The following is a 56,799-nucleotide window of genomic DNA, read 5'->3' on the forward strand; positions in this document are numbered from 1 at the left end:
CCATCGATACGGTGCTGCCGACAGCCACCATCGTGGTGGCCGACAATTCGCTGAAAATCGGTGAAACGTCGCTGGTGACCATTACCTTCAGCGAAGCGGTCAGCGGTTTCAGCAACGCCGACCTGACCATCGCCAACGGCACGCTGAGCGCCGTCAGCAGCAGCGACGGCGGCATCACCTGGACCGCCACCTTCACGCCGACCGTCAGCATTACCGACGCGACCAACCTGATCACCCTGGATAACAGCGGTGTGCAAAATGCTTCGGGCAATGCCGGTAGCGGCACCACCGATTCCAACAACTACGCGATCGACACCGTGCGGCCTACGGCAACCATCGTGGTCGCGGATGCGGCGCTGGGGGTAGGGCAAACATCGGTGGTGACCATCACGTTCTCCGAGGCGGTGACCGGTTTTACCACGGCCGACCTGACGGTGAGCAACGGTACCCTGAGCAGTCTGAGCACCAGCGATAACATCACCTGGACCGCCACCTTGACGCCGACGGCGAGCATCACCGATTCGACCAACCTGATCACCCTCGACAACACCGGGGTCCTGGATGGGGCCGGAAACGCGGGTGCCGGCACCACGGATTCGAATAATTACGCAATCGACAGCCAACGGCCGACCGCCACTATCGTGTTGAGCGACACGACCCTGAAACCGGGGGAGACGGCGCTGGTGACCATCACCTTCAGTGAAGCGGTGACAGGTTTTGACAACAGTGATTTGAGCGTCGCCAACGGCACCTTGAGCGCGGTCAGCAGCAGCGACGGTGGCATCACCTGGACCGCGACCTTCACCCCGACTATCGGGATTACCGACGCCAGCAACATCATCACGCTGAACAACAGCGGCGTCTCGGACCTGGCCGGCAATACCGGGGCAGGCACCACCAACTCGGCCAATTATGTGGTGGAAACCGAGGTGCCGACCGCCACCATCGTAGTTGCCGACAATGCCCTCAAGGCCGGTGAAACCTCGCTGGTCACTATCACCTTCAGCGAAGCAGTCAGCGGTTTCAGCAACGCCGACCTGACCGTTGCCAACGGCACCCTCAGTAACGTTTCGTCCAGCGATGGCGGCGTGACCTGGACCGCGACCTTCACGCCTACGGTCAGTGTGACAGACACCACCAACCTGATCAGCCTGGACAACAGTGGAGTAACCAACGCTTCGGGCAACAGTGGCGTCGGCGTGACCAATTCCAACAACTACGCGATCGACACCGCTCGCCCGACCGCGACCATTGTGGTCGCGGACAATAAACTGGGCATCGGCGAGACCACCACGGTGACCATTACCTTCAGCGAAGCGGTGTCCGGTTTCGACCTGTCGGACCTCAGCGTGGCCAATGGCGTGCTGTCCAACCTTGCCAGCAGCAACGGCGGTGTGACCTGGACTGCCACGCTCACGCCGACCGCGAGCCTTAATGATGCGACCAACCTGATCATACTCGACACCGGCAATGTGCTCGACGCCGCGGGCAATGCCGGCGCCAGCATCGCCATCTCCAACAACTACGCGCTGGATGCGACCCGCCCGACCGTCACCATTGTGGTTGCCAACCCGAACCTGAGCATTGGCCAGACGACACTGGTGACTTTCACCTTCAGCGAGGCGGTCAGCGACTTCGATTTGTCGGACTTGAGCGTTACCAATGGCGAGCTGACCAACCTGGCCAGCAGCGACGGCGGCAAGACCTGGACCGGGACCTTCACACCCACCGCGAACATCACCGATCCGAGTAACTTCATTGCGCTGGACACCAGCAATGTGACGGACCTGGCGGGCAACGTGGGCGCCAGCGTCGCTGTATCCAATAACTACGCGATTGATACCGCTCCGGCGCCGCCCCTGGTTTTGACACCGGTGGTCGTAGTCGATCAACCGAACGTGCCATTGCAACCGATCATCTTCACCCCACCCACTGGCGATCTTGGCTCGCCGCTGACGTTTGCCCCGCTGTTTGAACAACGGGTGATAGGCAATGGCATTCGGCCTCTGGGCGACATTTTCATGAACCACGGGGCGCTGGCGCCAAGTTTTATCGCGCAGGTATTCAGCAGCAGTGAGAGCGGTGGCGATGGCTCAGGCCAAGGCTTCCTGGGTTTTGGCGGGGGCGATGGCGGGGTCTTCGGCAGCAGCACTCTGTCGAGTCTGTTCAATCAGGACACCAGTAGCGAGGGGGATTCGCTGAACACCTTCGGTAATCAGTCAATCAGGGCGGGGGATGTTTCCCAAGGGCTGCGTGGCGTGTTTGGCGCACCGACTCTTGGCCAACAATTGCAACAACTCAAAGACACCGAGCAACGGCAGGTCGAAAGCCTGGCCGCAGCTTTGCAACAGGTCGGCATCAGCGAAATGCAGGCCTGAAAAAAACATTAAAGCAGTGAGGCACCGGGGGCTCCAAGGATGAAGAGAAGTCAGAAGTTGTTCGGCGCCAGCCTGCTGGCGCTGGCGATCAGCGGATGTGCAGTCACCAGTGAACCGATCGAACGCAGCGTCAGCCAACAGCGCGCCAAAAGCGATCTGCAAAAGATGTACACGGGTCAGGAGCCCCTCAGCGGCCCACTGACCCTGCACCAGGCCATGGCCCGCGCGGTGAAGTACAACCTCGAAGGCCGGCTCAAGATCATGGAAGAGGCCTTGGCCAAGCGCCAACTCGACCTCGCCAGTTTCGACATGTTGCCGCGTATGGCGCTGGATGCCGGTTACGTGGGGCGTAACAACGTCAACGCATCCAGCAGTCAGAGCGTGCTCACCGGCACCCAGTCCCTGGAACCGTCGACCTCCCAGGACCGCGACCGTGAAGTGGCGGACCTGACCATGGTCTGGAACGTGCTCGACTTCGGTGTCAGTTACATCAGCGCCAAACAGCAGGGCGACCAGCGGCTGATCGTGCAGGAGCGCCGGCGCAAGGTGATCAATACCATCGTCCAGGACGTACGCTCGGCCTATTGGCGAGCCATGGCCGCCGAACGTTTGCTCAAGCAAATCGACAGCCTGATGGCCCGGGTCGAAACCGCCCGCAACAATAGCCAGAGCATGAGCGAGCAGCGTATCGGCGATCCGATTCAGGCGTTGGGTTATCAGCGCTCGCTGATCGAAGCCACTCGGCAACTGGAAGAGCAACGCCGCGCGCTGTCGCTGGCGAAAACCGAACTGGCGACCCTGATCAACCTGCCTCCGAGCACCGAGCTGACGCTGGCGACCCAGGACGACTACGTCATTCCGGAACTCAAAGTCGACCTCGCCAGCCTGGAACAGGAAGCCCTGACCAGTCGGCCAGAGTTGCGTGAGCAGGATTACCAGACCCGCATCAGCGCCGCCGAAACCCGCAAAGCCATGCTGCGCCTGCTGCCGGGGCTGGAGTTTTCCGCCGGTGGGCATTACGACAGCAACTCGTTTCTGGTGGAGCAGGGCTGGGCGGATTACGGGGTGAAAGTCACCTGGAACCTGTTCAATGTGATTTCCGCACCCGCCGCGATCGACGTTGCCAAGGCTGGTGAAGAAGTCGCCACGGCGCGCCGGCAGGCGATGTCGATTGCCGTACTGGCGCAGCTTTACGTGGCCAACGCCAACTATCGCGAGGCGATGCGGCAGTTCAAGACCAATCAGCAACTGTCAGACATCGATGGGCAAATCGTCGGCCAACTGCGCAATCGCTATCAGGCGGCCGGGCTGGGCGAACTGGATCTGATCCAGGGCGAGCTGAACACGTTGCAGGCCGATCTGCGTCGCGACCTGTCTTACGCTGACTTGCGCAACGCTTATGGGCAAATCTTCGCCAGCGCCGGTCTCGATCCGCTGCCGGACGAGGTGCAATCGACGCAAGTCCAGTCCATCGCCACCGCCCTGGCCAATCGCGAAGAGGCGTGGGCGGCGGGAAACATCTCAGTGCCGGTGGCCCATGCTCCGGTCCAGTAACCTGCTGGCGCCGACGGCGAGCATCAGCCGTGTCCAACGGGAGACCCGCAACGGCCATCGTGGCGCGGCGATTCTGCTGACCGGTTTACCGGCCGCGGGCAAGTCGACATTGGCCCAGGCACTGCACGTCGAGTTGTTCGAACACGGCGTGCAAAGTGTGGTGCTTGATGGCGACGGATTGCGGGTGGGGCTCAATCGCGACCTGGGGTTCAGCGACAGCGATCGCCTGGAAAACATCCGCCGCGCCAGCGAACTCGCGGCGCTGTTGGTGGACAACGGGCAGATCGTGATCCTCGCGATGATCGCGCCCTTGGTGGAGTTGCGTGAATTGTTCGTCCAACGGTTGGGCGAGGACTACCGCGAAGTCTGGTGCAGCGCCTCGTTGGCGGTGTGTGAGCAGCGTGATCCCAAAGGTCATTACGCCCGTGCTCGACGGGGTGAGTTGGCGGGGTTTACCGGTATTTCGGCGCCGTATGAACCACCGCCGTGCGCGTCGCTGGTGCTCGACACGGGCGCGCAGTCGGTCGAGGCCTGTCTCGACCGTTTGCTGACCTGGCTCGGCGAGTGCGCGGTGCTGCCGAAACGATGAGTCGGCCGGCCTTCTCCCGCTTGCCGGTAACGGTGGATTTGCCGTTGCTGTTGCAGGCGCTGGGGGCGATTGGCGAGGACGACTGGCACAGCCACTTCAATAGCGATTATTACGCGGGCGACTGGAGTGGCGTGGCGCTGATTTCCGCCGCCGATGCCTTGACTGAGCTATCGCCCGGTCGCGGCGAAACTCTTTTGCGTGAGCCCTGGCGGCGGGACGTTCGATGGCAGCAAGGGCTGCGGGATCTGCCGCTGCAGATCGTTTGCGCGCGCCTGTTGCGGCTCGGCCCGGGCGGGCGCATTCACGAGCATCGCGACTATGACCTGGGCGAGCCGGACGCTGATTTGCGTCTGCACATTCCGCTGCTCAGCCCACCCCAAGTGGACTTCCTGCTGGATGGCCAACGCATGCCGATGACCGCTGGCGAATGCTGGTATCTCGATTTGTCGCGGCCGCATCGCGTGGACAATCACGATACCCAGGCACGGGTTCATCTGGTACTCGATTGCCGGCCCGGTGCCTGGCTGGAGCAGGCGATTATCGACGGTGTATCGACCACGCCGCCGCCCGGTGTCGCTGATGGGGCTTTGCTCCAGTTTCAGCGTTTAGTGGCCAGTGATTCGCAGCTTTCGAAGACGTTGCAGGGCTTGCCGGACACCGAAGCTTTTATCACCCGCACTCTGGAACTGGCGGCTGGGCGAGGCTTGCTGTTCACCCGTGAAGAACTGCGCGCAGCGATGCGCGACGGTCGCCGCCAATGGAATGAACAATGGAGCGCCTGAACCTCGAAGGCTGGTTGCCGATTCGTGTCTGGCAAGAGGCCGGGCAATGGCAAGTCGACTGGTGCTGGTTCGGTGACACGCGGCTGCATCAACCGTTTTTTCGTGACGCCGTAGAGGATGCGCTGCGGCTGCCGTTCAATCAGGCGTTTCGCCGCACAACTGGATTGTTGACCCTCGCGGACTGGCAGGTTTGCAGCCCTGGTCTGACGCCGAGTGCGTTTATCTTTCACGCCTCGCGCTGCGGCTCGACGCTGATCAGCCAGATGCTCGCCCGCCTCGATAACCACATTGTCATCAGCGAACCGCCGCCGCTGGATGCGCTGCTGCGCAGTGATTTACCCGCCGTCGAGCGCCGTGCCGCCATCAAAGGGTTGTTGTCTGCCTATGGCCAGCGTCGGCTCGGTTCGGAGCAACGACTGGTCATTAAGCTCGATGCCTGGAACATCACTGAATTGCCTGTGTTGCACGAGTGTTTTCCCGAAACGCCTTGGTTGTTTGTGTACCGCGATCCGCTGGAAATCGCCGTTTCGCATCTGCGTCGTCCGGGCATGCACATGGTGCCGGGGATGATCGGGGCGAGCGGGCTGGACGACGAATTGCCGTTCGATAGCCGTGAGGATTACATCGCCCGGCGGGTGGGACGGTTGCTGGCGTCGGGGTTGGCGCAATGCCGGGCGTTTGGCGGCCAGGCGGTGAACTACAGCGAACTGCCACAGGCCATGGCGGGGCGATTGGCTGAGTTTTTCGGGTTGGATGAATTGCAGCGTGAGCAAGTGTTCGCGGCAGTGGGGCAGCATGCCAAACAGCCGTCGGACGTGTTTGTTGGTGACAGCGATGACAAGCGTCGCGAGGCCACGGCCCTGTTGCTCGAGCGGGTAGAGCGTTGGGCGCGAGCGCCGTATGAGGCGCTAGTTGCCAAGTCATGTATCGACGGCCCTGACGCCATCGCGAGCAAGCCCGCTCCCACAGTAGTCCTGGGGTGCACACAGCATTTGTGAACGCCCAAGATCAAATGTGGGAGCGGGCTTGCTCGCGAAAGCGATCTTCAATTCACCACAAATCTACCGAGCTAAACCTTGGCCCGAGCCTGCATCTGTGACTTCTCCCAATGATCCAGCGAGTAGGAAGGCTGCGATCTGTTCAAGGCTTGGACGACAAATCCGCCATCCCCTTGAGCAATTCGATCGGCAGCGGAAAGACGATGGTCGAACTCTTGTCCCCGGCGATCGAACTCAGCGTCTGCATGTAACGCAGTTGCATGGCCCCCGGCTGGCGGCCGAGCATTTCGGCGGCCTGCATGAGTTTTTCCGAGGCCTGCAATTCACCTTCGGCGTGGATCACCTTGGCCCGACGTTCCCGTTCGGCTTCGGCCTGTTTGGCGATGGCGCGAATCATCGATTCGTTGAGGTCCACGTGCTTGATCTCGACGTTGGCCACCTTGATGCCCCAGGCATCGGTCTGCGCATCGAGTACTTGCTGGATATCGACGTTCAGCCGTTCCCGTTCGGCCAGCAGTTCATCGAGTTCATGTTTACCGAGCACCGCTCGCAACGTGGTCTGGGCCAGTTGGCTGGTGGCCATGAGAAAGTCTTCGACCTGAATGATCGCCCTTTGCGGATCGAGCACGCGGAAATACAACACTGCATTGACCTTGACCGAAACGTTGTCCCGGGTGATCACGTCTTGCGGCGGTACGTCGAGCACCACGGTACGCAGGTCGACGCGAACCATTTGCTGGACCACCGGAATCAGCAGGATCAGGCCAGGGCCCTTGACCTGCCAGAAGCGCCCGAGTTGGAACACCACGCCGCGTTCGTACTCGCGCAGGATGCGGAAGGTCGACCCCGCCAGTGCAATCAGCAATAACAGGAGCGCGGCAAAACCCAGTTGCAGACCCATGACTATTCTCCGCCATCATTGTTCATGCGGGCGCCGCGTCAGCCGCGACCACTTCCAGCAGTAAACCCTTGCGTGCCACCACCCGGACCTGCTGGCCCGGTTGCAGCGGTGTTTCGCTCATTACTTGCCATTGCTCGCCTTGCAGGTGCACCCAGCCGATAAAGGCATTACCAGCCTGCAACGACGTTATCGGCGTCACGCTGCCCAGTAATTCGTCGTCGCCGCTGACGTTGCGGCGCGGTCGGGTTTTCAAGGCGCGGATCAGCAGGAACGTCAGCAGCAGTGCGCTAATCAGCCCCAAGCCGATCATCAAGGGAACGGGGACTTCGGCATTGGTCAGAATCACCGCGCCAATCACAAACATTACAAGACCGCCCAGACCGACCACGCCGTAATTGGGCAAGGCCGCCTCGGCGATCAGAAACGCAATGCCGAACGTGATCAGCCAGAGCCCGATGGGATCGGGAACCAGCACCACGAGAGTATCCGCCGCGAAAACCGATCCGCTCAAGGCCAGCAGCAGCGCAATTGCCCAGCAACGAGTGTTCACTTGACCCTCCGGGAGAGTCATCCGTCCGCGAGCCGTTTGTGGCTCTGGGTACAAGTCTAGTTGAGCCTGTAGTTGTATGAATTTTGACCAGTGTCGACAGCGTCCGACGGGCGGATTTCCCGCCGGATCCCACCAGCGGGCCTAGACTTTTAAGGGAGACAAAAGTTAACCATCGTCCGCGATTCGTTGCTGCGGACACCGAGGTGCATCATGCGTATGGCAAAAACCGTGCAGAACAGCCTGGACAAGGCCCACTGCGAATATGACATCGTTTCCCACCCGCACTCGGCCAGCAGCCTTGAAACGGCTCGGCTCGCGGGCATCCCTGCCGAACGGGTCGCCAAATCGGTGATCCTCGACGACCGCCACGGGCATTACTTGATGGCCGTGCTGCCCGCCAGCCGTCACCTGGACCTGAGCAAAGTCCGTGGCAGCAGCGAATGGCAAGTCACCCGTGAAAGCAACCTGCCGCACCTGTTCGACGATTGCGAACGCGGCGCCGTGCCTGCATTGGGCGAATCCTACGGGATGGACATGGTCATCGACCCACAGCTGACCCGGCAGAAAGACATCTACCTGGAAGCCGGCAACCACAACAACCTGGTACACATGAGCGTGCCGGAATTCTTGAAAATGGTGCCGCATGCCGAAGTGTGCGAGTTGAGTCTTTCGGCATAACAGTCGCCCCGACTGACGTAATCGCGGGCAACCCTCGTCTCTACATCCCTGTAGGAGCGAGGCTTGCCCGCGAATAGCCGCACCGCGGTTACCCATCCAATACGCGATCACGAAGGAACCAGACATGGAATCCCCCACCCACAGCCTCCCGTCCCTGTTCAAACAACTCGGCCTGCCGGACGACGCCGAAAGCATCGATAAATTCATCGCCACCCATTCACCGCTCAAACCCGAACTGCACCTTGCCGACGCGTTCTTCTGGAGCGAGAGCCAGGCAGAACTGCTGCGTCAGGAGATTCTGGATGATGCTGATTGGGCTGAGGTGGTGGATCAGCTGGATGTAATGCTGAGAAAGGGGCGGGGGGTGTAAAAAACGACACGAAAAACCTCGTCACAGGTTTCTTCTGGGCCTCAAAAACCTGGTTGAAGTAGCTTCCATGGCTACAAATCCGGAGATGAGACTGACTTATGCAATGTGTTTTGGCCGAAAGGATCATCAGCATCTCCGAGCTTGCAAAAAACGTGGGTGCTGCCATGCGGGATACACAAGCTGGACCTATCGCGGTACTGGATAACGATCGAATCACGGCGTATCTGGTTTCGGCAGATCTCTATGAAGCAATGCTGGAGCGCCTGGATGATTTCGACCTTGCGATTCTCATACGCGCTCGCAGTCAGGAAATTGCCGAACCAATCAGTCTTGATGATCTGTGAAAAATCATCTGCCAGCATGAGAATTGTTTCAAAACTTGACCAACTTTCCCCTCGAATGCCATATTGATAGTTAGCAAACTAACAGTGTGTGTATTCCCTCGTGCCGAACCTCGCCGCTCTCCAGATGAACATCAGCAGCTCCATGGTGGTGGCCGCCCGGCATTGGCGGAAGATCTGTCAGACCACGCTGGTCAACTATGGAATCTCCGAAGCCTGCGCCGTGCCGTTGTTGATGATCGGGCGTTTGGGCGAGGGTGTGCGGCAGGTGACGGTCGCGCAGGCGGCGGGGATGGAGAGTCCGTCACTGGTGCGGCTGCTGGATCAGTTGTGCCATGCCGGTTACGTTTGCCGGACCGAAGACGTCCATGACCGACGCGCCAAGTGCCTGAGCCTGACCGAGACCGGTCGCGAGTTGGTGCAAGCGGTCGAAATCGAGTTGGTGCGCTTGCGCCATGAAGTGCTCGAAGGGATCGACCAGGGTGATCTGGAAGCGGCGCTGCGGGTATTGCGAGCCTTCGAAGCGGCCAACCATCCAGCGGTGGCTCAGCCTTGAGCGGATTTTTCACCGGCGTACCCCCGGCGCGGGACTGGTTCTACGGTGTGCGCACGTTCGCGGCATCGATGATCGCGCTGTACATCGCCATGCTCATGCAAATGCCCCGTCCGTATTGGGCGATGGCCACGGTGTATATCGTTTCCAGTCCTTTCGTCGGCCCTACCAGCTCCAAGGCGTTGTACCGCGCCGTTGGCACTTTGCTCGGTGCGGCGGCGGCGGTTTTTTTTGTGCCGATGTTCGTGCAGAGCCCTTATGTGCTGGTGGTGGTCATCGCGCTGTGGACCGGGATTTTGCTGTTCCTGTCCTTGCACCTGCGCACCGCCAACAGCTACGCCTTGATGCTCGCCGGTTACACCTTGCCGCTGATCGCATTGCCGGTGGTGGATAACCCGCTGGCGGTGTGGGACGTGGCCGAGGCGCGCACTGAAGAGATCTTCCTCGGCATCGCCTGCGCGGCGGTGGTCGGCGCCATGTTCTGGCCACGGCGGCTGGCGCCGGTGTTCAACGATTCGGTGAGTAAATGGTTCGCCGATGCCTCGACCTACAGCCTGCGCTTCCTCAGTCGCAACGTGCAGCCGGACGAAGTCAGCGCCTTGCGTTCATCGATGGTGGCGAACTTCAACAGCCTGGAATTGATGATCGGTCAATTGCCCCACGAGGGCGCGCGACCGCAAACGGTGCGTAATACCAAGGAACTGCGCGGGCGAATGATTCATTTGCTGCCGGTGATCGACGACCTCGACGATGCGCTTTACGCCCTCGAGCGGCGCACGCCGGAGCTTGTGGATAAGTTCGCGCCGCTGCTGGCCGCGACCACCGAATGGCTCGATCACAAAGACGCTGACCTCGAACGCTGGCAGGCCCTGAAAAACCGGCTCGAAGCGCTGCAACCGAGTGCCGAGGCGCTGGACGACCGCAAGCAGTTGTTGTTCTCCAACGCCCTGTATCGCCTCGGCGAATGGATCGATGTGTGGCAAGACTGCCGCAGCCTGCAATACGCCATCCAGTGCGATAGCCAGGACAGTTGGCGCGCGGTGTATCGGCACTGGCGCCTCGGTCGGCTGTCGCCGTTTCTCGACCGTGGGTTGATGCTCTATTCGGCGGCGTCCACGGTCACCGCCATTATCGTTGCCTCGGTGCTGTGGATTCTGCTCGGTTGGACTGACGGCGGCAGCGCGGTGATCCTGGCGGCGGTGGCGTGCAGTTTCTTCGCGTCGATGGACGACCCGGCGCCGCAGATCTACCGGTTCTTTTTCTGGACCGCGATGTCGGTGCTGTTCGCCAGCCTTTATCTGTTTCTGATCCTGCCGAACCTGCATGACTTCCCGATGCTGGTGCTGGCGTTCGCCATCCCGTTCATCTGCGTCGGCACCCTGACGGTGCAGCCGCGTTTTTATCTGGGCATGCTGCTGACCATCGTCAACACCTCGTCTTTCATCAGCATTCAAGGTGCCTACGACGCGGATTTTCTCAGCTTCGCCAACTCCAACCTGGCCGGGCCCATGGGTTTACTGTTCGCTTTCATCTGGACCCTGATCGCCCGGCCATTCGGTGCGGAACTGGCGGCCAAACGCCTGACCCGTTTCAGCTGGCGCGACATCGTCAGCCTGACCGCGCCGGCTTCATTGGCCGAACACCGGCAATTGGGCGTGCAGATCCTCGATCGCCTGATGCAGCACTTGCCGCGGCTGGCCATGACCGGCCAGGACACCGGGATCGCCCTGCGGGAAGTGCGCGTGGCGTTGAATCTTCTCGACCTGCTGGCTTATACGCCGCGTGTGGTTGGCGTGCCGCAGGTGCTGTTGCAGCAAGTGGTGGCCGAAGTCGGCGAGTACTTCAAGGCCTGTCTCAAGGCGGGCGAACGTCTGCCGGCGCCCGGCCCGTTGCTGATGACCCTCGATCGCACCCGTCGCGCCCTCGGCGGCCAACGTGATGACCAAACCCGTCTGCACCTGCTGCATGCCTTGAGCGGCCTGCGTCTGGCGCTGTTGCCGGGGGTCGAATTTGTCGGCACGGGCGAACGTGAAGAACCGCTTCCCCATGGCATCGATGGAGCGCCTTTATGATCGGTGATCTGGATATCAGCGGGGTGTTCCTGCCCACGTTGCTGGTGCTGATGGGCATTACTTACGTGTTGTACCTGTTGGTGCACGGGTTGCTGACGCGCCTGCACTTTTACCGTCTGGTCTGGCACCGGGCATTGTTCAACGTGGCTCTCTACGCCGTGCTGCTCGGCGCCGTGGACTCACTCAGTCGATACCTGATGACATGAAAAAACCTTTTTTGACCCTCGGCCGCGTGGTCCTGACGCTGTTGATCGTGACCTTCGCCGTTGTCGTGGTCTGGCGCATGGTCATGTATTACATGTTCGCGCCCTGGACCCGAGACGGGCACATCCGCGCCGACATCGTGCAGATCGCCCCGGACGTCTCCGGGCTGATCCAGCAAGTGGAGGTGCGCGATAACCAGTGGGTGAAACGCGGCCAGGTGCTGTTCAGCATTGATCAGGACCGTTTCAAACTGGCGCTGCGCCAGGCGAAAGCAGCGGTGGCCGACCGCCAGGAAACCCTGGCCCAGGCCCAGCGCGAGGCCAAGCGTAACCGTGGCCTCGGCAATCTGGTCCCGGCTGAACAACTGGAAGAAAGCCAGTCCCGTGTCGCCCGCGCCGAAGTTGCATTAATGGAGGCGCAGGTGACGGTGGACAGCGCTCAGCTCAACCTCGACCGTTCAGTGATTCGCAGCCCGGTGGATGGCTACGTCAACGACCGTGCGCCGCGTTCCCAGGAGTTCGTCACCGCCGGGCGGCCGGTGTTGTCGGTGGTGGACAGCAATTCCTTCCACATCGACGGCTATTTCGAAGAAACCAAACTGGACGGCATTCATGTCGGCCAAGGCGTCGACATTAGGGTGGTCGGCGACCGTGCCCGCCTGCGCGGGCACGTGGAAAGCATCGTCGCCGGCATCGAAGACCGCGACCGCAGCAGTGGCAGCAATCTGTTGCCCAACGTCAATCCGGCGTTCAGCTGGGTGCGGCTGGCGCAGCGAATTCCGGTGCGAATCGCCTTCGACGAGGTGCCGGCGGATTTCCGCATGATTGCCGGCCGTACGGCCACGGTGTCGATCATTGGCGAGCAAACCCGGGAGCCGGCGAAATGAGCAGGGCGTCGGGTTTGGCGGTTGCCGGATTAGGCTTGCTGCTGTCGGCCTGTCAGGTGGTCGGGCCGGATTATCATTTGCCGGACGAGGCTGCCGTGCACCGTGAAGATTTTCAGGGCGATCTGGCGGTGAACGGTAAAAATGTCATCTCGGCACCGGTGCCCAGTGATTGGTGGCGGCTGTATCAGGATCCGCGTCTGGACCAATTGGTGCAGCAGGCCATGGCCTCCAACACCGATTTGCGGGTGGCGGCGGCGAATCTTTCGCGGGCTCGCGCCCAGGTCGACGAAGCGCAGGCAGCGGGCGGTTGGAGCGGTGGCGTGAAGGTCGGCGCCCAGCGTTTGCAGGAATCCGGCGAGGCGTTCTTGCTACCGGAGAAAGTGCCGGTGGCCAACGTTGGTGACATCGGCATCACCACCTCGTATCAGTTCGACCTGTTCGGCACCTTGCAGCGCGGTATTGAAGCGGCCAAAGCCAATGCCGATGCGACCCAGGCGGCAGCGGATACCGCGCGGATCACACTGGTGGCCGATGTGGTGCGGGCTTACACCCAGGTTTGTGCGGCCAATGAAGAACGGGAAATCGCCCAGCATTCCCTCGATCTGCAAGCCCAGAGCACCACGCTGACCCAGCGCTTGCGCGATGCCGGGCGCGGCGATGAAACCCAGGTCACCCGTTCGCAAACCCAATTCAAATCCTTGCGCGCCGATATGCCGCGTTATGAAGCGGCGCGTCAGGCCGGGTTGTTCCGTTTGTCGATGCTGCTGGCCAAACCGGTCGAGCAATTGCCGTCGGGCACCAGCGACTGCGCCGAGTTGCCAAAAATTACGCAATTGTTGCCGGTGGGTGACGGCGCCACGCTGCTCAAGCGTCGACCCGACGTGCGGCAGGCCGAGCGCAGATTGGCGGCCGCGACCGCCGGCATCGGCATTGCAACCGGCGAGTTGTACCCGGACATCAGCATCGGCGCGAGCATTGGCACGGTCGGCATTCTGGAAAACCTCGGCAAACCATCGACCAATCGCTGGGGCTTCGGCCCGTTGCTGAGCTGGACCGTGCCATCCAACGGCTCCCGCGCGCGGATCCGTGAGGCCGAAGCCGCGACCCAAGGCGCGCTGGCGCATTTCGATGGCGTGGTACTCAACGCCATTCGTGAGACTCAGACCGGGCTGGCGCAATATGCAGCGCAACTTCAACGCCGCGATGCGTTGGCTGACGCCGAGCAATCGGCGCAACTGGCGGCAGACCAGACCCACCGCTTCTTCCAGGCCGGTCGCGCGTCGTTTTTGGCGGACCTGCAAGCCACCCGCACCTACACCGATGTACGGGCGCAACTGGCCTCGGCCAACACCCAAGTCGCCATGAGCCAGATCGATTTGTTCCTCGCTTTGGGTGGCGGCTGGGAAAGCGGACGAACGCAAGGCTCACAACCCGGCAAACCCTGAGGCCGTTGCTATGCTTTGATTTGATGGGGGCGCGCGGCGAACCCGTCGATCAAGGCTTGCGTTGGTCATGGGGATCTAATAATGAAAAACCCTTACGCTCCCGGCTTCTGGTGCGCCATTGCGGCATTGGTTTTGCTGTCGGCCACCTATTTCTACGGCGTCATGCTGGCCCACCAGCTCGACACGGCGCTGATATTCCTCGACAGCGCGGCGGCGTTGATCGCCGTGATGGCTATCGTGGTGGTCGCCTGGGCTTCACTCCAGGGCCAGCGCATCAAGAAACGACAACTCGAACAAGGCAAGACCCTGGTGCTGATCTGGGACACCAAGGTGGCTTTGCGTCGCGTCGAAACGGTGTTCGACCGGTATTTCTGGGGCAGTTACTGGCAACCGGGGCGCACCTTCCAGGAAGTCATGGGCGAACTCACCGGCACGCCGCTGGAAAAAAGCCTCGAAACCTTGAAAAAGCAATGCCTGGCGCTGGACAAGCAAGTGGCCGACGAGGGGTGGCACTGGCTGAACAATGCGCTAGAGCTGTCGGATGTCGCCAACGCCATGGCCCGCGAGCGCTATCAACTGGACTTCTGTGACCCGCGCGCGGAAGTGACTGGCGGGGCGGTGATCAATCGGGATTTTGAAGTGCTGGTGTATACGTGGACTGCGCGGCTCAAGAGCTTTGATCATCAATTGGATGAGATTGAGGTTCAGTATTCCTGAAATGATGTTGGCTGGACTGATGCCTTCGCGGGCAAGCCTCGCTCCTACAGGATTTGTGTCATTTGCGAAATTTGCACACGACACAAATCCTGTAGGAGCGAGGCTTGCCCGCGAAGGCGATCTCATGACCACTGAAACTCTCGACCCCATGCGCGAGCCATAGACACTCTTTCACCTTTAATCATTGGGCCGCTTTGCGGCGCAAATGCTAATCTCCATCCCACTTTCAGCGCAGTCGTGACCGCAACCCGTCATGGGTTCAGGGAAGACGACCATACTTTCAACAACGGACATTGAACGGGTACTTCATGAATAAATCAGCAGGCGTGCTTCTAGGAATTGTCGTGGCCATCGGTGCAATCAGCGCCGGCGGTGCGTGGTACACCGGCAGCAAGCTCGACGGGGTGCTGAACACCTCGATCGCCGACGCCAACAAAGAGCTGCAAGCCGCGCTGGCAGGTTCCAATGGTACGGCGTCGCTGGAGCTGGTGTCGCTGGACCGCCATGTGTTCAGCAGTACCGCGCACTATCGCCTCAAGGGCGAAGGCGAGATGTTTGGTGAAGCGCCGGTCGAGTTGCTGTTCGCCGACCGCATCGAACACGGCCCGCTGCCGTTCTCGCGCCTGGTATCGCTGAAGTGGCTGCCGGTCCTGGCCACCAGTCACTACGAGCTGGAAAAGACCCCGCTGACCGAAAAGTGGTTCGCCGCCGCCAAGGACAAATCCCCGGTCAAAGGCGTGGTCAACATCGGCTACGACAACTCCACCAAGGGCACCCTCGAGTTTCTGCCGCTGGAAACAGCGCTGGATGACAAGTCCAACCTGACATTCTCCGGGTTGAAACTCGACGTGGCCGCCAGCGCCCAGGCGCAAAAGGTCAAGGCCGACGGTTACATGGACAGCCTGAAACTGACCACCGTGGCTGAAGATCAGACCCCGGTGCAAGTCGAGCTCAATGGCTTGACCGTGGCCAGTAACCTGAACAAAAGCACCTACGGCTATTACACCGGCGAAAACACCGTCGTGCTGACCAGCAGCAAAACCACCTTCGGCGCCAAGCAATCGGTACTCGGCGTCAAGAACTTTGAAATGAAGAACCAGACCGAGGAAACGGGTACCAACGCTTCGGGGCGTGCCGATTACAAAGTCGGTGAAGTGTCCTTGAACGGCAAGGTTATCGGTTCTGCGCAGATGGCCATGAGCCTGAAAAACCTCGACATCCCGTCAACGATGTCGCTGATGCAGATCTACCAGACCAAACTGCAACCCTACGAAAGGGCCGCCGCTGAAGCCGCTGCCGCCGGTGAACCGGCGCCGCAGCTGAACCTGACCCCGGCCGAAGAGGCGCAGGTCAAGACCGGTCTGGAGAAACTGCTGGCCGCCGGCCCGCATGTGGCCCTGGAAAACCTGTCGTTCAACACCAGCAACGGCGAAAGCCGCGCCAACCTGGTGCTGGACCTGACCAAACCGCAATCCATGGACCTGCCGCCAGACCAGTTGGTCAAGCAGTTGATCGCATTGCTGGAGTTCAACGTACTGGTGTCCAAGCCAATGCTGGTTGACGTGCTCACCCTGCAGTCGCAAATCGACGGCCAGACCGACGCCAAGCTCATTGCCGATCAGGCCAGCGCAACCGCCGACATGTTCAGCAGCATGGCGGTCGGCACACAATTGGCGAAACTGGACGGTAACAATGTCGTCACCAAACTGCACTACGCCAACAATCAGGTGGACTTCAACGGCCAGAAAATGACCCTCGAAGAATTTGTCGGCTTCGTGATGAGCAAACTCGGTGGCACTGGCAACGTCACCCTCCAGTAAAACCGCAGGCTTCAACGCAACGCCCGGCCTCTGCAACACGCAGACGCCGGGCGTTTTGCTGTCTGGTGTCAGCCAAGCACTCCCCTGTGGGAGCGAGCCTGCTCGCGATAGCGGCGGTACATTCAAAATCAATGTCGGCTGACCCATCGCTATCGCGAGCAGGCTCGCTCCCACATGGGTTTGCACCTGGCTGAATGGCATTGAGAGAAGGCCCTAGCGTCACGAATCTGAATAATTATTGTGCGCTGAATAGTCGACTACGCTTGCATGCAAGACTGTTTCGATAAAGCTTGGCTGGGTCTTTCGATCCGGCTTTCCGCTACGAATGGGCAAGGGACATTGTGACCCGGCTGGCCATGTAAGGATGCTGACGAATGCCGTGTATTGCTGGTCCCTTTATTCATCGTGGGTTGCGCCCCTTGTTTCGCGTTGCGCTGTGCGGCCAGTTGTTGTGGCCGATGCAGGCGTTCGCCGACACCCCCTACGACCAAATGGTTCGCGATGCACGGGCCGGCAACTACACGCCTGCGCTGACGGTATTGCGCCAGGTGCCAGTCAACCAGGCCAGCACCGGCCAGATCAGCGATCACTTGCAGATCGCCAGCTGGGCCGGTCTGGACGCCGAAGTGGTCCAGGTCTATGAAACCCAGGGGCACAATCGGGCGTTGCCGGTTCAGGCCCTGACCGCCACCGCGCGTGCCTATCGCAACCTCAAGCGTTGGGACTCGGCGACCCAGGTGTACAACAAGGCTTTGGCCCTTGAACCGCAAAATCCCGACCTGCAGCTGGGGTTGGCGATGACCCAGGCCGACGCCGGTAAGCCTGACGAGGCGGTTGCCCGCGCCAGGGCGCTGGTGGCGGCGAAACCGGATGATCCTTCCCGCCGCTTGGCCCTGGCCTACGCCTTGACCCGCGCCGGTGCCACCTACGACGCATTGTTTGAATACGACCAGGCTTTCATCCGCGCCGGCAGCAAGCCCGACGTCGCTCGGGAATACGTGATTGCCCTGCAACGCGCCCGTCTGCCAGAACCGGCCTTGCGCCTGGCCCGTCAGCGGCCGGGGCTGCTGGATCCGGTTACGCTGCGACGCCTCGAAGGTGACCTGGCCGCGGAACGCGTGCGCCTGGCCGAGCTGGCCACGCGCAGCGAAAAAGAACGTTATGTGATCGCTGATCGGGCTCTGGCCGATTACGACCAGTTGTTGACGACCTGGACGCCGGATCCTCAGGCCCACGATGACGTCATTCGCTGGCGAATCGATCGCATGGGCGCCCTTAAGGCCCGTGCACGCACCGCCGATGTGATCGCCGAATACCAGAAGCTGCTCGCCGAAGGTGTGAAGATTCCGACCTACGCCCTGCGTTGGGTGGCGTCGTCCTATCTGGACCAGCGTCAGCCAGAAATCGCCACCGATTTGTATCGTCAGGTGCTGGTGGCACCGGATGCCGATGTCGGCGACCGCCTGGAAGACAGCACCGCGCTCTATTACGCCTTGCTCGAAAGCGATAAGGCCGATGAAGCGCGCCAGGTCGCCGAGGACCAGGCCAAGTCTCAGAAACCGCGTATCGAGCTCAAGGGTTTGCCGGTGGGCAATCCCAACGATGAATGGATGGACGCGCAGCAACTCGCCGCCCAGGCCGGCACCTACGGCGCTGATCTGCCGTCGGGTGAGCAGCGTTTGCAGACGCTGGTGGATCAGGCCCCGGGCAACCTCGGCCTGCGTCTGGCCCAAGCCGATCTGTACCTGGCCCGGGACTGGCCACGGCGTGCCGAAAATCAGCTCAAGGAAACCGAGAGCATGGCGCCACGGGACATCGGCCTGGAAGTTGCGCAAGGCCACACCGCCATGGATCTGCAGGAATGGCGGCAGATGGATGCGCTGACCGACGATGTGGTCGCGCGTTTTCCGGACAACCGTCAGGTCCAGCGTTTGCAGCGTCAGCGTGCAGTCCACGACATGGCCGAGCTGCGGGTGGAGGCCTACGGCGGCAAGAGTTATGGCGGTGGCGACGGCGATGTCGGGGCGGTTAACGGCAGTCGCGATTTTGGCATCGAAACCACGCTGTACAGCCCGCCCATCGATGAAGACTGGCGCGTATTCGCCGGTGCCGGTTACGCCACCGGCGACTTCCAGGAAGGCACCGGCCACCATCGTTTTCAGCGCGTCGGGCTAGAGCGCCGGACCCGCGACATGACCCTGGAGGCGGAAGTCTCCAACCATTCCTACGGCTTCGGTAACAAACAGGGCGCGCGCCTGGCGATTGCCCGAGACATCGACGATCACTGGCAGTACGGCGGCAGCCTCGAATACCTGTCGGCGCAAACGCCGTTGCGGGCCTTGAACAGCGACATCACCGCCAACGGCGGCAGCGGTTTCATCCGTTGGCGCGCCAATGAGAGCCGTGAGTGGAGACTGGCGGTCAGCCCCTCGCACTTCAGTGACGGCAACAACCGTGTCGAAGCCTTGCTCACCGGTCGCGAGGGTGTTTACCGCGCGCCGGGGTTGCAGGTCGACCTTGGCCTTGAGGTCGGCACCAGCCATAACTCCAAGTCCGATGACGTGCCGTACTTCAACCCCAAATCCGACTTCAGCGTGCTGCCGACGGTGAACGTCAACCACGTGCTCTATCACCGCTACGAAACTTCCTGGAGCCAGCAGTTCCAGGCCGGTGCGGGCACCTATAGCCAGCGCGATCACGGGACCGGCGGCGTCGGCCTGCTGGGTTACGGCCAGCGCTACAGCTGGAACGACGTATTCGAGGTGGGCGGCCTGCTGAGCGTGATCAACCGGCCTTATGACGGCGACCGCGAAACCGATCTGCGCCTGCTCGTCGACCTCACTTACCGCTTCTAGAAGAGTTTGAAGATGCCTTTTATTTCGCGTTTCATCCTTCTGCTGGGAGCGCTGTTGATCAGCGCCTGCGCCCAGCAAGCCCCGGCCTTCGCACCGCCGTCCGAACGCCCGGTGTCGGCCAATGAAAAGCCGTGGCCAAAAAACCACGTGCTCGGGATCGCTTACCACGATGTCGAAGACCGTGACCCCGATCAGGCGGTAGTGGCCGTGCGCACCGAGCGTCTGCTCGAGCAACTGGCGTGGCTGCGGGAGAACAACTACAAGCCGGTCACCATCGACCAGATCATGGCCGCTCGCAACGGTGGCCCCGAGCTACCGCCACGGGCGATCGTGCTGAGTTTCGACGACGGTTATTCGAGCTTCTACACCCGTGTGTTGCCAGTACTGCGCGCCTATAACTGGCATGCCTTGCTGGCGCCGGTCGGGGTGTGGATCGATACGCCGCTGAATCAGCCGGTGGATTTCGCCGGTACACCGCGCAAGCGTTCGGACTTCCTGACCTGGGAGCAGATCCGCGAGATTTCCCGATCCGGCCTGGTGGAAATCGCTGCCCACACCGATGCCAGTCACAAAGGCGTGTTGGCCAACCCGCAAGGCAACCTGCAACCGGCGGCCGCAACCCGGCGCTATGACGCCGCTACCGGTCGCTATGAAACCGAAGCCCAATTCCAGGCCCGGATGCGCGCCGACGTGGCGGCCATCTCGGAGAAGATCCGCAAGGTCACCGGTTACAAACCGCGTGTCTGGGTCTGGCCGTACGGCGCGGCGGACGGCACCTCGCTGCAAGTGATCAACGAACAGGGTTATCAGATGGCCCTGACTCTGGAAGACGGCCTTGATGCCCTCGACAACCTGATGAGCAGCCCGCGCTTTTTGGTGGCCTCGGACCCGGATGGCGAACACTTCGCCAACAGCATCGTCTCGGTGCAGACCGAATCGCCGATGCGCGTGGTGCATGTGGACCTGGACAACGTCTACGATCCGGACCCGGCCCAACAGGAAATCAACCTCGGCAAACTGATCCAGCGCATGGCCGACATGGGCGCCAATACGGTGTTCCTGCAAGCCTTCGCCGACCCTGCGGGCGATGGCCTGGTGCACTCGCTGTACTTTCCTAACCGGCACCTGCCGATGCGCGCCGATATCTTCGACCGCGTAGCCTGGCAGTTGCGCACTCGGGCTCAGGTCAAAGTCTATGCCTGGATGCCGGTGCTGAGTTTTGCCCTGGATTCGAAGCTGCCACGAGTCACTCGCTGGGACCCGAAAACCGCTACCACCTCGATCGATCCGGACCAGTACAAGCGCTTGTCGCCATTCGATCCGAACGTACGGCGCATCATCGGTGAAATCTACGAAGACATAGCGCGCCTGACCTCGGTCGACGGCATCCTCTATCACGATGACGCGGTGCTGTCGGACTTCGAAGACGCCGGCCCTGAAGCCCTGAAGGTTTATGCCGCCAACGGTCTGCCCGGTTCGATTGCCAGCCTGCGTGCGGATCCGGCCACCCTGCAACGCTGGACGCGATTCAAGAGCCGCTACCTGATCGATTTCACTCACGAACTGACCGCCAAGGTCCGCGCCATTCGCGGTCCGCAAGTGCAGACAGCGCGCAATATTTTCGCCGAGCCAATGCTCAACCCCGAGAGCGAAGCCTGGTTCGCGCAGAACCTCGATGACTTCCTGGGCGCCTACGACTGGACGGCGCCGATGGCCATGCCACTCATGGAAAAACAGAGCCGCAAACAATCCGGCCCCTGGCTCGAAACGCTGGTGGCAACGGTGAAATCGCGCCCCGGCGCACTCGACCGCACGGTGTTCGAATTGCAGGCCCGTGACTGGACGAAAAACGCCGACGCCGACATCGACGGCGAACAGTTGGCTGACTGGATGGGCCGTCTCAAGCGTCAGGGCGCCACCAGTTTTGGCTACTACCCGGACAACTTCCTCGAGAACCAGCCGGACTTGAAAACCGTGCGGCCCGCGCTCTCCAACAAGTGGAATCCATAACATGCTGGACAGACTTTTAGCCCTGCTGGTTCTGGCGATCGTCCTTGGGGTTCCCCTCGGGCTGATCTTTCTGCTCACCGGGCAGTTCCTGATGGACTTCGTGTTCTTCTATCCACTGTTCATGTCGGGACTGTGGATTGCCGGCGGCCTGTATTTCTGGTTGCACTGGGAGCGGCACTGGCCGTGGCAGGACGACACTTTGCCGCCACCGCTGGCTGGCGAACCGCTGATCTCGATCCTCATCCCTTGCTACAACGAAGGCGACAACGCGGCCGATACCATCCATGCGGCGCTGGCCCAGCATTACCCGAACATCGAAGTGATCGCGATCAACGACGGCTCCAAGGACAACACCGCCGCGGTGCTCGATACACTGGCGGCGCAGGATCCGCGTCTGCGGGTGCTGCACCTGGCGGAGAACCAGGGCAAGGCCGTGGCCCTGCGCATGGGCGCTATTGCGGCGCGCAGCGAGTATCTGGTGTGCATCGACGGCGATGCGCTGCTGGCGCCGAACACCGCGGCGTATCTGGTTGCGCCGATGCTCGACAATGCGCGACTGGGCGCCGTGACCGGCAACCCGCGAATCCGCACCCGTTCGACCTTGATCGGACGCGTGCAGGTCGGCGAGTTCTCGTCGATCATCGGCCTGATCAAGCGCACCCAACGGGTGTTCGGGCGGATCTTTACCGTCTCCGGGGTGATCGTCGCCTTCCGTCGCACGGCCCTGAACCGGGTCGGCTACTGGAGCCCGGACATGATCACCGAAGACATCGACATCAGCTGGAAGCTGCAACTGGATCACTGGAGCATTTTCTACGAGCCCCGGGCGTTGTGCTGGATTCTGATGCCGGAAACCCTCGGTGGCCTGTGGAAGCAGCGTCTGCGCTGGGCCCAGGGTGGCGCCGAGGTGCTGTTCAAGAACATCCGTGGCATCTGGCAATACCGCCATCGTTACCTCTGGCCGCTGCTGTTCGAATATTGCCTGTCCACTGGTTGGGCCTTCACGTTCCTGCTGTCGGTGATTTTCTGGGGCGTCGGCAAATTCGTTGAAATGCCGGCAGCCATTGCCGTCGATCACCTGATGCCTCCGGCCTTTACCGGGCTGCTGTTGGCAGTGGTCTGCCTGGTGCAATTCGCGGTCAGCATCCTGATCGACCGCCGTTATGAGAAGGGCCTCGGCAAGACCATGTTCTGGGTGGTCTGGTATCCGCTGGTGTTCTGGTTCATCAGCTTGCTCACCACCTTGGTCAGCTTCCCCAAAGTGCTGTTCGGCCAACATCAGAAGCGCGCGCGCTGGGTCAGTCCGGACCGGGGCATCAAACCGCTGAATGATGATGAAGAGGAGGTCATCAAATGAAAATCATCAGAACCCGGCAGCGGCCCTTTCTGGTCGTGATCGATGTTTTTCTCACCGTGCTCGCCTGGGTCGGTCTGCTGTATTTACTGGCGCGGGGGGTGTGGCCGTTGTTCGATACCCATGACGGCCCGCGCATCGATGCGTCATTTTTCGACGCCCTCGGCACGCTGCAGATTTACCTGTGGGTGGCGTTGTTGAACGCGGTGATCCTGATCTCGTGGGCGCGTTATCAACAGCGCAAAAGCAAGAGCTTCGCCCAGCGCCGTTTGCCGGCGCCGGTGGTGGATGATCAGGGGCTCAGCAAAAGCTTCAAGCTGAGCGGCGACCGGCTGGCGAAACTGCGCACGCCGGGCTCGATGACCATTCATAACGATCAGGATGGCGATGTCAGCCATGTCGTTACGCACTTCTTCCCGGTCGACCCGGCTGACCTGCCGCCGCCCTTGGCGCCGCTGGAGCATCCGCTGGTGATCCGCCTGTCAGCCGAAGATGACGACAATCGCGAGCCAATGAGCCACGTCTAGATCGCATTCCCCGTGGCGAGGGGGCTTGCCTCCGTTTGAGTGCGTAGCACTCACAAGATCGTTGGTAAATTAGAGATTTTGCGTCTGCTGCGCAGACGAACGGGGGCAAGCCCCCTCGCCACAGATTTGCGCCTTGCCCCAGAGGTTGACGTGATTGGCGGGAAAACAGCCGTCAACTCATGTCCCGAACCAAGCGCCACGCCTCATCCACCGACAACGGCTGTTTCATCCGTTCAGCGAGCATCGCCATCGCCCGCTCTTCATCGCAGGCCACGGCCGCCGCCACCACGCCGTTCTTGCCGAACAGGCCAATAAACGGTGGATGGTCAGGATCACCCTTGAACTCAACCTCGTCCCAAGCCTGGGCGTGACCGAGGTAGTCGTAGTTTTTGCCGAAGTGCCAGGTCCAGAAATACGGCACGTCGAGGTAGCGTTCGTCGCCGTCGAGCATATTCGCCGCCGCAATCCGCGCCTGTTGCTGAGCCAGGCGCCAATGCTCGATCCGTTGGGGCTGGCCGTTGAGCGGGAAGGTCGCAATGTCGCCGACGGCCCAGAGCCCGTCGGTTATGCGCATCCCGCCGTCGACCTTCAACGACAGGTCCTTTTCTTTGGGCAAATCGGCAAACGGGGTTGTTGCCGGGGTGACGCCGATGCCGACCAGCACCAGATCCGCCGGCAAGCGCTGACCATTGTCCAGCAGCACTGCTTCGACTTTGCCTGCGCCTTCGATCCGGGCCGCTTCGCCATCGGTATGAAACACCACGCCGTTGGCCTCGTGCAGGGCACGAATCGCTTTGCCGACGGCATCGCCGAAGTGCGCCTCGAACGGGATGGCATGGCGGGCCAGGACGGTGACATCCAGGCCGTACTGACGCAGGGATGAAGCGGATTCCAGAGCAATGAAACTGTCGCCAACGATCACTGCCCGCTGACCGGGTTTTGCGCTCGTCAGAATCTGCTGCGCCTGGGCCTTCGAGCGCAGCACGAATACCTGCGGCAGGTCGGCGCCAGGCAGCGACAGGGTTTTGGGGATGCCGCCGGTGGCAATCACGGCGGCGTCATAGTTCAACGATTGACCATCGGCCAGGCGCAGAGTCCGATTCGCTGCATCCAGGCCCATCACATCACTGTTTATCCGTTCAATGCGCTGTTCTTGATAAAAATTTTCATCGCGCAGAGGTGGCACTTCGTCCGGCGGCATCTCGCCTGCAATCACGAATTTGCTCAACACCGTACGGTCGTAGCCGGCCTCGGGCTCACGGTCGATCAGCAATACCCGGCCGCCGAAGCCTTTCTCCCGTAGCGCTGCGGCACAAGCCGTACCGGCGGCACCGGCGCCGATGATGACAAAAGTCCGCTTATCATCAGCCGGCGGTGTGCTGGCGGTGGGCATCGGCTGGTCGTCGACCCAGACCTCATCGTCGCGGATTTCCAGCGGGTAGCGTCGCAGGCTGTCCAGGGACGGCGGCTCGCACAACGCACCGTCTTCGAGCCGGTAAGCCGCCTTGTGCCATGGGCAGATCAGCCGTCCCTCACACAGCGCACCTTTGGCCAGCGGTGCCCCGGCGTGGGGACATTTTCCTTGATAGGCGCGCAATTGATCGCCGACCCGCAGCAAGACGATTTTTGTCTTGTCGATCCGGACTTCAAGGCCACGGTCTTGGGGCACATCGGCGAAACGGGCGACGCGGTGCAGTGCCATGATCGCTCTCCAGGCAGGTGTTTCACTTAGGAGTTTGGCGCTTATTCCCAGGTTCAGCCAATTCTGCTGCCACCGCACGAACGGTCCGGCTATAGTTTGCGAGCCGACGACGGCCCCACCCGCACAAGGTGCTCCGGTATGACCCGATTGACCTCTTTGAACCCTTGGCTGGCGGCCGTTGCAGTCGCCCTTTGCGTGCAGTTTCCGGCGCAGGCCCAGGAGCGTTTCACCCTCAGCATTCCCGGTGTTTCGGACAATCGCCTGTTCACGGTGGCCGAGGCCAGCGATGCCAGCGGTTGCGGCGGCAAGAACCTGTCCCCGGCCCTGAGCTGGAACGCCGGCCCACCAGGCACTCTCAGCTACGCCATCGTCATGCACGACCCGGACGGCCAGAAAGGCCTGGGCGTCGATCACTGGATTCGTTACGGCATCAAGGCCACGACGCGCCAGATCCCGGCCGGCGTTGGCACCAAATCCACCCTCGAAGGCGTGGGCGGCACCAATATCAAAGGCACCACCACCTACATTGGTCCTTGCCCGCCCGTCGGCGACAGCTCCCATCACTACATCATCCAGCTCTACGCCCTGGACCTGGCGCCAGAAGCCTTGCCCGCCGGCCTGACCCGCGCGCAGCTGATGGAACAGATCAAAGGCCATGTGCTGAAAAACAGCAGCGTGGTGCGGCGTTATCATCGCTGAAGATTTTTCACTTCGGCTTAACCCGAACTGATCGGGCTGTCCGTCTCAGAGGATGAATGAGTCAATTTCCTCCTGAGGTCAGCCCCCATGTCCCTCCCTCTGCATTTCCTCCGCCCGGCCGCCCAGGGTTTCGCCGCCGGGTTGTTGTTGGCCGTTGCCGGTTGCGGCGCGTCATCCACGCCAGATTCTGAGACGGACAGCCCGGCAGTGGTTGCGCCTCCGGCTCAAAGTGAATCGAAAACTGAAGCGTTGGTGCATCGCGAAGCAGTCATGGCGGACACCTCGATGGCCAAGCACAACGCGCGACCGGCACCGTCGGTCGCTTTCGCGCCCATGCCGGCCGGCGAGGCTTATCCACAGGGCTATCGGGATGAGCAGCGGGAGCAATATCAGGCGCTGGCCGATAACCCGATCCACAGCGTGGCCGAAGCACCGGTCTCGACCTTCAGTGCCGATGTTGATACTGGCGCTTACGCCAACGTCCGCCGCTTGCTCAATCAGGGGCGTTTGCCTCCCGAAGGGGCGGTGCGCCTGGAAGAAATGGTCAATTACTTCCCCTACGACTACGCCTTGCCCACCGATGGCTCGCCGTTCGGCGTGACCACCGAGCTGGCGCCGTCACCCTGGAACCCGCATACCCGCTTGCTGCGTATCGGCATCAAGGCATCCGATCGCGCGGTAGCGGAACTGGCCCCGGCAAACCTGGTGTTTCTGGTGGACGTGTCCGGTTCCATGGACCGTCGCGAAGGCTTGCCCATGGTCAAAAGCACCCTGAAATTGCTGGTCGATCAACTGCGCGAGCAGGACCGGGTTTCGCTGGTGGTGTATGCCGGAGAATCTCGCGTGGTGCTGGAGCCGACTTCCGGACGGGAAAAAGCGAAAATTCGTACCGCCATCGATCAATTGACTGCGGGCGGCTCGACCGCCGGCGCGTCGGGTATCGAACTGGCTTATCAAATGGCCCAACAGGCGTTTATCCCCAAAGGCATCAACCGCATCCTGCTGGCCACCGACGGTGACTTCAACGTCGGCATCAGCGACTTCGACAGCCTCAAACAAATGGCTGTGGATAAACGCAAGACTGGCGTGTCCCTGACCACCCTGGGTTTTGGTGTGGATAACTACAATGAACACCTGATGGAACAACTGGCCGACGCGGGTGACGGCAACTACGCCTACATCGACAACCTGCGCGAGGCGCGCAAAGTGCTGGTGGATCAGCTCGGTTCGACTTTGGCGGTGGTGGCGAAAAACGTGAAGCTGCAAGTGGAGTTCAACCCGGCGCAGGTCAGCGAGTATCGGCTGTTGGGTTATGAGAATCGCGCCTTGAAGCGTGAGGATTTCAGCAACGACAAAGTCGACGCCGGAGAAATCGGCGCAGGGCATACGGTGACCGCGTTGTATGAAATTGTCCCCAAGGGCGAGAAGGGCTGGCTGGAACCGCTGCGCTATGGCAATGCTGCGGCCGATGTTTCCGCAAACACCGGGGAAATGGCGATGTTGCGAGTGCGTTATCAGTTGCCGGAAGGTGGGAATAGTCGCTTGATCGAGCGGCCAATCCTGAGGGGTGAGGCCAGAAAACTGTCGGCAGCCAGTGATGATCTGAGATTCGCCGCTGCCGTCGCCGCATTTTCCCAGCAACTCAAGGACGGGCGTTATACCGGTGAGTTCAGCCTGAAGGACACCGAAGCCCTGGCCCGTTGCGCACGAGGCGATGATCAATTCGGCCTGCGCGGTGAATTCGTGCAATTGGTGGAGTTGGCGCAGAGCCTGCGAACCCCGACGGCCTCGAATCAACAGCCCAATGACAACCGGATAGAGTGAAAGAGGCCAGCACTGACATGTCCGATTCTGAAATCAGCTCAGCCGCCGGCAGCGACGAATCGCTGCTGGCGCGTTATCGTTCGGGCGACGGGCCGGCGTTCGAAGTTTTGTACGCCCGCCATCGCCAGGGCCTTTATCGATTCCTCCTCGGCCTCAGCGGCAAGCCCGAACTGGCCGAAGAGGTGTATCAGGAAACCTGGCTGAGCCTGATCCGCAGCACCAGTCAGCCACAAGGTCGGGCGAACTTTCGTACCTGGCTCTACCAGATTGCCCGCAACCGACTGATCGATCACTGGCGCAAACACGGAATCCACAACCCGTTGCACGACAGCTATGACGAGCAAACCCATGCACTGATCGATGACGCGGCCGACCCCGAACAACTGCTAAGCCTGAGCCGCGACGGTCAACGCCTCGAAACCGCCCTGCAAACCTTGCCCGCCGACCAGCGCGAAGTGTTCCTGCTGCGCGCCCACGGCGACCTCGACCTGCCGCAGATCGCCACCCTTACCGAAACACCGCTGGAAACCGTTAAAAGCCGCTTGCGCTACGCCCAGCAAAAACTGCGTCGGCTGCTGGCCGAGGAGGTACTGACATGACTGACGCCCGACAAACACCGCCATCGCCCGACGATGAAGTGCTCAAGCATTTTCGCGATCACAGCAGCGGTGAACCACCGGCGCATCTCGACGCCTTCATCCTCGCAACGGCCCATCGCGAAGCTCCCGCGCCGAAGCCGAACCTGTGGCAGCGCTGGCTCCGCGCCTGTCAGCAACCCCGTTGGCAAGTGGCATTCGCCAGCCTCGTTGGCGTGGCCCTGATGCTGGCGCTGGTACAGCGCACGCCGGAGCAACTGCCGAGTTATGACTTCGCCCCTGCGCCCAAAACGTCCGCACCGCTCTCCAAGCAGGAAGCGGCTGAAGTGGATGAACCCGTTGCTCGCCCCCAGCCTGCACCGGCCGGAGCAATGTCCGCGCCCGCTGCGCCAATGGCGGAGTTTTCTGCACCGATGCAGCGTGAGTCGATCAATAGTGAAATGGCTGACGAAGCAAAACTCAGCAAACGCGCCGCCGCGCCGACCAAGTCATTGGATGATCAATTACGTGAAGTGATACGCCTGCAAGACGCCGGTCAGACCCAAGCCGCCGAGGCGCTGATGACGACACTGCACAAGCGCTTTCCCAAGGAAAACCTTGCGGCCCGACTCAAGGATTTGCAGAAGAAATGAAGTGAACAGCGGTCGGCAAATTTGGCATCGACACCCGAAAGCGCGCACTATCGACCCATAGCCGATGCGTTGGAGGATGCCGTGGCACAAAAAATCGACCGCATCGCCCAAATGCTCAACTGCCCGGTGAAGGGTGAGGAATTACGGCGAGCAGTGACTGAGAGTCGTAAGGAGTTTCTTCTGGCGAAGCAGGCAGAAGAAGCGCTTGAGGAAGACGTTCTTGATGATGAGTTGATCGAGGACGAAGAAGACGATGATGACTACGACGAGTTTGACTGGACGACAGAATGAAAAAACCGCTTTGGCGGTTTTTTTATTAGCACTAGCCGTATTTCTGATTGCGATGGCTTCCGACCACGTTGCTTATGTTTACATGAAGAGCGGCGCATTCGATGACGCAGTCAACGCCTATTTTCATACGCAGGTAGCAACCACTTTTTAGAGTAGTTGTGACGCTCTAGCGAAAAACAATCTCAAGCCGAGCCAAGTTCCAATGCATAGTTTTTTTCAACCCGGGGAAAGAGCGGCACGGTCAACAGTGCACAAAAGGCAGCGGCCAGCCACACCACGCCCCAGGAGAAATGAGTCATGAGGGCGGACGCCGCGATAGGAGTCGCGAACAGCACGACAAAGACGCAGGTGTTGCCCATGGCCAAGGCCGTGCCCGCCCGACTGGCCCCTGCCAGTGTGGCAAGTTCTGTGTAGGCAACGCCGTGCCAGGCGGACACGCTGATCCCGGCGATGATCATCACACCAATGATCAGGGCGCTCGCCAGCGGGGTTTCGCTCATGCCGTAGAAGCTGGCTGCCGAAACCGTACCACCCAGCACCAGAAAGGTCAGAGCACTCAACCAGGCACAGGTTTTAAGGTAACTGCGACGATTTTTGTTTTTATCGGTCCAGCGTCCGCTCCAGATTCTGCTGACGATCGCACCAATTTGTATGACGGCCAACGTAGCGGAGATCAGCGTGATATTGATGTTGCCAAAGTCATGAAAAAATACGGCTGCATAAGTGAGAATGGCGAATTGCGGTGCGCAGAGCAGGCCAATGGCCAAAACGATTCGCCAGACTCTCGAGTCCTTCAACGGGCTGGTGCTTGCCTCCTGGCTTTGTTTTTTCGCTGCATTGCCGGAGAAATCGGGCTCATACAACCAGAACCACGCAAACAGGCCTGCGACGAGACAGAACAGGGCTGAGGCAGTGAAGACTTCAACAAATCCGTACGTGTGAGCGAGATAGGGCAGCACCACCGCGCCCAAGGCATACCCCCCCGGCACAGCCGTTTGCCGAATGCTCATGGCCAAGCCTCGCTCACCCTCTTTGAACCAGGCCATGATGGCTCGACCACTGGCGCCGTTGACGCTGCTTCCGAGCAAGCCCACCACGAACAGGCCTATCGCCAGCAACATCGCCGTGGGTGCAGACAAGGCAAGCATCGCCAGTATCAGCAAGGCGATCCCGGAAGTGAGAAGCCCCGTCAGCAACACAGGACGATCCCCCCAGCGATCAGTCAGTAGCCCCCATGGGATCTCGCTGACGGCGATGCCCAGACCTAGAACCCCCAAAACAAGTCCCAATTGGGTGTTATCAAGTTGGTACGTCGCTCTCATATAGACCGCTGTCGCGGGTAGTCCCCCCACTACACTGGAAAAGCTTGCATTGGCCGCAACGCCGACGCCAAGCACTTTCCAGCGGTGACCGTTATCTACAGGCATAAGAATCCCACCAGTTCAATAGTTGTGGGTCGAAAGATTCTCATGAGAGTATCGTTTCGAATATCAAATAATTTTGCGTGTTCGTCCCGAAAAACAGGATTGTCATGAGACCAATAAACTTCGACTTAGATGTCATGCGCAGTTTCGTCACCGGGGTCGAACTGGGCAGCTTTGCCAAGGCGGCACAAAAGCTCGCTCGTTCAACATCAGCCATCAGCGCCCAATTGAAGAAACTGGAAGCCCAGGCGGGATCGCCTTTGTTTAAGAAGGCAGGTCGCAGGCTGGCTCTGACGGACACCGGCGAGGTGCTGCTCAATTACTCCCGACGGCTTTTAAGCCTCAACGATGAGACGATCACGGCCGTTTCCGAGCTCAAGCTAAAGGGATGGGTACGTCTCGGGCTTCAAGAGGACCTGAGCAGCTTCTTGCCAACTGTGCTCGGCCGGTTCGCCAGGGCTCATCCCGATGTTCGAGTTGAAGCCCGGATTGCACGCAATGCGGATCTGCTGAGCCGGATCGAAAATGGCTCGCTTGACCTCGCGGTAGTGTGGGGAGATGTAAATAGAGCCGGGTATCAGGAACGGGTGGCGGAGCTGCCCATGCAATGGATCGGTTCTTCTCACCAATACCTTGACTGGCGCATCGAATCAGGAACCCCGCTGCCCATCATCGCGTTCGACGCGCCCTGTCCGTTTCATTCGATGGCCACCGAAGCGCTGACCCGCGAAGGGATTCCTTGGTTACTTTCGTTCACCAGCTCCAGTCTCAATGGTTTGTCTGCAGCGACCGAGGCTGGCTTGGGTTACACGATCAGAACGGCCCTGGGTTTGCAGCCTGGCACCGAGCTATTGATTGCCGGCGAGCGGGGGTTACCGCCATTACCCTCTATCGCACTGACGTTGCACAGGCGAGAGGCTAATCCGGATCCACTGACTGAGCGATTGTCGAGTATTGTCATACAAGCAATTCGAGGTGAAATTTTTTACTGAGTGACAGTTCGAATAGAAGGCTTTGCCAAGTAAGGTCTTCTTTGATTTTTGCCGGATTCAGGACGCAAAAAAGCCCCAGACCTTAAGATCTGAGGCTTTTTCATTTCTGCGTATGGTGCACCAGGCGGGATTCGAACCCACGACCCCTGCCTTCGGAGGGCAGTACTCTATCCAGCTGAGCTACTGGTGCAATGCGGGCGCCATGATACTCATATGCACTGCGGGCGTCCATGCTGCTGAATCGTCTGCCTTTTTCAAAAGCGTAACCTGCGTTTGCTACGCTGATCCGAAAAAATAGGCAAATGCGGCGTTTTCGTTCTTTTTTTCGAACAGCCTATTGTCCTTTACCCCCTTTGATCCTAGGATTCGTTTGAGATTTCAAACGCTCTTGTCTGGGTGCTGAACCGCACGAGTTCGATTTGTGCGCTATTTATGTGCTTCAGCCCGGTGAATGATTTCCCTGACGGCAGCCTATAAGGCGCCTTTCTACAATCATAATTCGCTCCGCGTTTGCCGCGGTGCTGTTAAGGAAAGCCGACATGCAGCTTAAAGACACCCAGTTGTTCCGCCAGCAAGCCTTTATCGATGGCGCTTGGGTCGATGCGGACAACGGTCAGACGATCAAGGTCAATAACCCGGCAACGGGCGAAATTCTGGGCACTGTGCCGAAAATGGGCGCTGCCGAAACCCGCCGTGCGATCGAAGCCGCTGATAAAGCGCTGCCGGCCTGGCGTGGCCTGACCGCCAAGGAGCGCGCGAACAAGCTGCGTCGCTGGTTCGAGCTGATCATCGAGAACCAGGACGACCTGGCTCGCCTGATGACTCTGGAGCAGGGCAAGCCATTGGCTGAAGCCAAGGGCGAGATCGTTTACGCCGCTTCCTTTATCGAGTGGTTCGCTGAAGAAGCCAAGCGTGTCTACGGTGACGTGATTCCGGGCCACCAGCCAGACAAGCGCCTGATCGTGATCAAGCAGCCGATCGGTGTGACCGCTGCGATTACTCCGTGGAACTTCCCGGCCGCGATGATCACCCGTAAAGCCGGCCCGGCCCTGGCCGCCGGTTGCACCATGGTGCTCAAGCCGGCTTCGCAAACGCCTTTCTCGGCATTCGCGCTGGCTGAACTGGCCCAGCGTGCCGGTATTCCGAACGGCGTGTTCAGTGTGGTGACCGGTAGCGCTGGCGATATCGGCAGCGAGCTGACCGGCAATCCGATCGTGCGCAAACTGTCCTTCACCGGCTCGACCGAAATCGGTCGTCAGTTGATGACCGAGTGCGCCAAGGACATCAAGAAAGTTTCGCTGGAACTGGGCGGCAACGCTCCGTTCATCGTGTTCGACGACGCGGACCTGGATAAGGCCGTCGAAGGCGCGATCATTTCCAAGTACCGCAACAATGGCCAGACCTGCGTCTGCGCCAACCGTCTGTACATTCAGGATTCGGTCTACGACGCGTTCGCCGAAAAACTGAAAGTGGCCGTGGCCAAGCTCAAGATCGGTAACGGTCTGGAAGAAGGCACCACCACTGGTCCGCTGATCGACGAAAAAGCCGTGGCCAAGGTGCAAGAGCACATTGCTGACGCCGTGAGCAAAGGCGCGACCGTACTGTCCGGTGGCAAGAGCATGCAAGGCAACTTCTTCGAGCCGACCATCCTGACCAACGTGCCGAACAACGCTGCCGTGGCCAAGGAAGAAACCTTCGGTCCATTGGCGCCACTGTTCCGCTTCAAAGATGAAGCCGACGTGATCGCGATGTCTAACGACACCGAGTTCGGTCTGGCCTCGTACTTCTATGCTCGCGACCTGGGTCGTGTGTTCCGTGTGGCTGAAGCCCTGGAATACGGCATGGTCGGCGTCAACACCGGGTTGATCTCCAACGAAGTCGCGCCGTTCGGCGGCATCAAGGCGTCGGGCCTGGGCCGTGAAGGCTCCAAGTACGGCATCGAAGATTACCTGGAAATCAAATACCTCTGCCTGGGCATCTAAGGCAAGGCATTGCTTCAAGCGCAAAGGGCACGAGAGCGCTGTCCCTTTGCGCGCTTCAAACGGAATTTTCTCTGTGGCCGGGAAAGCTGTGGCAGTCGATCATCGCATGCTGCCGTAGTTGCCTCCCCGCCGCATTTTCCTTGAACCACGCCGCCCGATGAGCGGTGACTGAGGACACTATGAGCAAGACTAACGCATCCCTGATGAAACGCCGCGAAGCCGCTGTACCGCGCGGTGTTGGCCAGATTCACCCGATCTTCGCCGAGTCCGCGAAGAACGCCACCGTGACCGACGTTGAAGGTCGCGAGTTCATCGACTTCGCCGGCGGTATCGCCGTGCTGAACACCGGTCACGTGCACCCGAAAATCATCGCCGCCGTGACCGAACAGCTGAACAAGCTGACCCACACCTGCTTCCAGGTACTGGCCTACGAGCCGTATGTGGAAGTGTGCGAAAAAATCAACGCCAAGGTGCCGGGTGATTTCGCCAAGAAAACCCTGCTGGTGACCACCGGCTCCGAAGCTGTGGAAAACTCCATCAAGATCGCCCGTGCCGCCACTGGCCGTGCCGGCGTGATCGCGTTCACCGGCGCTTACCACGGTCGCACCATGATGACCCTGGGCCTGACCGGTAAAGTCGTGCCTTACTCGGCCGGCATGGGCCTGATGCCAGGCGGCATCTTCCGCGCGCTGTACCCGAACGAACTGCACGGTGTGAGCATCGACGATTCGATCGCCAGCATCGAGCGCATCTTCAAGAACGACGCAGAGCCGCGTGACATCGCTGCCATCATCATCGAGCCGGTTCAGGGCGAAGGTGGTTTCTACGTCGCGCCTAAAGAGTTCATGAAGCGTCTGCGCGCTTTGTGCGACCAGCACGGCATTCTGTTGATCGCTGACGAAGTACAGACTGGCGCTGGCCGTACCGGCACTTTCTTCGCCATGGAACAGATGGGCGTTGCTGCCGACCTGACCACCTTCGCCAAATCCATCGCTGGCGGTTTCCCGCTGGCCGGTGTGTGCGGCAAGGCCGAATACATGGACGCCATCGCTCCAGGCGGCCTGGGCGGCACTTACGCCGGTAGCCCGATCGCTTGCGCCGCGGCCCTGGCCGTGATGGAAGTGTTCGAAGAAGAGCACCTGCTGGATCGCTGCAAAGCGGTCGGCGAGCGTCTGGTGACTGGCCTGAAAGCCATCCAGGCCAAGTACCCGGTCATCGGCGAAGTGCGTGCCCTGGGCGCGATGATCGCGGTCGAGCTGTTCGTCGACGGCGACAGCCACAAGCCGAACGCTGCTGCTGTGGCATCGGTTGTGGCCAAGGCGCGCGACAAGGGCCTGATCCTGCTGTCGTGCGGCACCTACGGCAACGTTCTGCGCGTACTGGTACCGCTGACCTCGCCGGACGAGCAACTGGACAAAGGCTTGGCGATCATCGAAGAGTGCTTCTCTGAGCTGTGATCCGAGTGCTCTGATTCATTTGTGATCTGATCGACAAAAAACCCGCTTCGGCGGGTTTTTTGATGCCGCTTGAAACACATCAGGGGCAATTGAGCTGTATCGAATAGCCATCATTGACTAAGGTGCAAGCATTGCCGTTGGAGTGTGCGATGACTGCTGTGGTGTTACCCGCTGTACCGCGTGTGCTGATTGCCGAGGCCGACCCTTGGTCCCGCGATCTGCTCAAGCAGGTGTTGTTGAATGTGCGCTGCGACGCGCGGCTGGACTTGTGTGCCGATGGCCAGGAGACACTGCACCTGTTGGCGGAAAATCCTTACGATCTGGTGATCGTTGACTGGGAGTTGCCTGGCGTCGATGGCCTGAACGTCTTGCGCAGTGTCCGTCAGCGCAAACGTAATCCGCCGCAGCCCTTCATTCTGATGAGCAGCCGCAACGACAGCACCAGCGTGCATGAAGTCTTGCCCCTGGCGCCCACGGCGTACCTGACCAAACCCTTGAACATGGAAAGCCTGACCCAGCGCCTGCAGGATTTGTTGCTGAACGCCGGCGAAGAGGTGTCCTGTGAGGCGCCGTCATTGGCGCCGGGCATGACCTTGTCGGTGTACCTGGAGCGGCGGCGCGAGCTGGCGGACGGTGCGCCGTTGATGACTGACGTGCAGGTGGCGATCAAGCGTAGCCTCAATCCTGATGGCCTTGATCTGACACGGCTGGAAGACGAGATTCGCACCGATCCGCAAATCACCGCTGTCTTGATCGCCGCCGCCAACAGCGCGGCCCAGCACCATGGCACCGCCGTGCAAACCCTGTCTCAGGCGCTGCATCGCTTGGGCACCGGGCAAAGCATGAACCTGATTCTGGGCCTCGCCCTCAAGCGCAGTGCCCGGCTCAGCGATCCGCAGCTGGCGGACTATGCCGAGCGTTATTGGGAGTTGTCGCTGCACACCGCCGAATACGCGCGGACGCTGGCGCGCTTGCTGGATCTGGATCAGGAGCGCTGTTATTGCGCGGGCATGCTGCATCGCCTCGGCGATCTGGCCTTGCTGCGCTGTTTGCAGGAGTGGAAGCAGGCCGGCGGTGAGCTGGATGAATGGGAGGAAGTCGGCGATGCCCTGGCCGAATTCGGCGCGGCCTATGGTTCGGCGCTACGGACCCGCTGGCGTCTGCCTCTGGAACTACGAGAGCTGATTGCGGCGGTTTACCAGCTCGGTGGCGGGGTTTACTCCCGCGAAGCGCTGGTGATGAGCATGGCCGCCCAGTTGGCGCGCCTGACCGAGCATGAGGGGATCGAAGCGTTGTCCAAGAGCCGTACAGCGCGGTTGCTCAAGATCGGATTGCCGGAATTGATGCGTTTGCGCAAGAAGTGAATCTGACACGAAACCCTGTGGGAGCGAGGCTCTGTGGCGAGGGGGCTTGCCCCCGTTGGGCTGCGAAGCAGTCCTGAACCCCGACAACCTGGCTCTGTCAGAAATACCGCGTGCTCTGATTTTACGGCTGCTGCGCAACCGAACGGGGGCGAGCCCCCTCGCCACAGGTAAGTGTCAGCGTCAGACAATTTCTCAGCCAGAAATGATGCGGTTCTTGCCCTGGCGCTTGGCCTGGTACATCGCAGCGTCGGCGCGGGCGAACAGGCTGTCGATGCTTTCATCCTCGGGCGTGAGGCTGGTCAGGCCCTGGCTGACGGTGATGCCGAACGTCTGGTCGTCGTGGCTGAAGCTTAACCGCTGAATTTCCCGTTGCAGGCGCTCGGCCACCTGCATGGCCATGTCCGGTGCGCAACCGGGAAACACCGCCGCGAATTCCTCACCGCCGATCCGTCCGAACAGATCACCACGCCGCAGGGCCGCACGACCGCTCTCGGCGATGCGTTGCAGCACCTTGTCGCCTTCCTGATGGCCGTAGGTGTCATTGACCACTTTGAAGTCATCGATGTCCAGCAGCAGGAACGCCATTGGTGCACCGTTCAACCGCGCCTCCTCGAATTCGCGATGGGCGCATTCGAAGAAGTGCCGGCGGTTGCTGCTTTGGGTCAATGCGTCGGTGCTGGCCAGATGTTGCAGCTGGGCTTCCATCTGCTTTTTTTCGGTGATGTCTTCGGCAATGCCGACGATGATCACCGGTTGGCCCGGCTCGGCCTGACGGTTGATGAAGCACTTGTCGCTGAGCCAGCGCACTTGGCCGTCGGCGGCGATGATGCGGTACTCGCGGTCTTCAACGGCGCCTTTGACCAGCACTTGCGCCAGGCTGCGCTCGGCGTAGTCCAGATCATCGGGATAGACGCTGTCGCGCCAGTGGTTGTAGTCGGACAGCAACAGGCCGGCGGGGCGGCCGAAAATCCGCTCATAGGCCGGACTGACGTAGAGCACCTGACGGGTTTCCCAGTTGAATGCCCAAAGCACGGCGTTGACGCTGACCAGCAGCGAGCTGAACAGCTGTTCGCGTTCGCTCAGGCGTGCCACTTCACCCTGGGCATGCATCAGCGCCATCAGGGTTTGCGCGGCCTCGGGCCACTGTGGAAGGGATGTGTCTTGTAGGCTTTTATTAACCATCGGCACAAATCTCAAAGGGCGTGCCGCTATGTCGACAGCGGCCAAGAACAAAGCCCGCCTGGATGGCGAAGTGTCTTTGAGATAGGGGATTTGGAGCGAAGTTCCCGCCTTGGGTGGCGAGAGAGCATGCTCCCGCCGGGCGGTTAAAACACGTCGCTGGTTTGCGATGGCTTCGCCATCAAGCGGGTGGGGGCAAGCCCGAAGGGCGGATCGGATACGTAGGAGCCAGGCTTGCCGGCGAAGGCGTCTTTAAGAGCGCCTTCGCCGGCAAGCCTGGCTCCTACGAAAAGCCTCTTCTGTGGAGGATCAGGCGTTGGCAGGGCGCAGGGAGTAGGTTTTCAACTGGTCGGCGAAGTCACGCAGGGATTGAATCCCGCTGGCCTCGGCCTCGTGTACCCAATCCTTGATGGCGGCCAGCATGTCGTGACCATTTGAGCTCGTCTTGACCCAGATCTGTTGCAAGGCCAGGCGTTTTTCGTAAATTACTTTCAGCGCTTGGCTGTGCTCGAGCATGGTCTGGATGCGCATATGGTGTTTGTCGTCCAGCAAGCTGGTTTCCCGCGAGAGCAAACGCTTGGCCCGATGGAACTGGTGGCGGACCGAGTGATCGACCTTTTCCAGCTCTTGCTTGACCAGCGGCGCGATCACCAGCTTGCGGTACTGGGCCATGATCTGGAAGCGGTTGTTGAGGATCGCCATGGCGGTGTCCATGTCCAGGCTGCCTTTGCCTTCAACGCGGTGGGCGATGGGTGCAACCCGCTGGACCTTGGCCAGACGCAGGAAGCTGAAGACCTGGATCCAGGCCCAGCCGAGGTCGAACTCCCATTTCTTCACCGACAGTTTGGCGGAGTTAGGGTAGGTGTGATGGTTGTTATGCAGTTCTTCGCCGCCGATCAGGATGCCCCAGGGCACCAGATTAGTGGCCGCATCGCGGCATTCGAAGTTGCGGTAGCCGATGGCGTGACCCAGGCCATTGACCACGCCTGCGGCCCACACCGGGATCCACATCATCTGGATGGCCCAGATGGTGATGCCGATGGTGCCGAACAGCAGCAGGTCGATGACGCCCATGATCGCCACGCCCAACAGCGGGAAGCGGCTGTAAAGGTTGCGTTCGATCCAGTCTTCGGGGCAGTTCTTGCCGTAGATGCGCAGGGTCTCGGGGTTTTCCGCTTCTGCACGGTACAGCTCGGCGCCTTTGCGCAGAACGGTGGACAGACCCTTGATGACCGGGCTGTGCGGGTCATCGACGGTTTCGCATTTGGCGTGATGCTTGCGGTGGATAGCTGTCCACTCGCGAGTGTTCTGTGCCGTGGTCAACCACAGCCAGAAGCGGAAAAAATGTTTCAGGCCGGCATTGAGCTCAAGCGAGCGATGGGCTGAATAGCGATGCAGATAAACCGTGACGCCGACGATCGTCACGTGGGTCATCAGTAGGGTGACTGCCACCAGTGACCAGGGCGATAAGCCAAGAAAACCTTCGTACCACATAGCCTATAGGACCCTCGATAAAGAAAAAAACAGCCGTTGCATTATCACTTAGCCCACGGATAAAACCAGTCGCCCTTTCAGATAAGAGTGGCTGGATGTTTCTTTAATCTATAATTCCAGCCTTTTTGTAGGGACATGGACGCTCTAATGCCAGCCACCTATCGCGATGCTTTGCGTGCAGCGCTGCTCTATCTGGTGCTTTCCGTAGCCTGGTTCCAGTTTAGTGGTTATTTATTGAACAGGTTCTTCGATAGTTCCGCCGACCTGCTGCGCTGGCAGCTGATCAACGGTTATGCCTGGGTGGCGTTCAGTGCCGGGCTGATTTTCATTGCGCGGGCGCGATTGTTTCGCTGCCTGGGTGTCGGCGCCAAGTTGCGTGAGCGCAATACAGACAGGGAACGTTTGCGTCAGGCGGCAGCGGTGTTCGATTGCACCTGTGAAGGGGTGCTGGTCACTAATAGCAACGGGTTGATCGTCCATGTGAACCGGGCGTTCATGGAAATCACCGGCTACCAGCGCGAGGAAGTGCTGGGGCAGCGACCGAACATGTTCAAGTCGGGCCATCACCCGCCGGGTTTCTACCAGGTGATGTTCGCGGCACTCGACAGCCTTGGTGAGTGGAGCGGAGAAATCTGGAACCGCCGTAAAAACGGCGAGATCTACCCGCAATGGCAGACGATCCGCCTCATTCGCGACGATCAGGGGCGGCTCAGCCAGTACGTTGCGGTGTTTTCCGACATCAGCGCGATCAAGAGCTCCGAGCATGAATTGGCGCATCTGGCCCATCACGATCCGTTGACCGATCTGCCCAATCGCCTTCTGCTAACCGACCGTGCCGGGCAGGCCGTGGCCTCGGCGCAGGTCCACAAGCGTGGTTGCGCGTTGCTGATGATCGACCTCGATCATTTCAAGTTGATCAATGACAGTCTCGGTCACAGTGTTGGTGACCAATTGCTCAAGGCTGTGGCTGAGCGCCTGAATACCTTGTTCGGCCCGGGCAACACGCTGGCGCGGCTCAGCGGCGACGAATTTGCGGTATTGACTGAAAACTGCCCGCAACCGGGGCATGCCGCGGCGCTGGCTCAGCGAGTCATCGATGGCCTTAAAGAACCGTTCCAGATCGACGGGCATCCGCTATTTATCAACGCCAGCATCGGCATCAGTCTGTTTCCAAGCGATGCCTTGAGTGCCGAGCAACTGTTGCGCAACGCCGACTCGGCGCTGTTCAAGGCCAAGAGCGCTGGCCGCGACGGCTACGCCCTCTACACCGAAGAGTTGACTGCGCACGCCCAGCAGCGCGTCGAGATCGCATTCCAATTGCGCCGAGCGCTGGAGCAGCAGCAATTGCGGGTTTATTACCAGCCCGTGCATGACCTCAAAACCAGTCGCCTGATCGGCGTCGAGGCCTTGGTGCGCTGGGAGCATCCGCAACGTGGGTTGGTGTCGCCGGCTGAATTCATCCCCATCGCCGAACGCACCGGGCTGATTGCCGAGATCGATGCCTGGATCATGCGCCAGGCCTGCCAGCAGATGTGCCAGTGGCAAGCGGCGGGCGTGGAGTTGTCGTTTGTCGCGGTGAACGTTTCTTCTCGCCTGTTTGCCCGCCGCGAGTTGTATCAGCAAGTGGCTCAGGTGCTGCACGACACCGGCCTGGATCCAGCGTATCTGGAGCTGGAAGTCACTGAAAGCGCGGTGATGGAAGACCCGGAAGTGGCGCTGGAGCAGATGCATCGCTTGCGTGAGTTGGGTGTGCGGCTGGCCATCGATGACTTCGGCACGGGCTATTCATCGTTGCTGCGGCTCAAGCGTTTGCCGGTGCAAAAGCTCAAGATCGATCAGGGGTTTGTCGCAGGCTTGCCGGGTGATGAGGATGACGCGGCGATCGCGCGGGTAATCATTGCGCTGGCGCAGAGCATGGGGATGCAAGTGCACGCCGAGGGGATCGAGCAGGTCGAGCAGGCAAGTTTCCTGTTCGAGCATGACTGCGATTTGGGGCAGGGCTACTGGTTTGGGCGGCCAGTGCCGGCGGCGTCATTGGATTGGGCTCGGGCGCCAGTGATCGGATGAGCGGCTGATCTGCTTTTTGTGGCGAGGGGGCAAGCCCCCTCGCCACAGGGTTTTGTGCGCCCTTGAAAGTAGTGGGTCCTCCGCAACCCCTTGCTCCATCAAATAATTCTTTTTAGTTATATAAACATTCTTAAATAGTCTTTTTAAGAATATCCGCGCCTATCTACTATTGCCCCTACGCCGTAAGCAGTGCCCGCCACTGCCAGGCATATCTCATTAAAGGAGCAGCACCATGAGCGCATCCCTACGTAGTGTTGACGGGCAGGACGAAGCCACCATTTTGCGTGAGATTCAGAGCGCCTTGCGCGATCTGCGCTTTGGTGCGGTGGAAATCACCGTGCATAACGCCCAGGTGGTTCAGATCGAACGCAAAGAGAAATTCCGTTTGCAGAGCCCGGGCAACAAGCCGAGCTAAAACGCAAAAGATCAAAGATTGCAGCCTTCGGCAGCTCCTACGGGAGCCTGATGTAAAGGCTGCGATCTTCGAACAGGCAACCCGTTCCAGACCATAAGAAAAAGCCAACACATCAAGAATTCCAGGAGCTTTCACCATGTCGTCGATTCGTCATTTTGCTTTGGCCGCCCTGGCCAGTGCCCTTTTTGCTGGTTCCGCGGTTGCCAAGGATTACGAGCTGCTCAACGTGTCGTATGACCCGACTCGTGAGCTGTACCAGGAGTACAACGCCGAGTTCATCAACTTCTGGAAAAAGGACCACGCTGGCGACAACGTGAAAATTCAGCAGTCCCACGGTGGTTCGGGCAAGCAGGGCCGGGCGGTGATCGACGGTCTGCGGGCCGACGTGGTGACCCTGGCCCTGGCTGGTGATATCGATGAAGTGGCCAAGCTCGGCAAGAGCCTGCCGGTCGACTGGCAGAAGCGTCTTCCGGACGCGAGCACACCTTACACCTCGACCATCGTGTTCCTGGTGCGCAAGGGCAACCCGAAAGGCATCAAGGACTGGGGCGACCTGACCAAAAACGGCGTGGAAGTCATCACCCCGAATCCGAAAACCTCCGGCGGCGCACGCTGGAACTTCCTCGCGGCCTGGGCTTATGGCCTGAAAGCCAACGGTGGTAATGAAGCCAAGGCCAAAGAGTACGTGCAGACCCTGTTCAAACACGTGCCTGTGCTGGACACCGGTGCTCGCGGCTCGACCATCACCTTCGTCAACAACGGTCAGGGCGACGTGTTGTTGGCCTGGGAAAACGAGGCCTTCCTGGCGTTGAAGGAAGACGGTGGCGCCGACAAGTTCGACATCGTTGTACCGTCGCTGTCGATCCTTGCCGAACCACCGGTGGCCGTGGTCGACAAGAACGCCGAGAAAAAGGGCAACACCGACATTGCTGAAGCGTATCTCAAGCACCTGTACAGCCCGGCCGGCCAGGAAATCGCGGCGAAAAACTTCTATCGTCCACGTGACAAAGAGGTGGCCGCCAAGTACGCCAAACAGTTCCCGACACTGGAGCTGGTGACCATCGACAAGGACTTCGGCGGCTGGAAAACCGCGCAACCGAAATTCTTCAATGACGGTGGCGTGTTCGACCAGATTTATCAGGCGCAGTAACCTGAAATAGATCAGCCAATGCGCAATCCATGTGGGAGCGGGTTTGCTCGCGAAGACAGCGGCACAGTCAACATTGATGTCGCCTGACACACCGCCTTCGCGAGCAAGCCCGCTCCCACAGGTTTAGCACTTAAGTGGCTGGCATTGGCTAACAGGCCCCGATTTCACCGTCGGGGCTTAGCGCGTTCTCAACCAAGGACTTTTATGTCGCGTCGTATCTCCCCCGTCATACCCGGCTTCGGGCTGACGCTGGGCTACACCTTGGTGTACCTCAGCCTGATTGTGCTCATTCCACTGGCGGCGATGTTCGTGCATGCCGCTCAACTCACCTGGGACCAGTTCTGGGCGATTATCTCGGCGCCACGGGTGCTGGCGGCGTTGAAGCTCAGCTTCGGCACCGCGCTCTATGCCGCAATCATCAACGGCATCATCGGCACGCTGCTGGCCTGGGTGCTGGTGCGCTATACCTTCCCTGGGCGCAAAGTCATCGATGCAATGATCGACTTACCCTTCGCATTGCCCACCGCCGTGGCCGGTATCGCGCTGACCGCGCTATACGCGCCCAATGGTTGGGTGGGTCAGTTTGCAGCGGACCTGGGTTTCAAGATCGCGTATACCCCCCTCGGCATCACCCTTGCCCTCACTTTTGTGACACTTCCATTCGTAGTACGTACCGTACAGCCAGTATTGGCCGATATCCCGCGTGAAGTGGAAGAAGCGGCGGCGTGCCTCGGTGCAAAACCGCTACAGGTTTTCCGCCATATTCTGGTGCCCGCGCTGCTGCCCGCGTGGCTGACCGGTTTCGCGTTGGCCTTTGCCCGTGGGGTTGGCGAGTACGGTTCGGTGATTTTCATCGCCGGCAACATGCCGATGAAAACCGAGATCCTGCCGCTGCTGATCATGGTCAAACTCGACCAGTACGATTACACCGGCGCCACGTCCATTGGTGTACTGATGCTGGTGGTTTCCTTCGTCCTGTTGCTGCTGATCAACTTGCTGCAACGACGCATCGAAACCCCATAAGGAGGCGCAAAAATGTCCCAATCGTCTATTGCTGCTGCTTCCTCGAACGCCGCCCGCCGTGGCAGTGCTTCATCGCGGCGAATCCTGATCGGCCTTGGCTGGCTGGTGTTCGCCCTGTTCCTGTTGCTGCCGCTGGTGATCGTGGTGTCTCAGGGCCTGAAGCTCGGAATCGGTGCGTTCTTCACCGCGATCTTCGAGCCAGACGCCTTGTCGGCGTTGAAACTCACCGTGATCGCGGTGCTGATTTCGGTGCCGCTGAACCTGGTGTTCGGTGTCAGCGCAGCGTGGTGCGTGAGCAAATACTCGTTCCGCGGCAAGAGCATGCTGGTGACCCTGATCGACCTGCCGTTCTCGGTGTCGCCGGTGATTGCCGGTCTGGTCTATGTATTGATGTTCGGCGCCCAGGGCCTGTTCGGCCCGTGGTTGCAGGATCACGACATCCAGATCGTCTTCGCCTTGCCGGGCATCGTGTTGGCGACGATTTTCGTCACCGTGCCGTTCGTGGCACGTGAGCTGATCCCGCTGATGCAGGAACAAGGCACTCAGGAGGAAGAGGCCGCGCGCCTGCTTGGCGCCAATGGCTGGCAGATGTTCTGGCACGTCACCGTTCCCAATATCAAATGGGGCCTGATCTATGGCGTGGTGCTGTGTACGGCCCGGGCCATGGGTGAGTTCGGTGCGGTGTCGGTGGTTTCCGGGCACATTCGCGGGGTGACCAACACCCTGCCGCTGCACGTCGAGATCCTCTACAACGAATACAACCACGTGGCCGCGTTCGCCGTGGCGAGCCTGTTGCTGATCCTGGCGCTCTTCATCCTGCTGCTCAAGCAGTGGAGCGAAAACCGTATTAACCGCCTGCGCGCCAGCGCCGCGGAGGAATAAGTCATGTCGATCGAAGTGCGTAACGTCAGCAAGAACTTCCACGCGTTCAAGGCGCTGGACAACATCAGCCTGGACATTCAAAGCGGCGAGCTGGTGGCGCTGCTCGGCCCGTCCGGTTGCGGCAAGACCACGCTGTTGCGAATCATCGCCGGCCTGGAAACCCCGGACCAGGGCAACATCGTGTTCCATGGCGAAGACGTCTCCGGCCACGATGTGCGTGATCGCAATGTCGGTTTCGTGTTCCAGCACTACGCCTTGTTCCGCCACATGACGGTGTTCGACAACGTCGCGTTCGGCCTGCGCATGAAGCCGAAAAACCAGCGCCCGAATGAAAGCCAGATCGCGGTAAAAGTCCACGAACTGCTGAACATGGTGCAGCTGGATTGGTTGGCCGATCGCTACCCGGAACAACTCTCCGGCGGCCAGCGTCAACGCATTGCGTTGGCTCGTGCCTTGGCGGTGGAACCGAAAGTCCTGCTGCTCGACGAACCCTTCGGCGCCCTCGACGCCAAGGTCCGTAAAGAGCTGCGTCGCTGGCTCGCACGGCTGCACGAAGACATCAACCTGACCTCGGTGTTCGTGACCCACGACCAGGAAGAGGCGATGGAAGTCGCCGACCGTATCGTGGTGATGAACAAGGGCGTGATCGAGCAGATCGGCTCACCGGGTGACGTCTACGAAAACCCGGCCAGCGATTTCGTCTATCACTTCCTTGGCGACTCGAACCGTCTGCATTTGGGCGAAGACCGACACGTGCTGTTCCGTCCCCACGAAGTGTCGCTGTCGCGTCATGAACTGGAAGACCACCACGCCGCTGAAGTGCGGGACATTCGTCCACTGGGCGCGACTACGCGGGTGACGCTGAAGGTAGAAGGCCAGAGCGAGTTGATCGAGGCTGAAGTGGTGAAAGACCACGACAGCCTGGTCGGATTGGCCAAGGGTGAGACGCTGTTCTTCAAGCCGAAGGTCTGGCAGAAAGTCGCCAACATTTAAAATCAAAAGCATCGCGAGCAAGCCCGCTCCCACAGTGATTTGTGTCGTTCACAAATCCCCTGTGGGAGCGAGCCTGCTCGCGATGGCGTCTTACGTCGCTGCGTTTTTCTGACGCAAACGCACACCACCCACCCGCGCCTCGATCTGCTCTTTCAGCTCACGCCGCATCCCGAGCAAAAACGCCAACTCAACCACCACAAACAACGGCCCGACAATCAACCCCGTCACATCATCGACAAACGCCGGTTTGCGCCCTTCGTAATGATGCCCGACAAACTGAATCGCCCACCCCACCACAAACATCCCGATGCCGCTGGCCAGCCAGACCAGCGTACTTTGCTGCGCGAGAACCTGACCTGCCCAAATGCACAGACCGAGCAACACGGTCATCAACACCCCAAGACGAATCTCCAGGCGCAGGTAAAACCACGCCGACGCCATCGCGACCAGCACCGCTGGCGAAATCCAGCCTGCGCCCCATTGCGGCCGTGACAGCAACACCGAGACCGCCACTACAATCAGCGGGATACCGATAAAGTGGCTGGCAATATTGCGCGGGTCACGGTGGTAGGCGGCGTATTGACTGAGATGGTCAACGAGGCTTTTCATTGTTATTCCTCCTGTAGGGTGATGGATGATGCCCCGGGTTTCATCTCTCGCTCTGTCAGCCAGGCGACAATCTCCAGGAGTTTTCATGGACATGCAGGTTTGGCGTTCGCGCCTGGATACGGGGCAGTGGTTCAGTCATTTACCTGTTCCCTTACAGGATAGTTTGCTGGCTGCGGCCCGAGTTCGGCGCCTGCCGTCGGGGCAACTGCTATTCAAACGCGGTGATCCGCCGTGCGGGCTGTATGCAGTGCTTGAAGGGGCGGTGCGCATTGGCACGGTGAGCGAGCAGGGCAAGGAGGCGCTACTGAGCCTGGTGGAAGCGCCGCACTGGTTCGGCGAAATCTGCCTGTTCGATGGCCAGCCGCGAACCCACGATGCCTATGCCGTTGGCCAGTGCATCCTGTTGCACATTCCGCAGGCGACGCTGCTGAAGTTGCTCGACCAACAACCGGTTTACTGGCGGCAACTGGCGTTACTGATGAGCCACAAACTGCGCCTGACCTTCATCAACCTCGAACAGCTGAGCCTGATGCCAGCTCCGGCACGCTTGGCTCATCGCTTGCTGATGATTGCCGAGGGTTACGGTGAAATCGATCCGCCGCGCCGTGTTCTGCAACTGCCTCAGGAGCAACTGGCATCGATGCTGTCGCTGTCGCGCCAGACCACCAACCAGCTCCTCAAGGATTTGCAGGGGCAAGGAATATTGAATCTCAAGTATGGCGAAATCGAGATTCTGGATGCCGAGCGGTTGCGGGCGTTGGCGGTGATTTGACGTGCACCTGTAGGAACTGCCGAAGGCTGCCATCTTTTGAAATCACCACGGTATTGGTGGGCTTTATCCGCGAACGCGCCTAGCCTGTGACGACGACAATCGAGGTGTGCCATGCGTGTGTTGCTAGTGGAAGACGAACCCGAGACCGCCAGTCTCCTGGCCAAAGGCCTGAGCGAAGCGAGTTACGCGGTAGATGTGGCGCTCAATGGCATGGACGGCCGGCGCTTTATCGAATCCGGCGAATACGAACTGATCATCCTCGACGTGATGCTACCGGGGCTCAACGGCTGGCAGTTGCTGCAACAGATCCGCAAGCTCGGCGACACGCCGGTGCTGCTCCTCACCACCACGGACGGTATCGAGGACCGACTGCGCGGGCTGGAGTTGCATGAGGATGATTACCTGCTCAAACCGTTTGCCGTCAGTGAGCTGGTGAAGCGGGTGCGCAAGGTATTGCGGCGTAAACGTTGATGGCATGCGCTGAATTGATTGACGCCTTCGCGGGCAAGCCTCGCTCCTACAGGGGATCTGTGACCGTCAGAACGACATAAATCCCGTAGGAGCGAGGCTTGCCCGCGAAGAGGCCGGAAAATTCAATACACCTTCTGGATCTGTCACCGCAACCCATCCCGAAACTGCCCCGGCGTCATCCCGGTCCAGCGTTTGAATGCGCGGCTGAAGCTGCTGGTGTCGGCGAAACCCAGCAGATAACTGATTTCGCCCAACGAGCACAGCGGGTCGCGCAGGTGCAGCAGCGCCAGGTTTTCCCGACTTTCGTTGAGCAGCGTATCGAACCGACAACCCTCGTCCGCCAGGTGCCGTTGCAGGCTGCGCAGACTCAAGTGCAGAGCTTGAGCGATGCATTCGGCCGACGGTTCACCTTCGGGTAATTGCTCTTCAATGGCGTCGCGAACCTTGCGCTCCCAGGTCAGGGGCTTGAGCTGCGCCAGGGTGCGTTTGAGCACGGTTTCGTTGTGTTCGGCCAGTTCCGGGTTGGCGTCGTCCAGATGGCTGTCGAAATCCACCAGGGAGAATTCCAGTCGGTCTTCATCGGCGTTGAAATACACCGGCGAGCGGAACACTTTGTGCCATTGATGCGGGTCGGCAGGTTCCGGGCGGCGCAGGTAAACCGCCAGCGGGGCGTAGTCACGGCCCAGGCGATTGCGACAGGTGCGCACGTAAATTGCCGCGAAGGCATCGATGGCTTCGAAGGCTGGCGCGGGGTTGCCTTGGGGGATTTTCAGGTGGAAGCGGTAACGATCCTCAGCGCGGATCAACTCCAGATCCAGCGCGTTGCTGACCACTTGGTGATAACGCACGATGCGCTCGAAGACTTCCCGCAGGCTGCCGCTGGCCACCAACGCATAACCCAGCGCATGAAACGTGGTGGGGCTGACGAAACGCGACACCCGCAAGCCAATCGCCGGGTCACCGCTGACCTGCACCGCGATGTGCCACAGGCGCGTGGTGCCGGACAGCGGGTAACGGGCGTTCGGGTCGTCCATCAACTGCGGGTCGAGCCCCGCCTGTTGGCACAGGGCTGTGCTGTCGAGCCCCAGCGCATCGAGCTGCTTGCGCAGGGCGCGGGTCCAGCTGGCGAGGGAGGTCGGTTCAGTCATGTTGATTGGCGCGTCCGGTCAACAGGTTGGCGTTCACGGCTACCGCTCCGTAAATCATCACAGGGCAGGATGCGAACATCAATAACCAGAGGATGGAAGCATGGACGGTACTTCTGCAAGTCCCCAGCGACTGAATGCAGCACAGCGATCAGCGCATATTCGCGAGGTGGTATTGGCCAAAGGTGTCGAACTGCGTCAGCGCTACCCGATTCTCAACCATCAGGACGCCTTGGGCGCGGGTATTCTGGCCTTCGCGTTGGCCGGGATGATCGGTTCCGCAGCGCTGTACATCACCGGGTACATGGCCTGGTGGGTATGCCTGTTGCTCAACGCGTTTTTCGCCTCGCTGACCCATGAGCTGGAGCATGACCTGATCCATAGCATGTATTTCCGCAAACAGCGCGTTCCGCACAACCTGATGATGGGCCTGGTGTGGCTGGCGCGGCCGAGCACCATCAACCCCTGGATTCGCCGCCATTTGCACCTCAATCACCACAAGGTGTCTGGCACCGAAAGCGACATGGAAGAGCGGGCGATCACCAACGGTGAGCCCTGGGGGATCGCGCGGTTGTTGATGGTCGGCGACAACGTGATGTCGGCGTTCATCCGCATGCTGCGGGCCAAGACCCGGGCGCACAAAGTCAGCATCATCAAGCGTTCTCTGAAAGTTTATGCGCCACTGGCGCTGGTGCATTGGGGGGCGTGGTACGTGTTCCTCGGTTTTCACTCCACCAACGGCATCGCGCATCTGCTGGGGGCGCCCATCGAATGGTCGGCAACTACTTTGGCGGTGATGCAGGTGATCGACGTCGCGGCCATAGTGATCATCGGCCCGAACGTGTTGCGTACGTTCTGCCTGCACTTTGTCAGCTCGAACATGCACTACTACGGTGACGTGGAGCCAGGGAATGTGATTCAGCAGACCCAGGTGCTGAACCCTTGGTGGATGTGGCCGTTGCAAGCATTCTGCTTCAACTTTGGCAGCAGCCACGGGATCCATCATTTTGTGGTAAAGGAGCCGTTTTACATCCGGCAGATGACCGTCCCGGTGGCGCACAAGGTGATGCGCGAGATGGGGGTGCGGTTCAATGATTTCGGGACGTTCGGGCGGGCGAACCGGTTTGTGCGCAAGGAAACCACCGAGACGCAAGAGGTGCGTGCCGCTCAGGTTTGATGATGTAACCGGAAACTCAAATGCTGGTCATCAATTTGACCCAAAGGGACGATACGGTGTGACGCAAGCAGTGATTCGTATATGCGATTCAGGTCTATTAAAGTAATTAAATATTCCTTTATCGGATAACCGTTTCAGCCAATTATCGCGTCACAGCGATGTTGATCAGCGCTAACAGATTTCGAGTTTCCGGGGCCGTCTCCTTGGCAGGGTGCGGTCCCTTTTTTTATCCCGGATAAAGTGCCAGCCAGTGAACCCTGTGGGAGCGGGCTTGCTCGCGAAGGCGCCGTGTCAGTCAATATTAATATCTACTGACAGACCGCCTTCGCGAGCAAGTCCGCTCCTACATTGATTGCGTCGTATATTCGATATAGGTCTTAATAAATAGCTTCTTATTCCTTAACGAATATAACTCTCCTCCCTATACTCGATCAGGAACAGACACGCAGCAGGAGAGCTCCCCATGCGCAACGAATCAATTCGCTACCTGATTGTGCCGGGCTGGCAAGGATCGCCAGAAGATCATTGGCAAACCCATTGGCAGAACAGCCTGCCAAACAGCGCGCGGGTGGAGCAGGCCGACTGGCTGACGCCTCGTCGCGAAGACTGGGTCGCGGCACTGGCCGAGGCGATTGCCGCCGACAGCACGCCCGTGATTCTGATCGCCCATAGCTTGGGCTGCATCACCGTTGCCCATTGGGCGGCCACGGCCCCACTGAATTTTCTGCGTCAGGTGCGCGGCGCCCTGCTGGTCGCGCCAGCGGACGTCGAACGCCCGGCCTGCGCACCGGCCCTGCGCAACTTTGCGCCGATCCCGACTCATTTGCTGCCCTTCCCGAGTCAGGTCGTGAGTTCTGACAACGACAGTGCCGTGAGTGCACCGCGTGCTCTGGAGCTGGCACGTAACTGGGGCGCCGAGGCGGGGATTTTATCGGGGGCCGGGCACATCAACGTGAAGTCCGGTCACCAGCGTTGGGAGCAGGGTTTTGCGTACCTCTATCGTCTGCAAAACCGCATGGAACAACACGCCCTGCGTCGCGCTTGAACCCTTTATTTTTTTTAAAAACGCCCCCGTCTGCCGGCGGTTTTGGGCGGGAGTCTGCCATGAGCTTGCATGAAACATTCGGTCAGCCGCTGCTGACCTTTCCCGACGCGGAAAAAAGTCCGCTGAGCATTCGCGCCAAGGCGTTGGTGTTTGTCGACCCGCGCTCCCGGCAGTTGCGCCAGGAGCTGGAACAGCTGGCGCCACGTTCGATTTCGGTGTTGATTCGCGGTGAAACCGGCAGCGGTAAAGAACTGCTGGCGCGACATATCCATCGCGCCAGTGACCGTGGTGGATTGTTCGTGTCAGTCAATTGCGGGGCGATCAGCCCGACCTACGCCGACGCTGAACTGTTTGGCTATGCCGCTGGCAGCTACAGCGGTTCGGCCAGCAGTCGCGCTGGCTGGTTTGGTTCGGCCAATGGCGGCACGCTCTATCTGGACGAGATCGGCGACTTGCCGTTGCCAATCCAGATCAAGTTGCTCGCGGCCCTGGAAAATCACGAAGTCACTCGCGTCGGCGCTCAGCAGCCAAGTCCGGTGGACGTACGTCTGGTGGCCGCCACCAGCATCGATCTGGCTCAGGCCGTGGCTGCCGGAAAATTCCATGAGCGGCTCTATCACTACCTCAGCGAAGGCCAACTCGAACTGCCGGCCTTGCGTGAACGGGTGGGCGATATCTTGTCGCTGGCCGAATACTTCCTCGGCATCTACAGCCAACGCCTCGACCTGCCGGTGCCATTGATCAGCGAAGCCGCGCAGCATCTGCTGGAGCGGCACAGTTGGCCGGGCAACACACGGGAGTTGGAGAACGTCATCCACTTTGCGTTGTTGGTGAGTACGGGCGATGAGATTTTGCCGGAGCATTTGAATTTGCCCGAGGCATCGGTGTCGCTGGTGACGATCGAGCAGCAACTCAAAAAAATCCTCGGCAACGGTTCCGCCGCCGAGAAAGAGGCCTTGAAACAACTGCTCAAAGCCACCGGCCTTCTGTAGGAGCGAAGCTTGCTCGCGAAGCCGGCGGCTCGGTCTGTCTGGAAGGACGCCTTCGCGGGCACCTCGCTCCTACAGAGGTCATGTTCCGGGCTTTTTGTAGGAGCGAAGCTTGCTCGCGAAGCAGGCGACTCGGTCTGTCTGGAAGGATGCCTTCGCGGGCAAGCCTCGCTCCTACAGGGCTTTGTGTAAGTTAGATATGTATGAACAAAATGGAATATGAAAGTGAATAAAAGATATTATTCGGGAATAAAAAATCCCGGTATTGTCCGCGTCACGCCAGCGATAGCACATCACTGGCACTCGTACTAATCAGCCGTCGTCGATGATGGCCGCGAATTTCGATAAGGACACTGCATGAAAAAGGTTCTGTTGTTCACCGCATTGGCGGCTGCCCTGACTGCGGGCCTGGCCCAGGCTGGCGAGAAACTGGTGGTTGCAGCGACCCCGATTCCACATGCCGAGATTCTTGAATTGATCAAGCCAACCCTCGCCAAAGAAGGCGTGGACCTGGAGATCAAAGTCTTCACCGACTACGTTCAGCCGAACGTGCAGGTCGACCAGAAGCGTTTGGACGCCAACTACTTCCAGACCCTGCCGTACCTGAAAAACTTCAACGAAGGCAAAGGCACTAACCTGGTGACCGTGATCGGTGTGCATGTCGAACCCTTCGGCGGCTACTCGAAGAAAGTCAAAAGCCTGGCTGAGCTGAAAGACGGCGCAACCATTGCCATCCCGAACGAAGGCAGCAACAGCGGCCGTGCCCTGATCCTGCTGCAGAAGGCTGGCCTGATCGAGTTGAAAGACCCGAAAAACGCTGTGGCCACACCGAAAGACATCGCCAAGAACCCGCACAACTTCAAGTTCAAGGAGCTGGAATCGGCCATGCTGCCGCGTGTTCTGGACCAGGTCGACCTGGACATGATCAACACCAACTACGCGCTGGATGCGGGCCTGAACCCGGCTAAAGATGCGCTAGTGATTGAAGGTGCCGATTCGCCGTACGTGAACTTCCTGGTAGCTCGTCCGGACAACAAGGACAGCGTTGCCATCCAGAAACTGGCCAAGGCGTTGACCAGTCCTGAAGTGAAAGCATTCATCGCCAAGAAGTACAGCGGCGCGGTACTGCCGGCGTTCTGATCGACCGCAGTATCAAACCCCTTCAAGGTTTCAAACGCCGACGGCTTTCGATAGCGTCGGCGTTTTTTATTGCTCAACCTTTGGTGAGGGGCTTTTGTGGCGAGGGGGCTTGCCCCCGTTCGACTGCGCAGCAGTCGCCGATCAGTCGATGAGGTGTGTCAGAGGGAATTGGAGTGCAGGTTTCAGGGCCGCTTCGCCGCCCAACGGGGGCAAGCCCCCTCGCCACAACAAGCTCCAGCCACAGGGAACCTGCTTACCTCAAGATCGTTCAGGCCACTCTGGTCTTCAACGCCTTGCGCAACGCCACCAGCAATTTCACGATGTCTTGCGGATCCAGCCGCTGCGGCACGTTTACGTCAGCCATTTTTCTCTTCCTTGTGATAGTTCGGCCGGAGTCTGGCCAAAAGCTGTACGTCCTTGGAGGGGCTTTTTGAAAAAAAGATCCGTCCTACGGCTGAAAGAAAAATAGTCGTCTTCCCCAGTCTCGGCAAATCCGCAGGATAGTCTTTTGCGTGATATCAATATGCTTTAACGGTATTTAAATTCTTCTTTTTATACCTTTAAAGTCGGTGCCTGCCGGGTGGTTATCCACTGCCCATGGACTGCGCCATCGTCGCTTACCGAGCGGCGTACAGGATGTTCAATGACTTTCGATTACGCGTTTATCCTCAGCACCCTGCCGGCGTTTCTCAAAGCCGTGGGTGTGACGCTGCAGGTCGGCTTTATCGCCATCGGCACTTCGTTGCTGGTGGCGCTGATCAACGCGACGATTCTGGTGTTTCGCACACCCTATCTACAACGCCTGGTCGGGCTGTACGTGGAGCTGGCGCGCAACACGCCACTGCTGATCCAGTTGTTCTTCGTCTACTTCGCCTTGCCGGCCCTGGGCATCAAAGTCTCGGGCTTCGCGGCGGCGATCATCACCATGACTTTCCTTGGCGGCGCCTACCTCACCGAAGTCCTGCGTGCCGGCGTGGATGCGGTGCCCCAGGCGCAACTTGAGTCCGGTCGCTCCATCGGCCTGTCCCACGGGCAATTGCTGCGCTACGTGATCCTGCCGCAAGCCGGCATCCTCAGCCTGCCGTCGCTGTTTGCCAATTTCATTTTCCTGCTCAAGGAAACCACCGTGGTCTCGGCGGTGGCGGTGCCGGAGATTCTCTACACCACCAAAAGCTACATCGCGCTCTACTACAAAACCTACGAAATGCTCGCCGTGCTGACACTGATTTGCGTGCTGCTGTTTTTGCCGTTGTCGCTGCTGCTCAGCCGTCTGGAAAGGAGGCTCCAGCATGGCCAGTTCGGGTCTTGAGTTGCTCTGGGTGTCGTTGCCGCAACTGGGCAAAGGCGCTGCGCAAACCCTGTCGATCTCTTTTCTGAGCATCGTCATCAGCACAGTGGGCGGCGTGCTTTACGGCGTGTTGCGCACGCTGAATTCGAAATGGCTGAACGCGATTCTGCGGGTCTATCTGGAACTGTTCCGGGCGATCCCGGTGCTGGTCTGGTTGTATTTGCTGTTCTTCGGCCTGCCGATCTTTTTTGGGCTGAGCATTCCGAGCTTCTGGTGTGCGGTGCTGGTGTTGTCGCTATGGGGCGCCAGCGAAGTCGGTGAAGTGGTGCGCGGCGCGTTGCATTCGTTGCCACGCGGCCAACGTGAGGCCGGGCTGTCGATTGGCCTGGATGGCCCGCAACTCTACGGCTACGTGCTGCTACCTCAAGCGCTGAAACGCATGACGCCGCCGACCATCAACGTTTACACGCGCATCATCAAGACCAGCTCGCTGGCGGTGCTGATCGGCGTGGTGGACGTGATCAAAGTCGGCCAGCAGATTATCGAACGTACCTACGAATCAGTGCTGATCTACGGCGCGCTGTTTCTGTTTTTCTTTTTCATCTGCTACCCGCTGTCGGCCGCCTCGCGCGTGCTGGAGCGGCGCTGGACGCAAGCATGAGTGCATTGATCGAGTTCAAGGGTTTCAACAAGTTTTTCGGCGAGCAGCAGGTGCTCAACGGCATCGACCTGCAGGTGAAACAGGGCGAGGTGATCGTCATCCTCGGCCCCAGCGGCTGTGGCAAAAGCACCTTGCTGCGCTGCCTCAACGGCCTGGAAGTCGCGCACAGCGGCAGCTTGAATTTTGCCGGAGGCGAGTTGCTGGACAAGGGCACCGATTGGCGCGAAGTGCGTCAGCAGATCGGCATGGTATTCCAGAGCTACCACCTGTTCCCGCACATGAGCGTGCTCGACAACCTGTTGCTCGGACCACTCAAGGTGCAGAAACGCGAACGCCGTGAAGCCCGCGCGCAGGCCGAGGCTTTGCTGGAGCGCGTGGGCCTTTTGGACAAGCGCGACGCCTTCCCGCGCCAGCTCTCCGGCGGCCAGCAGCAACGCATCGCTATCGTCCGTTCGCTGTGCATGAACCCCAAGGTCATGCTCTTCGACGAAGTCACCGCCGCCCTCGATCCGGAAATGGTCAAGGAAGTGCTCGAAGTGATTCAGGGCCTGGCCCGCGAGGGCATGACCCTGCTGATCGTCACTCACGAAATGGCCTTCGCCCGCGCGGTGGCCGACCGCATCGTGTTCATGGACGCCGGGCGCATTCTTGAGCAACACCCCCCCGAGATTTTCTTTACGAACCCGCAAACCGCACGAGCGCAGCAGTTCCTGGAGAAGTTCTCCTACGTCGCCGCACTACCCAAAACGACTCAAACAAAGGAACTGGAACTGTCATGAAAACTGCCAAGTCTTCTCTGCTGCTACTCCCTCTATTCGGCCTGGCGCTGCTCGCCGGCTGCAACAAAACCGAAGAACCGGCCAAGCCAAAAGCCGCCAGCGTCAGCACCGCACCGGCCGGGTACCTGGAAAAAATCAAAGCCCGGGACAAGCTGATCGTCGGCGTCTTCACCGATAAACCGCCGTTCGGTTTTGTCGATGAGGCCGGGCGCTACGTGGGGTTTGATACCGACATCGGTCGTCAATTTGCCAAGGATCTGCTGGGTGATGAGAACAAGGTCGAGTTCGTTGCGGTGGAGCCGGCGAGCCGGATTCCGTTCCTGCAAAGCGACAAGGTCGACCTGATCCTGGCCAACATGACCGTCACCCCGGAGCGCAAGGAAGCCGTGGACTTCACCAACCCGAACCTCAAGGTCGCGGTGCAGGCACTGGTGCCGCAGGCGAGTTCGGTGAAGAACCTTGATGACCTGGCGACCCGCACCACCATCGTGACCACGGGCACCACGGCGGATATCTGGCTGACCAAGAATCATCCGGACTGGAAACTGCTGAAGTTCGAGAAAAACTCCGAGTCTTTGCAAGCCCTGGCCAACGGTCGCGGCGACGCATATGCGCAGGACAACCTGGTGCTGTTCAGCTGGGCCAAGCAGAACCCCGGCTACCGTGTGCTGGAGGAAAAACTGGGTGCCGAAGCACCGATCGCACCGGCGGTGAAGAAGGGCAATATCGAACTGCGCGACTGGGTGAATGTGGAGTTGGCGAAGTTGGGTGAGGAGAAGTTTTTGCTCAAGCTGTACGACCAGTATGTGCGTAAAGAATTGAGCGATGACACCAAGCCTGAGAGCGTGATTGTCGAGGGTGGGAAGTGGCAGGGGTGAGTCTCTGACCTTTGCGGTGACTTTCCGATCGCTATCGCGAGCAGGCTCGCTCCCACAGGGGGATCTTCGATGAACACAACTTTTGTGTCAGTCGC

52 protein-coding genes and 1 tRNA gene are annotated in these 56,799 nt (G+C 59.9%); 44 read left to right on the forward strand and 9 right to left on the reverse strand.

What is annotated here, in order from left to right; genetic code table 11:
• From PMI30_RS16090 to PMI30_RS16070, 5 genes are all read left to right on the forward strand, one after another.
• On the forward strand, positions 1-2,378 hold a 2,378-nt coding region (locus tag PMI30_RS16090), incomplete at its 5' end, for an Ig-like domain-containing protein (RefSeq protein WP_032835382.1).
• A gap of 39 nt (positions 2,379-2,417) precedes the next feature.
• Complete coding sequence (locus tag PMI30_RS16085; protein WP_008009512.1) at positions 2,418-3,932, forward strand: TolC family protein; 1,515 nt, start codon at positions 2,418-2,420, stop codon at positions 3,930-3,932.
• Complete coding sequence (gene cysC, locus PMI30_RS16080; protein ID WP_008009514.1) at positions 3,916-4,521, forward strand: adenylyl-sulfate kinase; 606 nt, start codon at positions 3,916-3,918, stop codon at positions 4,519-4,521. The genes PMI30_RS16085 and cysC overlap by 17 nt, the downstream gene beginning before the upstream one ends.
• A complete protein-coding gene (locus PMI30_RS16075) occupies positions 4,518-5,303 on the forward strand; it encodes an aspartyl/asparaginyl beta-hydroxylase domain-containing protein (RefSeq protein WP_008009517.1) in 786 nt (261 codons plus the stop codon). The genes cysC and PMI30_RS16075 overlap by 4 nt, the downstream gene beginning before the upstream one ends.
• A complete protein-coding gene (locus tag PMI30_RS16070) occupies positions 5,291-6,301 on the forward strand; it encodes a sulfotransferase family protein (protein ID WP_008009519.1) in 1,011 nt (336 codons plus the stop codon). The genes PMI30_RS16075 and PMI30_RS16070 overlap by 13 nt, the downstream gene beginning before the upstream one ends.
• 142 nt (positions 6,302-6,443) lie before the next feature.
• On the opposite strand, the gene PMI30_RS16065 is transcribed toward PMI30_RS16070, so the two are convergent.
• A complete protein-coding gene (locus PMI30_RS16065) occupies positions 6,444-7,202 on the reverse strand; it encodes a slipin family protein (protein ID WP_008009522.1) in 759 nt (252 codons plus the stop codon).
• Between the two features lie 22 nt (positions 7,203-7,224).
• Entirely contained in the window at positions 7,225-7,752 is a 528-nt protein-coding gene (locus PMI30_RS16060; RefSeq protein WP_008009523.1) for an NfeD family protein, read from the reverse strand.
• A gap of 210 nt (positions 7,753-7,962) precedes the next feature.
• Between PMI30_RS16060 and PMI30_RS16055 the strand changes: the two genes are divergently transcribed.
• From PMI30_RS16055 to pgaD, 14 genes are all read left to right on the forward strand, one after another.
• On the forward strand, positions 7,963-8,430 hold the full coding sequence (locus PMI30_RS16055) for an aminoacyl-tRNA deacylase (RefSeq protein WP_007899556.1): 468 nt from the start codon (positions 7,963-7,965) through the stop codon (positions 8,428-8,430).
• Between the two features lie 124 nt (positions 8,431-8,554).
• The gene (locus PMI30_RS16050; RefSeq protein ID WP_008009525.1) at positions 8,555-8,800 is read left to right on the forward strand and encodes a DUF2789 domain-containing protein; all 246 of its coding nucleotides are present in this window, start codon (positions 8,555-8,557) and stop codon (positions 8,798-8,800) included.
• 98 nt (positions 8,801-8,898) lie between these two features.
• Complete coding sequence (locus PMI30_RS16045) at positions 8,899-9,144, forward strand: type II toxin-antitoxin system Phd/YefM family antitoxin (protein WP_008009528.1); 246 nt, start codon at positions 8,899-8,901, stop codon at positions 9,142-9,144.
• A 124-nt stretch (positions 9,145-9,268) separates the two neighbouring features.
• On the forward strand, positions 9,269-9,697 hold the full coding sequence (locus tag PMI30_RS16040; RefSeq protein WP_008009530.1) for a MarR family winged helix-turn-helix transcriptional regulator: 429 nt from the start codon (positions 9,269-9,271) through the stop codon (positions 9,695-9,697).
• The gene (locus PMI30_RS16035) at positions 9,694-11,766 is read left to right on the forward strand and encodes an FUSC family protein (RefSeq protein WP_008009532.1); all 2,073 of its coding nucleotides are present in this window, start codon (positions 9,694-9,696) and stop codon (positions 11,764-11,766) included. The genes PMI30_RS16040 and PMI30_RS16035 overlap by 4 nt, the downstream gene beginning before the upstream one ends.
• Entirely contained in the window at positions 11,763-11,972 is a 210-nt protein-coding gene (locus PMI30_RS16030) for a DUF1656 domain-containing protein (RefSeq protein ID WP_007899582.1), read from the forward strand. The genes PMI30_RS16035 and PMI30_RS16030 overlap by 4 nt, the downstream gene beginning before the upstream one ends.
• Positions 11,969-12,856, forward strand: coding sequence for an efflux RND transporter periplasmic adaptor subunit (locus tag PMI30_RS16025; protein WP_008009534.1), 888 nt, complete (start codon positions 11,969-11,971; stop codon positions 12,854-12,856). The genes PMI30_RS16030 and PMI30_RS16025 overlap by 4 nt, the downstream gene beginning before the upstream one ends.
• A complete protein-coding gene (locus PMI30_RS16020) occupies positions 12,853-14,301 on the forward strand; it encodes an efflux transporter outer membrane subunit (RefSeq protein WP_008009536.1) in 1,449 nt (482 codons plus the stop codon). Before PMI30_RS16025 ends, PMI30_RS16020 begins: the two co-directional genes overlap by 4 nt.
• Before the next feature lie 81 nt (positions 14,302-14,382).
• Entirely contained in the window at positions 14,383-15,018 is a 636-nt protein-coding gene (locus PMI30_RS16015; protein WP_008009539.1) for a hypothetical protein, read from the forward strand.
• Positions 15,019-15,326: 308 nt separating this feature from the next.
• Positions 15,327-16,838, forward strand: a complete 1,512-nt coding sequence (locus tag PMI30_RS16010) for a YdgA family protein (protein WP_032835385.1) — start codon at positions 15,327-15,329, stop codon at positions 16,836-16,838.
• 374 nt (positions 16,839-17,212) lie between these two features.
• Positions 17,213-19,693, forward strand: a complete 2,481-nt coding sequence (pgaA, locus tag PMI30_RS16005; RefSeq protein ID WP_008009544.1) for a poly-beta-1,6 N-acetyl-D-glucosamine export porin PgaA — start codon at positions 17,213-17,215, stop codon at positions 19,691-19,693.
• Between the two features lie 12 nt (positions 19,694-19,705).
• Positions 19,706-21,703 carry a poly-beta-1,6-N-acetyl-D-glucosamine N-deacetylase PgaB gene (pgaB, locus tag PMI30_RS16000; RefSeq protein ID WP_008009546.1) on the forward strand — a complete coding sequence of 666 codons (1,998 nt, stop codon included), beginning with the start codon at positions 19,706-19,708 and terminating at the stop codon, positions 21,701-21,703.
• Position 21,704: 1 nt separating this feature from the next.
• The gene (gene pgaC, locus PMI30_RS15995) at positions 21,705-23,060 is read left to right on the forward strand and encodes a poly-beta-1,6-N-acetyl-D-glucosamine synthase (protein ID WP_008009548.1); all 1,356 of its coding nucleotides are present in this window, start codon (positions 21,705-21,707) and stop codon (positions 23,058-23,060) included.
• Complete coding sequence (pgaD, locus tag PMI30_RS15990) at positions 23,057-23,584, forward strand: poly-beta-1,6-N-acetyl-D-glucosamine biosynthesis protein PgaD (protein ID WP_008009550.1); 528 nt, start codon at positions 23,057-23,059, stop codon at positions 23,582-23,584. Before pgaC ends, pgaD begins: the two co-directional genes overlap by 4 nt.
• A 172-nt stretch (positions 23,585-23,756) precedes the next feature.
• Here pgaD and PMI30_RS15985 read toward each other — a convergent pair whose 3' ends face one another.
• Complete coding sequence (locus tag PMI30_RS15985; RefSeq protein WP_008009552.1) at positions 23,757-25,286, reverse strand: apoptosis inducing factor family protein; 1,530 nt, start codon at positions 25,284-25,286, stop codon at positions 23,757-23,759.
• Positions 25,287-25,424: 138 nt separating this feature from the next.
• On the opposite strand from PMI30_RS15985, the gene PMI30_RS15980 reads away from it, so the two are divergent.
• The 5 genes from PMI30_RS15980 to PMI30_RS15960 all read left to right on the forward strand — a co-directional run bounded on the left by PMI30_RS15980 (position 25,425) and on the right by PMI30_RS15960 (position 29,328).
• Positions 25,425-25,985, forward strand: coding sequence for a YbhB/YbcL family Raf kinase inhibitor-like protein (locus PMI30_RS15980; protein ID WP_008009554.1), 561 nt, complete (start codon positions 25,425-25,427; stop codon positions 25,983-25,985).
• A gap of 87 nt (positions 25,986-26,072) precedes the next feature.
• Positions 26,073-27,809: a vWA domain-containing protein gene (locus PMI30_RS15975; RefSeq protein ID WP_008009556.1), complete on the forward strand. Its 1,737-nt coding sequence runs from the start codon at positions 26,073-26,075 to the stop codon at positions 27,807-27,809.
• Positions 27,810-27,826: 17 nt separating this feature from the next.
• A complete protein-coding gene (locus PMI30_RS15970; RefSeq protein WP_008009559.1) occupies positions 27,827-28,408 on the forward strand; it encodes an RNA polymerase sigma factor in 582 nt (193 codons plus the stop codon).
• Positions 28,405-29,037 (forward strand): hypothetical protein, encoded by a 633-nt coding sequence (locus tag PMI30_RS15965; RefSeq protein ID WP_008009561.1) that lies wholly within the window; start codon positions 28,405-28,407, stop codon positions 29,035-29,037. Before PMI30_RS15970 ends, PMI30_RS15965 begins: the two co-directional genes overlap by 4 nt.
• Before the next feature lie 21 nt (positions 29,038-29,058).
• Positions 29,059-29,328 carry a hypothetical protein gene (locus PMI30_RS15960; protein ID WP_238541989.1) on the forward strand — a complete coding sequence of 90 codons (270 nt, stop codon included), beginning with the start codon at positions 29,059-29,061 and terminating at the stop codon, positions 29,326-29,328.
• Between the two features lie 182 nt (positions 29,329-29,510).
• On the opposite strand, the gene PMI30_RS15955 is transcribed toward PMI30_RS15960, so the two are convergent.
• A complete protein-coding gene (locus tag PMI30_RS15955; protein WP_008009566.1) occupies positions 29,511-30,755 on the reverse strand; it encodes an MFS transporter in 1,245 nt (414 codons plus the stop codon).
• 104 nt (positions 30,756-30,859) lie between these two features.
• Between PMI30_RS15955 and PMI30_RS15950 the strand changes: the two genes are divergently transcribed.
• Entirely contained in the window at positions 30,860-31,744 is an 885-nt protein-coding gene (locus PMI30_RS15950) for a LysR substrate-binding domain-containing protein (RefSeq protein ID WP_008009568.1), read from the forward strand.
• Positions 31,745-31,857: 113 nt separating this feature from the next.
• Here the strand turns inward: PMI30_RS15950 and PMI30_RS15945 are convergent.
• A tRNA-Arg gene (locus PMI30_RS15945) sits at positions 31,858-31,934 on the reverse strand.
• Between the two features lie 349 nt (positions 31,935-32,283).
• Between PMI30_RS15945 and gabD the strand changes: the two genes are divergently transcribed.
• The 3 genes from gabD (at position 32,284) to PMI30_RS15930 (ending at position 36,547) form a co-directional block, all read left to right on the forward strand.
• A complete protein-coding gene (gene gabD, locus PMI30_RS15940; RefSeq protein ID WP_008009570.1) occupies positions 32,284-33,726 on the forward strand; it encodes an NADP-dependent succinate-semialdehyde dehydrogenase in 1,443 nt (480 codons plus the stop codon).
• A gap of 179 nt (positions 33,727-33,905) precedes the next feature.
• Complete coding sequence (gene gabT / locus PMI30_RS15935) at positions 33,906-35,183, forward strand: 4-aminobutyrate--2-oxoglutarate transaminase (protein WP_007899625.1); 1,278 nt, start codon at positions 33,906-33,908, stop codon at positions 35,181-35,183.
• A 149-nt stretch (positions 35,184-35,332) separates the two neighbouring features.
• Positions 35,333-36,547, forward strand: coding sequence for a response regulator (locus PMI30_RS15930; RefSeq protein ID WP_008009573.1), 1,215 nt, complete (start codon positions 35,333-35,335; stop codon positions 36,545-36,547).
• A gap of 192 nt (positions 36,548-36,739) precedes the next feature.
• Here PMI30_RS15930 and PMI30_RS15925 read toward each other — a convergent pair whose 3' ends face one another.
• On the reverse strand, positions 36,740-37,729 hold the full coding sequence (locus PMI30_RS15925) for a GGDEF domain-containing protein (RefSeq protein WP_008009574.1): 990 nt from the start codon (positions 37,727-37,729) through the stop codon (positions 36,740-36,742).
• Between the two features lie 306 nt (positions 37,730-38,035).
• Complete coding sequence (gene desA / locus PMI30_RS15920) at positions 38,036-39,220, reverse strand: delta-9 fatty acid desaturase DesA (RefSeq protein ID WP_007899628.1); 1,185 nt, start codon at positions 39,218-39,220, stop codon at positions 38,036-38,038.
• Positions 39,221-39,367: 147 nt separating this feature from the next.
• On the opposite strand from desA, the gene dibA reads away from it, so the two are divergent.
• From dibA to PMI30_RS15890, 6 genes are all read left to right on the forward strand, one after another.
• Positions 39,368-41,287 carry a phosphodiesterase DibA gene (gene dibA / locus PMI30_RS15915; RefSeq protein WP_008009577.1) on the forward strand — a complete coding sequence of 640 codons (1,920 nt, stop codon included), beginning with the start codon at positions 39,368-39,370 and terminating at the stop codon, positions 41,285-41,287.
• 232 nt (positions 41,288-41,519) lie between these two features.
• Complete coding sequence (gene oscA, locus PMI30_RS15910; RefSeq protein ID WP_007899630.1) at positions 41,520-41,702, forward strand: sulfur starvation response protein OscA; 183 nt, start codon at positions 41,520-41,522, stop codon at positions 41,700-41,702.
• A gap of 136 nt (positions 41,703-41,838) precedes the next feature.
• Positions 41,839-42,852 carry a sulfate ABC transporter substrate-binding protein gene (locus tag PMI30_RS15905; RefSeq protein WP_008009582.1) on the forward strand — a complete coding sequence of 338 codons (1,014 nt, stop codon included), beginning with the start codon at positions 41,839-41,841 and terminating at the stop codon, positions 42,850-42,852.
• A 204-nt stretch (positions 42,853-43,056) separates the two neighbouring features.
• Positions 43,057-43,875, forward strand: a complete 819-nt coding sequence (cysT, locus tag PMI30_RS15900; RefSeq protein WP_007899634.1) for a sulfate ABC transporter permease subunit CysT — start codon at positions 43,057-43,059, stop codon at positions 43,873-43,875.
• Positions 43,876-43,887: 12 nt separating this feature from the next.
• Positions 43,888-44,757: a sulfate ABC transporter permease subunit CysW gene (cysW, locus tag PMI30_RS15895; RefSeq protein ID WP_007899636.1), complete on the forward strand. Its 870-nt coding sequence runs from the start codon at positions 43,888-43,890 to the stop codon at positions 44,755-44,757.
• 3 nt (positions 44,758-44,760) lie between these two features.
• Complete coding sequence (locus tag PMI30_RS15890) at positions 44,761-45,750, forward strand: sulfate/molybdate ABC transporter ATP-binding protein (RefSeq protein WP_007899637.1); 990 nt, start codon at positions 44,761-44,763, stop codon at positions 45,748-45,750.
• A gap of 90 nt (positions 45,751-45,840) precedes the next feature.
• Here the strand turns inward: PMI30_RS15890 and PMI30_RS15885 are convergent, their stop codons facing one another.
• The gene (locus PMI30_RS15885; RefSeq protein ID WP_008009586.1) at positions 45,841-46,359 is read right to left on the reverse strand and encodes an Mpo1 family 2-hydroxy fatty acid dioxygenase; all 519 of its coding nucleotides are present in this window, start codon (positions 46,357-46,359) and stop codon (positions 45,841-45,843) included.
• Between the two features lie 85 nt (positions 46,360-46,444).
• Between PMI30_RS15885 and PMI30_RS15880 the strand changes: the two genes are divergently transcribed.
• Both PMI30_RS15880 and PMI30_RS15875 read left to right on the forward strand, forming a co-directional pair.
• Positions 46,445-47,131 (forward strand): Crp/Fnr family transcriptional regulator, encoded by a 687-nt coding sequence (locus PMI30_RS15880; RefSeq protein ID WP_008009589.1) that lies wholly within the window; start codon positions 46,445-46,447, stop codon positions 47,129-47,131.
• A 111-nt stretch (positions 47,132-47,242) separates the two neighbouring features.
• Positions 47,243-47,602 (forward strand): response regulator, encoded by a 360-nt coding sequence (locus tag PMI30_RS15875; protein ID WP_008009591.1) that lies wholly within the window; start codon positions 47,243-47,245, stop codon positions 47,600-47,602.
• A gap of 143 nt (positions 47,603-47,745) precedes the next feature.
• Here PMI30_RS15875 and PMI30_RS15870 read toward each other — a convergent pair whose 3' ends face one another.
• On the reverse strand, positions 47,746-48,750 hold the full coding sequence (locus PMI30_RS15870; RefSeq protein WP_008009595.1) for an AraC family transcriptional regulator: 1,005 nt from the start codon (positions 48,748-48,750) through the stop codon (positions 47,746-47,748).
• A 100-nt stretch (positions 48,751-48,850) separates the two neighbouring features.
• Here PMI30_RS15870 and PMI30_RS15865 point away from each other — a divergent pair, with 100 nt between their 5' ends.
• From PMI30_RS15865 to PMI30_RS15830, 8 genes are all read left to right on the forward strand, one after another.
• A complete protein-coding gene (locus PMI30_RS15865; RefSeq protein ID WP_008009596.1) occupies positions 48,851-49,924 on the forward strand; it encodes a fatty acid desaturase in 1,074 nt (357 codons plus the stop codon).
• Between the two features lie 463 nt (positions 49,925-50,387).
• The gene (locus tag PMI30_RS15860) at positions 50,388-50,969 is read left to right on the forward strand and encodes an alpha/beta hydrolase (RefSeq protein WP_008009598.1); all 582 of its coding nucleotides are present in this window, start codon (positions 50,388-50,390) and stop codon (positions 50,967-50,969) included.
• Positions 50,970-51,028: 59 nt separating this feature from the next.
• Entirely contained in the window at positions 51,029-51,961 is a 933-nt protein-coding gene (locus tag PMI30_RS15855) for a sigma 54-interacting transcriptional regulator (protein ID WP_008009601.1), read from the forward strand.
• A gap of 354 nt (positions 51,962-52,315) precedes the next feature.
• A complete protein-coding gene (locus PMI30_RS15850; RefSeq protein ID WP_008009603.1) occupies positions 52,316-53,098 on the forward strand; it encodes a MetQ/NlpA family ABC transporter substrate-binding protein in 783 nt (260 codons plus the stop codon).
• Positions 53,099-53,741: 643 nt separating this feature from the next.
• The gene (locus PMI30_RS15845) at positions 53,742-54,407 is read left to right on the forward strand and encodes an amino acid ABC transporter permease (protein WP_007941049.1); all 666 of its coding nucleotides are present in this window, start codon (positions 53,742-53,744) and stop codon (positions 54,405-54,407) included.
• Positions 54,388-55,047 (forward strand): amino acid ABC transporter permease, encoded by a 660-nt coding sequence (locus tag PMI30_RS15840; protein WP_008009608.1) that lies wholly within the window; start codon positions 54,388-54,390, stop codon positions 55,045-55,047. The genes PMI30_RS15845 and PMI30_RS15840 overlap by 20 nt, the downstream gene beginning before the upstream one ends.
• Positions 55,044-55,826 carry an amino acid ABC transporter ATP-binding protein gene (locus tag PMI30_RS15835; RefSeq protein WP_008009610.1) on the forward strand — a complete coding sequence of 261 codons (783 nt, stop codon included), beginning with the start codon at positions 55,044-55,046 and terminating at the stop codon, positions 55,824-55,826. The genes PMI30_RS15840 and PMI30_RS15835 overlap by 4 nt, the downstream gene beginning before the upstream one ends.
• Positions 55,823-56,704, forward strand: coding sequence for a transporter substrate-binding domain-containing protein (locus PMI30_RS15830; RefSeq protein ID WP_008009613.1), 882 nt, complete (start codon positions 55,823-55,825; stop codon positions 56,702-56,704). Before PMI30_RS15835 ends, PMI30_RS15830 begins: the two co-directional genes overlap by 4 nt.
• The last annotated feature ends 95 nt before the right edge of the window (positions 56,705-56,799 follow it).

The sequence above is a fragment of the Pseudomonas sp. GM50 genome (assembly GCF_000282375.1).
In the GTDB taxonomy this organism is placed as follows: domain Bacteria; phylum Pseudomonadota; class Gammaproteobacteria; order Pseudomonadales; family Pseudomonadaceae; genus Aquipseudomonas.

What these genes read in the sequence shown, in the direction of transcription:
- PMI30_RS15865 (WP_008009596.1), top strand. Translation starts at nt 48,851, where the DNA reads ATGGACGGTACTTCTGCAAGTCCCCAGCGACTGAATGCAGCACAGCGA.
- PMI30_RS15955 (WP_008009566.1), bottom strand. Translation starts at nt 30,755, where the DNA reads ATGCCTGTAGATAACGGTCACCGCTGGAAAGTGCTTGGCGTCGGCGTT.
- PMI30_RS16065 (WP_008009522.1), bottom strand. Translation starts at nt 7,202, where the DNA reads ATGGGTCTGCAACTGGGTTTTGCCGCGCTCCTGTTATTGCTGATTGCA.
- PMI30_RS15845 (WP_007941049.1), top strand. Translation starts at nt 53,742, where the DNA reads ATGACTTTCGATTACGCGTTTATCCTCAGCACCCTGCCGGCGTTTCTC.
- PMI30_RS16040 (WP_008009530.1), top strand. Translation starts at nt 9,269, where the DNA reads ATGAACATCAGCAGCTCCATGGTGGTGGCCGCCCGGCATTGGCGGAAG.
- PMI30_RS15970 (WP_008009559.1), top strand. Translation starts at nt 27,827, where the DNA reads ATGTCCGATTCTGAAATCAGCTCAGCCGCCGGCAGCGACGAATCGCTG.
- cysC (WP_008009514.1), top strand. Translation starts at nt 3,916, where the DNA reads ATGCTCCGGTCCAGTAACCTGCTGGCGCCGACGGCGAGCATCAGCCGT.
- pgaC (WP_008009548.1), top strand. Translation starts at nt 21,705, where the DNA reads ATGCTGGACAGACTTTTAGCCCTGCTGGTTCTGGCGATCGTCCTTGGG.
- PMI30_RS16085 (WP_008009512.1), top strand. Translation starts at nt 2,418, where the DNA reads ATGAAGAGAAGTCAGAAGTTGTTCGGCGCCAGCCTGCTGGCGCTGGCG.
- PMI30_RS15870 (WP_008009595.1), bottom strand. Translation starts at nt 48,750, where the DNA reads ATGACTGAACCGACCTCCCTCGCCAGCTGGACCCGCGCCCTGCGCAAG.
- PMI30_RS15975 (WP_008009556.1), top strand. Translation starts at nt 26,073, where the DNA reads ATGTCCCTCCCTCTGCATTTCCTCCGCCCGGCCGCCCAGGGTTTCGCC.
- desA (WP_007899628.1), bottom strand. Translation starts at nt 39,220, where the DNA reads ATGTGGTACGAAGGTTTTCTTGGCTTATCGCCCTGGTCACTGGTGGCA.
- PMI30_RS16075 (WP_008009517.1), top strand. Translation starts at nt 4,518, where the DNA reads ATGAGTCGGCCGGCCTTCTCCCGCTTGCCGGTAACGGTGGATTTGCCG.
- PMI30_RS15930 (WP_008009573.1), top strand. Translation starts at nt 35,333, where the DNA reads ATGACTGCTGTGGTGTTACCCGCTGTACCGCGTGTGCTGATTGCCGAG.
- PMI30_RS15880 (WP_008009589.1), top strand. Translation starts at nt 46,445, where the DNA reads ATGGACATGCAGGTTTGGCGTTCGCGCCTGGATACGGGGCAGTGGTTC.
- cysW (WP_007899636.1), top strand. Translation starts at nt 43,888, where the DNA reads ATGTCCCAATCGTCTATTGCTGCTGCTTCCTCGAACGCCGCCCGCCGT.
- PMI30_RS15835 (WP_008009610.1), top strand. Translation starts at nt 55,044, where the DNA reads ATGAGTGCATTGATCGAGTTCAAGGGTTTCAACAAGTTTTTCGGCGAG.
- gabD (WP_008009570.1), top strand. Translation starts at nt 32,284, where the DNA reads ATGCAGCTTAAAGACACCCAGTTGTTCCGCCAGCAAGCCTTTATCGAT.
- PMI30_RS15850 (WP_008009603.1), top strand. Translation starts at nt 52,316, where the DNA reads ATGAAAAAGGTTCTGTTGTTCACCGCATTGGCGGCTGCCCTGACTGCG.
- PMI30_RS15890 (WP_007899637.1), top strand. Translation starts at nt 44,761, where the DNA reads ATGTCGATCGAAGTGCGTAACGTCAGCAAGAACTTCCACGCGTTCAAG.
- PMI30_RS16020 (WP_008009536.1), top strand. Translation starts at nt 12,853, where the DNA reads ATGAGCAGGGCGTCGGGTTTGGCGGTTGCCGGATTAGGCTTGCTGCTG.
- PMI30_RS16030 (WP_007899582.1), top strand. Translation starts at nt 11,763, where the DNA reads ATGATCGGTGATCTGGATATCAGCGGGGTGTTCCTGCCCACGTTGCTG.
- PMI30_RS15885 (WP_008009586.1), bottom strand. Translation starts at nt 46,359, where the DNA reads ATGAAAAGCCTCGTTGACCATCTCAGTCAATACGCCGCCTACCACCGT.
- PMI30_RS16015 (WP_008009539.1), top strand. Translation starts at nt 14,383, where the DNA reads ATGAAAAACCCTTACGCTCCCGGCTTCTGGTGCGCCATTGCGGCATTG.
- PMI30_RS16050 (WP_008009525.1), top strand. Translation starts at nt 8,555, where the DNA reads ATGGAATCCCCCACCCACAGCCTCCCGTCCCTGTTCAAACAACTCGGC.
- PMI30_RS15855 (WP_008009601.1), top strand. Translation starts at nt 51,029, where the DNA reads ATGAGCTTGCATGAAACATTCGGTCAGCCGCTGCTGACCTTTCCCGAC.
- dibA (WP_008009577.1), top strand. Translation starts at nt 39,368, where the DNA reads ATGCCAGCCACCTATCGCGATGCTTTGCGTGCAGCGCTGCTCTATCTG.
- gabT (WP_007899625.1), top strand. Translation starts at nt 33,906, where the DNA reads ATGAGCAAGACTAACGCATCCCTGATGAAACGCCGCGAAGCCGCTGTA.
- pgaB (WP_008009546.1), top strand. Translation starts at nt 19,706, where the DNA reads ATGCCTTTTATTTCGCGTTTCATCCTTCTGCTGGGAGCGCTGTTGATC.
- PMI30_RS16070 (WP_008009519.1), top strand. Translation starts at nt 5,291, where the DNA reads ATGGAGCGCCTGAACCTCGAAGGCTGGTTGCCGATTCGTGTCTGGCAA.
- PMI30_RS15925 (WP_008009574.1), bottom strand. Translation starts at nt 37,729, where the DNA reads ATGGTTAATAAAAGCCTACAAGACACATCCCTTCCACAGTGGCCCGAG.
- PMI30_RS16045 (WP_008009528.1), top strand. Translation starts at nt 8,899, where the DNA reads ATGCAATGTGTTTTGGCCGAAAGGATCATCAGCATCTCCGAGCTTGCA.
- PMI30_RS15860 (WP_008009598.1), top strand. Translation starts at nt 50,388, where the DNA reads ATGCGCAACGAATCAATTCGCTACCTGATTGTGCCGGGCTGGCAAGGA.
- cysT (WP_007899634.1), top strand. Translation starts at nt 43,057, where the DNA reads ATGTCGCGTCGTATCTCCCCCGTCATACCCGGCTTCGGGCTGACGCTG.
- PMI30_RS16010 (WP_032835385.1), top strand. Translation starts at nt 15,327, where the DNA reads ATGAATAAATCAGCAGGCGTGCTTCTAGGAATTGTCGTGGCCATCGGT.
- PMI30_RS15980 (WP_008009554.1), top strand. Translation starts at nt 25,425, where the DNA reads ATGACCCGATTGACCTCTTTGAACCCTTGGCTGGCGGCCGTTGCAGTC.
- PMI30_RS15840 (WP_008009608.1), top strand. Translation starts at nt 54,388, where the DNA reads ATGGCCAGTTCGGGTCTTGAGTTGCTCTGGGTGTCGTTGCCGCAACTG.
- PMI30_RS16025 (WP_008009534.1), top strand. Translation starts at nt 11,969, where the DNA reads ATGAAAAAACCTTTTTTGACCCTCGGCCGCGTGGTCCTGACGCTGTTG.
- PMI30_RS15830 (WP_008009613.1), top strand. Translation starts at nt 55,823, where the DNA reads ATGAAAACTGCCAAGTCTTCTCTGCTGCTACTCCCTCTATTCGGCCTG.
- PMI30_RS15985 (WP_008009552.1), bottom strand. Translation starts at nt 25,286, where the DNA reads ATGGCACTGCACCGCGTCGCCCGTTTCGCCGATGTGCCCCAAGACCGT.
- oscA (WP_007899630.1), top strand. Translation starts at nt 41,520, where the DNA reads ATGAGCGCATCCCTACGTAGTGTTGACGGGCAGGACGAAGCCACCATT.
- PMI30_RS15950 (WP_008009568.1), top strand. Translation starts at nt 30,860, where the DNA reads ATGAGACCAATAAACTTCGACTTAGATGTCATGCGCAGTTTCGTCACC.
- PMI30_RS15965 (WP_008009561.1), top strand. Translation starts at nt 28,405, where the DNA reads ATGACTGACGCCCGACAAACACCGCCATCGCCCGACGATGAAGTGCTC.
- PMI30_RS16055 (WP_007899556.1), top strand. Translation starts at nt 7,963, where the DNA reads ATGCGTATGGCAAAAACCGTGCAGAACAGCCTGGACAAGGCCCACTGC.
- PMI30_RS15905 (WP_008009582.1), top strand. Translation starts at nt 41,839, where the DNA reads ATGTCGTCGATTCGTCATTTTGCTTTGGCCGCCCTGGCCAGTGCCCTT.
- pgaD (WP_008009550.1), top strand. Translation starts at nt 23,057, where the DNA reads ATGAAAATCATCAGAACCCGGCAGCGGCCCTTTCTGGTCGTGATCGAT.
- pgaA (WP_008009544.1), top strand. Translation starts at nt 17,213, where the DNA reads ATGCCGTGTATTGCTGGTCCCTTTATTCATCGTGGGTTGCGCCCCTTG.
- PMI30_RS15875 (WP_008009591.1), top strand. Translation starts at nt 47,243, where the DNA reads ATGCGTGTGTTGCTAGTGGAAGACGAACCCGAGACCGCCAGTCTCCTG.